Origin of the sequence: Acinetobacter sp. Ac_5812 (assembly GCF_013072695.1) — a bacterium.
GTDB lineage: Bacteria > Pseudomonadota > Gammaproteobacteria > Pseudomonadales > Moraxellaceae > Acinetobacter.
In genome coordinates this window covers 1-53533 of the sequence record NZ_LXUK01000010.1, presented here as the reverse complement: position 1 = coordinate 53533, position 53533 = coordinate 1, and the positions used below count along the sequence as shown (strand labels likewise).

56 protein-coding genes and 1 pseudogene are annotated in these 53533 nt (G+C 36.9%); 19 read left to right on the top strand and 38 right to left on the bottom strand.

Annotated elements, in window-relative coordinates; genetic code table 11:
* The 5 genes and pseudogenes from A7P55_RS09020 to A7P55_RS09000 all read right to left on the bottom strand — a co-directional run.
* A partial coding sequence (locus tag A7P55_RS09020) for a site-specific integrase (RefSeq protein ID WP_171551858.1) occupies window positions 1-2364 on the bottom strand: 2364 nt, incomplete at its 3' end.
* Window positions 2365-2368: 4 nt separating this feature from the next.
* Window positions 2369-4758: pseudogene (locus A7P55_RS09015) on the bottom strand (hypothetical protein).
* Between the two features lie 12 nt (window positions 4759-4770).
* Entirely contained in the window at window positions 4771-5235 is a 465-nt protein-coding gene (locus A7P55_RS09010) for a hypothetical protein (protein ID WP_171551857.1), read from the bottom strand.
* Window positions 5236-5490: 255 nt separating this feature from the next.
* The gene (gene msrB / locus A7P55_RS09005; protein ID WP_000483554.1) at window positions 5491-5931 is read right to left on the bottom strand and encodes a peptide-methionine (R)-S-oxide reductase MsrB; all 441 of its coding nucleotides are present in this window, start codon (window positions 5929-5931) and stop codon (window positions 5491-5493) included.
* Between the two features lie 31 nt (window positions 5932-5962).
* Entirely contained in the window at window positions 5963-6199 is a 237-nt protein-coding gene (locus tag A7P55_RS09000) for a glutaredoxin (protein ID WP_009499586.1), read from the bottom strand.
* 86 nt (window positions 6200-6285) lie between these two features.
* Here A7P55_RS09000 and A7P55_RS08995 point away from each other — a divergent pair.
* Window positions 6286-7376, top strand: a protein-coding gene (locus A7P55_RS08995) for an IS4-like element ISAba1 family transposase (protein ID WP_110925086.1) whose coding sequence is annotated in 2 segments (ribosomal slippage) — window positions 6286-6826 and window positions 6826-7376 — 1092 coding nt in all. Because the reading frame shifts where the segments join, the coding sequence is not laid out codon by codon here.
* A gap of 568 nt (window positions 7377-7944) precedes the next feature.
* Here the strand turns inward: A7P55_RS08995 and A7P55_RS08990 are convergent.
* The 4 genes from A7P55_RS08990 to A7P55_RS08975 all read right to left on the bottom strand — a co-directional run bounded on the left by A7P55_RS08990 (window position 7945) and on the right by A7P55_RS08975 (window position 10522).
* Window positions 7945-8253, bottom strand: a complete 309-nt coding sequence (locus A7P55_RS08990; protein WP_005006143.1) for a hypothetical protein — start codon at window positions 8251-8253, stop codon at window positions 7945-7947.
* Between the two features lie 5 nt (window positions 8254-8258).
* On the bottom strand, window positions 8259-8765 hold the full coding sequence (locus A7P55_RS08985; protein WP_005006141.1) for a thermonuclease family protein: 507 nt from the start codon (window positions 8763-8765) through the stop codon (window positions 8259-8261).
* Window positions 8766-8850: 85 nt separating this feature from the next.
* Entirely contained in the window at window positions 8851-9714 is an 864-nt protein-coding gene (locus A7P55_RS08980) for a lytic transglycosylase domain-containing protein (RefSeq protein ID WP_005028500.1), read from the bottom strand.
* Between the two features lies 1 nt (window position 9715).
* Window positions 9716-10522 (bottom strand): hypothetical protein, encoded by an 807-nt coding sequence (locus A7P55_RS08975; RefSeq protein ID WP_005028502.1) that lies wholly within the window; start codon window positions 10520-10522, stop codon window positions 9716-9718.
* 59 nt (window positions 10523-10581) lie between these two features.
* On the opposite strand from A7P55_RS08975, the gene A7P55_RS08970 reads away from it, so the two are divergent.
* The 4 genes from A7P55_RS08970 to A7P55_RS08955 all read left to right on the top strand — a co-directional run bounded on the left by A7P55_RS08970 (window position 10582) and on the right by A7P55_RS08955 (window position 13263).
* Entirely contained in the window at window positions 10582-11004 is a 423-nt protein-coding gene (locus A7P55_RS08970; RefSeq protein WP_005028504.1) for a hypothetical protein, read from the top strand.
* 80 nt (window positions 11005-11084) lie between these two features.
* On the top strand, window positions 11085-11624 hold the full coding sequence (locus A7P55_RS08965; protein ID WP_024160732.1) for a hypothetical protein: 540 nt from the start codon (window positions 11085-11087) through the stop codon (window positions 11622-11624).
* Between the two features lie 34 nt (window positions 11625-11658).
* A complete protein-coding gene (locus tag A7P55_RS08960; RefSeq protein ID WP_044111932.1) occupies window positions 11659-12399 on the top strand; it encodes a hypothetical protein in 741 nt (246 codons plus the stop codon).
* 117 nt (window positions 12400-12516) lie between these two features.
* Window positions 12517-13263, top strand: coding sequence for a hypothetical protein (locus A7P55_RS08955; protein ID WP_024160733.1), 747 nt, complete (start codon window positions 12517-12519; stop codon window positions 13261-13263).
* 68 nt (window positions 13264-13331) lie between these two features.
* Here the strand turns inward: A7P55_RS08955 and A7P55_RS08950 are convergent, their stop codons facing one another.
* Window positions 13332-14123 carry a TraX family protein gene (locus tag A7P55_RS08950; RefSeq protein ID WP_043041422.1) on the bottom strand — a complete coding sequence of 264 codons (792 nt, stop codon included), beginning with the start codon at window positions 14121-14123 and terminating at the stop codon, window positions 13332-13334.
* A complete protein-coding gene (locus A7P55_RS08945) occupies window positions 14099-14749 on the bottom strand; it encodes a hypothetical protein (RefSeq protein WP_024160879.1) in 651 nt (216 codons plus the stop codon). The genes A7P55_RS08950 and A7P55_RS08945 overlap by 25 nt, the downstream gene beginning before the upstream one ends.
* 201 nt (window positions 14750-14950) lie before the next feature.
* On the opposite strand from A7P55_RS08945, the gene A7P55_RS08940 reads away from it, so the two are divergent.
* Window positions 14951-15790 (top strand): hypothetical protein, encoded by an 840-nt coding sequence (locus tag A7P55_RS08940; RefSeq protein ID WP_227553478.1) that lies wholly within the window; start codon window positions 14951-14953, stop codon window positions 15788-15790.
* A 155-nt stretch (window positions 15791-15945) separates the two neighbouring features.
* Complete coding sequence (locus A7P55_RS08935) at window positions 15946-16461, top strand: hypothetical protein (RefSeq protein WP_252727844.1); 516 nt, start codon at window positions 15946-15948, stop codon at window positions 16459-16461.
* Between the two features lie 31 nt (window positions 16462-16492).
* On the opposite strand, the gene A7P55_RS08930 is transcribed toward A7P55_RS08935, so the two are convergent.
* The 3 genes from A7P55_RS08930 to A7P55_RS08920 form a co-directional block, all read right to left on the bottom strand.
* Window positions 16493-17625, bottom strand: a protein-coding gene (locus A7P55_RS08930) for an IS3-like element ISAba14 family transposase (protein ID WP_228254384.1) whose coding sequence is annotated in 2 segments (ribosomal slippage) — window positions 16493-17373 and window positions 17373-17625 — 1134 coding nt in all. Because the reading frame shifts where the segments join, the coding sequence is not laid out codon by codon here.
* Between the two features lie 255 nt (window positions 17626-17880).
* The gene (locus A7P55_RS08925; protein ID WP_004647761.1) at window positions 17881-18498 is read right to left on the bottom strand and encodes a hypothetical protein; all 618 of its coding nucleotides are present in this window, start codon (window positions 18496-18498) and stop codon (window positions 17881-17883) included.
* Window positions 18499-18622: 124 nt separating this feature from the next.
* Entirely contained in the window at window positions 18623-18985 is a 363-nt protein-coding gene (locus A7P55_RS08920) for a hypothetical protein (protein WP_063454714.1), read from the bottom strand.
* A 226-nt stretch (window positions 18986-19211) separates the two neighbouring features.
* Between A7P55_RS08920 and A7P55_RS08915 the strand changes: the two genes are divergently transcribed.
* Window positions 19212-20015 carry a DUF4942 domain-containing protein gene (locus A7P55_RS08915; RefSeq protein WP_171551856.1) on the top strand — a complete coding sequence of 268 codons (804 nt, stop codon included), beginning with the start codon at window positions 19212-19214 and terminating at the stop codon, window positions 20013-20015.
* A 195-nt stretch (window positions 20016-20210) separates the two neighbouring features.
* Here A7P55_RS08915 and A7P55_RS08910 read toward each other — a convergent pair whose 3' ends face one another.
* Window positions 20211-20504 carry a hypothetical protein gene (locus tag A7P55_RS08910; RefSeq protein WP_005005987.1) on the bottom strand — a complete coding sequence of 98 codons (294 nt, stop codon included), beginning with the start codon at window positions 20502-20504 and terminating at the stop codon, window positions 20211-20213.
* Window positions 20505-20725: 221 nt separating this feature from the next.
* On the opposite strand from A7P55_RS08910, the gene A7P55_RS08905 reads away from it, so the two are divergent.
* From A7P55_RS08905 to A7P55_RS08885, 5 genes are all read left to right on the top strand, one after another.
* Window positions 20726-21133 carry a hypothetical protein gene (locus tag A7P55_RS08905; RefSeq protein WP_005005986.1) on the top strand — a complete coding sequence of 136 codons (408 nt, stop codon included), beginning with the start codon at window positions 20726-20728 and terminating at the stop codon, window positions 21131-21133.
* Window positions 21134-21198: 65 nt separating this feature from the next.
* Window positions 21199-21669 carry a hypothetical protein gene (locus A7P55_RS08900; protein WP_171551855.1) on the top strand — a complete coding sequence of 157 codons (471 nt, stop codon included), beginning with the start codon at window positions 21199-21201 and terminating at the stop codon, window positions 21667-21669.
* An 11-nt stretch (window positions 21670-21680) separates the two neighbouring features.
* Complete coding sequence (locus A7P55_RS08895) at window positions 21681-22631, top strand: hypothetical protein (protein WP_005005981.1); 951 nt, start codon at window positions 21681-21683, stop codon at window positions 22629-22631.
* 532 nt (window positions 22632-23163) lie between these two features.
* Complete coding sequence (locus A7P55_RS08890) at window positions 23164-23523, top strand: hypothetical protein (protein WP_005005980.1); 360 nt, start codon at window positions 23164-23166, stop codon at window positions 23521-23523.
* Between the two features lie 13 nt (window positions 23524-23536).
* Complete coding sequence (locus A7P55_RS08885; protein ID WP_171551854.1) at window positions 23537-23914, top strand: hypothetical protein; 378 nt, start codon at window positions 23537-23539, stop codon at window positions 23912-23914.
* Between the two features lie 55 nt (window positions 23915-23969).
* On the opposite strand, the gene A7P55_RS08880 is transcribed toward A7P55_RS08885, so the two are convergent.
* The 9 genes from A7P55_RS08880 to A7P55_RS08840 all read right to left on the bottom strand — a co-directional run bounded on the left by A7P55_RS08880 (window position 23970) and on the right by A7P55_RS08840 (window position 29563).
* Window positions 23970-24956, bottom strand: coding sequence for a hypothetical protein (locus A7P55_RS08880; RefSeq protein ID WP_171551853.1), 987 nt, complete (start codon window positions 24954-24956; stop codon window positions 23970-23972).
* Window positions 24957-25094: 138 nt separating this feature from the next.
* Window positions 25095-25604: a hypothetical protein gene (locus A7P55_RS08875; protein WP_005005975.1), complete on the bottom strand. Its 510-nt coding sequence runs from the start codon at window positions 25602-25604 to the stop codon at window positions 25095-25097.
* Between the two features lie 99 nt (window positions 25605-25703).
* Window positions 25704-26156 carry a hypothetical protein gene (locus A7P55_RS08870; protein ID WP_043041543.1) on the bottom strand — a complete coding sequence of 151 codons (453 nt, stop codon included), beginning with the start codon at window positions 26154-26156 and terminating at the stop codon, window positions 25704-25706.
* A 5-nt stretch (window positions 26157-26161) separates the two neighbouring features.
* Window positions 26162-26581 carry a hypothetical protein gene (locus tag A7P55_RS08865; RefSeq protein WP_033917401.1) on the bottom strand — a complete coding sequence of 140 codons (420 nt, stop codon included), beginning with the start codon at window positions 26579-26581 and terminating at the stop codon, window positions 26162-26164.
* Window positions 26582-26590: 9 nt separating this feature from the next.
* Window positions 26591-26962 (bottom strand): hypothetical protein, encoded by a 372-nt coding sequence (locus A7P55_RS08860; RefSeq protein WP_005005929.1) that lies wholly within the window; start codon window positions 26960-26962, stop codon window positions 26591-26593.
* Entirely contained in the window at window positions 26959-27489 is a 531-nt protein-coding gene (locus A7P55_RS08855) for a hypothetical protein (protein ID WP_033917402.1), read from the bottom strand. Before A7P55_RS08855 ends, A7P55_RS08860 begins: the two co-directional genes overlap by 4 nt.
* Before the next feature lie 206 nt (window positions 27490-27695).
* Window positions 27696-28202, bottom strand: coding sequence for a hypothetical protein (locus tag A7P55_RS08850; protein WP_033917403.1), 507 nt, complete (start codon window positions 28200-28202; stop codon window positions 27696-27698).
* 12 nt (window positions 28203-28214) lie between these two features.
* Window positions 28215-29303, bottom strand: a complete 1089-nt coding sequence (locus A7P55_RS08845) for a DUF6685 family protein (protein ID WP_171551852.1) — start codon at window positions 29301-29303, stop codon at window positions 28215-28217.
* Between the two features lie 86 nt (window positions 29304-29389).
* On the bottom strand, window positions 29390-29563 hold the full coding sequence (locus A7P55_RS08840) for a hypothetical protein (protein ID WP_005005921.1): 174 nt from the start codon (window positions 29561-29563) through the stop codon (window positions 29390-29392).
* 409 nt (window positions 29564-29972) lie between these two features.
* Between A7P55_RS08840 and A7P55_RS08835 the strand changes: the two genes are divergently transcribed.
* The gene (locus A7P55_RS08835) at window positions 29973-30158 is read left to right on the top strand and encodes a hypothetical protein (protein WP_058952567.1); all 186 of its coding nucleotides are present in this window, start codon (window positions 29973-29975) and stop codon (window positions 30156-30158) included.
* Between the two features lie 40 nt (window positions 30159-30198).
* Here A7P55_RS08835 and A7P55_RS08830 read toward each other — a convergent pair whose 3' ends face one another.
* The 12 genes from A7P55_RS08830 to A7P55_RS08775 all read right to left on the bottom strand — a co-directional run bounded on the left by A7P55_RS08830 (window position 30199) and on the right by A7P55_RS08775 (window position 45328).
* Complete coding sequence (locus A7P55_RS08830; protein ID WP_044431948.1) at window positions 30199-32991, bottom strand: type IV secretion protein DotL; 2793 nt, start codon at window positions 32989-32991, stop codon at window positions 30199-30201.
* A 122-nt stretch (window positions 32992-33113) separates the two neighbouring features.
* A complete protein-coding gene (locus A7P55_RS08825; RefSeq protein WP_005028612.1) occupies window positions 33114-36296 on the bottom strand; it encodes a hypothetical protein in 3183 nt (1060 codons plus the stop codon).
* A 61-nt stretch (window positions 36297-36357) separates the two neighbouring features.
* Window positions 36358-37557 carry a hypothetical protein gene (locus A7P55_RS08820; RefSeq protein ID WP_005028615.1) on the bottom strand — a complete coding sequence of 400 codons (1200 nt, stop codon included), beginning with the start codon at window positions 37555-37557 and terminating at the stop codon, window positions 36358-36360.
* Window positions 37558-37567: 10 nt separating this feature from the next.
* Entirely contained in the window at window positions 37568-38329 is a 762-nt protein-coding gene (locus A7P55_RS08815) for an HNH endonuclease (protein ID WP_227557110.1), read from the bottom strand.
* Between the two features lie 236 nt (window positions 38330-38565).
* Window positions 38566-38979, bottom strand: coding sequence for a hypothetical protein (locus tag A7P55_RS08810; RefSeq protein ID WP_005005912.1), 414 nt, complete (start codon window positions 38977-38979; stop codon window positions 38566-38568).
* A gap of 167 nt (window positions 38980-39146) precedes the next feature.
* The gene (locus A7P55_RS08805) at window positions 39147-39722 is read right to left on the bottom strand and encodes a hypothetical protein (RefSeq protein WP_005028617.1); all 576 of its coding nucleotides are present in this window, start codon (window positions 39720-39722) and stop codon (window positions 39147-39149) included.
* A gap of 10 nt (window positions 39723-39732) precedes the next feature.
* Window positions 39733-40614 carry a hypothetical protein gene (locus A7P55_RS08800; protein WP_005028620.1) on the bottom strand — a complete coding sequence of 294 codons (882 nt, stop codon included), beginning with the start codon at window positions 40612-40614 and terminating at the stop codon, window positions 39733-39735.
* Between the two features lie 5 nt (window positions 40615-40619).
* A complete protein-coding gene (locus tag A7P55_RS08795; RefSeq protein WP_005028623.1) occupies window positions 40620-42143 on the bottom strand; it encodes a DotG/IcmE/VirB10 family protein in 1524 nt (507 codons plus the stop codon).
* Window positions 42144-42164: 21 nt separating this feature from the next.
* Entirely contained in the window at window positions 42165-43112 is a 948-nt protein-coding gene (locus A7P55_RS08790) for a DotH/IcmK family type IV secretion protein (RefSeq protein ID WP_005028625.1), read from the bottom strand.
* Between the two features lie 13 nt (window positions 43113-43125).
* Window positions 43126-43809, bottom strand: coding sequence for a DotI/IcmL family type IV secretion protein (locus A7P55_RS08785; protein ID WP_005005897.1), 684 nt, complete (start codon window positions 43807-43809; stop codon window positions 43126-43128).
* 10 nt (window positions 43810-43819) lie between these two features.
* Entirely contained in the window at window positions 43820-44107 is a 288-nt protein-coding gene (locus A7P55_RS08780) for a hypothetical protein (protein WP_032055042.1), read from the bottom strand.
* Window positions 44108-45328 carry a hypothetical protein gene (locus tag A7P55_RS08775; protein WP_228199327.1) on the bottom strand — a complete coding sequence of 407 codons (1221 nt, stop codon included), beginning with the start codon at window positions 45326-45328 and terminating at the stop codon, window positions 44108-44110.
* Between the two features lie 1086 nt (window positions 45329-46414).
* On the opposite strand from A7P55_RS08775, the gene A7P55_RS08770 reads away from it, so the two are divergent.
* The 5 genes from A7P55_RS08770 to A7P55_RS08750 all read left to right on the top strand — a co-directional run bounded on the left by A7P55_RS08770 (window position 46415) and on the right by A7P55_RS08750 (window position 51267).
* Window positions 46415-46861, top strand: coding sequence for a DotD/TraH family lipoprotein (locus A7P55_RS08770; RefSeq protein WP_005028631.1), 447 nt, complete (start codon window positions 46415-46417; stop codon window positions 46859-46861).
* Window positions 46862-46898: 37 nt separating this feature from the next.
* Window positions 46899-47708 carry a type IV secretory system conjugative DNA transfer family protein gene (locus tag A7P55_RS08765; RefSeq protein WP_005028633.1) on the top strand — a complete coding sequence of 270 codons (810 nt, stop codon included), beginning with the start codon at window positions 46899-46901 and terminating at the stop codon, window positions 47706-47708.
* 27 nt (window positions 47709-47735) lie between these two features.
* On the top strand, window positions 47736-49031 hold the full coding sequence (locus tag A7P55_RS08760; protein WP_171551851.1) for an ATPase, T2SS/T4P/T4SS family: 1296 nt from the start codon (window positions 47736-47738) through the stop codon (window positions 49029-49031).
* Between the two features lie 305 nt (window positions 49032-49336).
* Window positions 49337-50443, top strand: coding sequence for a ParM/StbA family protein (locus tag A7P55_RS08755; RefSeq protein WP_005028638.1), 1107 nt, complete (start codon window positions 49337-49339; stop codon window positions 50441-50443).
* Window positions 50440-51267, top strand: coding sequence for a hypothetical protein (locus tag A7P55_RS08750; RefSeq protein WP_005005878.1), 828 nt, complete (start codon window positions 50440-50442; stop codon window positions 51265-51267). Before A7P55_RS08755 ends, A7P55_RS08750 begins: the two co-directional genes overlap by 4 nt.
* Window positions 51268-51312: 45 nt before the next feature.
* On the opposite strand, the gene A7P55_RS08745 is transcribed toward A7P55_RS08750, so the two are convergent.
* Window positions 51313-52374: a ParB/RepB/Spo0J family partition protein gene (locus A7P55_RS08745; RefSeq protein WP_005005876.1), complete on the bottom strand. Its 1062-nt coding sequence runs from the start codon at window positions 52372-52374 to the stop codon at window positions 51313-51315.
* A gap of 9 nt (window positions 52375-52383) precedes the next feature.
* The gene (locus A7P55_RS08740) at window positions 52384-53220 is read right to left on the bottom strand and encodes an AAA family ATPase (protein WP_038350086.1); all 837 of its coding nucleotides are present in this window, start codon (window positions 53218-53220) and stop codon (window positions 52384-52386) included.
* Window positions 53221-53533: the final 313 nt, after the last annotated feature.

Below are 53533 nucleotides of genomic sequence, written 5' to 3'. Positions count from 1 at the left end.
GACAAACCCGGTACGGTTCAAAGAGGCGAGCACCTGCCATTTATGTTGAATAATCTCTTCTTGAGCACGTGCTTTCATACCAAACAATAAATCCCTCATCTTTTTTGCTTTTACCCAACGACAATCTGTGTAGGTCTTGATCATTTCTTTTGAACCGAGCAAAGTTATTGCTAGATAGTTAGCAGCACTGTGGCGTAATGTATGAAAACTAAAGCCATGATGCATACCTAATATTTGACTAAACAAATCTACTGTAATTTTGCTGATACATTGATCAGTTAATACACGATGATTCACACTAAAAAGTAGATCATCCTGCTGATTAACCAAATATTGCTCATAACGATGTTGTATGTAACGTTGTACTACTAAAAACTCATGTTCTGACAATGCAATTTTCAAAGGTATTTGACGATTTGCACTTTGCGTTTTCAGACGGCGATATGAATTGTTCTGAATATGAAGCGTGATATTATTAAAAGCTGTATTTTCTTTTTCTTTATAAAGTAACTCTGGGCAAATAATATCTTGTATTTTAAGACAACGAACTTCATTTAATCGGAGTCCAGTTCTATAACTCAGTAAATACATCAGCTTTAAACAACTCAGATGATCGACCCACTCTGATGCCGTTGGCTCTTGACTTAAATGTTCTAGTTTTTCCAATAGCTTGCCAAATAACAAAGGGCTTACTAGGCGTGCATTGCAAATTTGTAAATGCTTAAAACTTGAATTCTGTAACACCAATACCTCTGGTGCATCAAAATTCTCTATACAAAATTGATGAAAATCTTTTAGGCGACCAAAACGGTATTCTGCTGTTTGGTGCATCTTACGAGAGGTTTTTCCTTTAACAGCTTCACGTTGAGTTGCTTGTGCATCTCGTTCACTGCTATATTTCAACAACTGTCGATATAAATCTTCATAATCATCAATGGATTGTTGCTTTAAATCTAATTTATTGAGCCAAATCTCAAATATAAATTCTTTACCAAACGATCCTAAGTAGCTTTCAATAGTTGATAATTGAAGCCCTCGTTTTTTTAAATGCATTAACCATTCAATTAAGCGTAGTTGAGCATCAATTAAAGACTTTTCCTCCGTATTAGCATCAACTATCTTCTCCTCTAACACCCTTCTGGTTTCTTGCCAAAAACGTAGCGTGCGTTCTTCTTTATTCCTCTTTTTATCTAAACGCTCAACTTTTTGACCTTTACGTTTCTTTTGATCAAACAACATTAACTCATACGGAATCTTTTGTAATTTGCTTTGTGCAGTCGGAACTTCCGGATGTAACTGCTCTTGTTCAAAATGAATAGGGCGATTATCTGGTTCTGTGACTTGATTGTAATCATTATTCCACAGCAATCTAAATTCGGATGGCCTTAAAGCGACAGTATTAATCTCTTGCTGAAGCACATTACTCAAAAATATATCTAGGCTAAGGTTTGGATTAAATTCGAGTACCATTTGCACATCATTAAATGCACGAAATCCACGGCGTTTAATTTGATATTGCAGATCCCCAAGACTTTTTTTCCTGCCTATCTTACTCAAGCTTTCTAAAATACAATCTTCAACTGAATGTTGCAGACGAAATTCTTTCTGAGTGGCTTTCAACTTTTTTAAATATTGTAAAATGAACTGCGCATATGGGTTAAAAAAAACATGTTTCCATTGGTACAACTTTCCCTTTTCTACATCGTTGCCATATTGAGAGTTTTCAACACGATAATGTAGTAACAATGGATTAGTAATCTTTTGATAATCAGAATGGTATAACCGAAAACAATTCAAATTTTTACCAAGCTCAATGGCATCCTGCAATTGTTTCTGAATAGTAATCAAATGCTGTTCATCTGCACAGCCTGAAATATATATAAAACTTAAGCATAAATTTCCCCATAAGTACTTCGGTTCATCCCAATATTCAAATGAATCTTGCCAATACTGCCTTAATTCCTTGACTACCAAAATATGTAGATGCCCCTGTTCTAATCGTGACTCTGTACTCTCAATTTTTCTAGGCAGTACTATCCGTTTCGTATGTGGATTTAGCTTAATTCTGTATGATTTTTTATCTACATTCTGGTTGAATTGCCTCCTTCTTTTATTAAATTCATCTTCAGTAAATTGCATCAGTTTTGATTGTTCGTCTCGGCTCAACTTTTGACTCAAACAATCAACACTATCTTTAATGTCATGCCATTTTTCAGCGATCTGCTGATCAAGTTTTTGCTGCATGTCTTTCGTCAATACTTCAGGTGAAGAAGGCTGTCTATCTAGCGACTTTTTCACCAATCTATGAATATCAACAAATAGATCATCTAGTTGCGTTTTTATTAGTTCTTTGATTTTTTGCATACAACTATTTTCGCTCTAAGTGTTTAATCGATAAAAATTTGACATTATCTTGCAATTGCTGGCGGGCTTGCTGTACATAGACATTCGGAATAAGTGAAGAATGCGGATGAAAAGCCTCTCGGTCACGTTGGTCATGACCATAAAGGGCCTGTATTAAATGGAATGCTAAAGCAGTTTTTTCTTCTTTTTTTTCTTCTTTTTTTTCTTCTTTTTTTTCTTCTTTTTTTTCTTCTTTTTTTTCTTCTGTATACATCAAAAAATTCATATCAAAATGACGTAACCAATTCGAATACATATTCTTTGGAAAGATTCCTTCCATATATAAATTTACCCAATTTCGAGATAAAGGGATTAACTTAATTTTTCTGCTCTGCCACTCTTTGACAGTTATCGGCAAGATATCTTTACTACCAATGACGTTGCCAAAAAGATCATTTACAGTAATTTTCTTTGCAAAGACTTGTCTAAAAAACGAACCGTACGCTTCAATAATTTGTTCTAAAAAGACTGTGTAATTTTGCAGTGTTTTTATGAAAAAATCAGATAATGGGATAAAACGACCATCTTTTCTTGCTTTACTATTTCTTTTATCGTTTACATATAAAAGCTTAAGCTCAACACAATAATCATCCAAATTCCCCAACAGGTTTTCTTTAGGCCGACTTGCCAAACTCAACAAGCTGATATGCCACATCCAACATGCGTATGCATTCAGTTGATTAATGATATGTTGATCTTTTTGAATATTTTCTTGGCAATGTTTATGTAAAAAAGCAAATTGCTCTTTCACAAAACTGGGTTCAAGTGCCAGTTGGCTCCCTATCCTTCCGATAGATAATGCAGATTGCACTTTGAATTGCGTTGCAATATTTTTAGTTCAGCCGTGTCTTCAGTAAATTCCGAGGAATGTGGTGTAAGTGCTGTTTCTACAAAGGCTAGATATGTGCTACTGAGTTGAGCTTTCGGTAGCCCTCCATAATAGATACCAGGCATGTGATGCTGACTATCCCGCCCAGCAATTACATGAGCTAGATATTCATTATATGTTTCATAATATATATGAAAATATAATTGAGCCTGCAGTTTTTCAACAGTGATCGAACCTACAAACCGATTATCAAGCCAATTCTTAAGTTTTGTATTAATGTCTGTTGAAGAAATTATTGGATTCGATGCTTGTTCTATATAGTCAAACCAAGCAGAAGGTAAATGTAGTTGATGTGTCATCACTTCATTCCATCGCTCATCATTTAAGCTCTTAATCTTCTGCTCTGTAATATTAAGATTTAATTTGAGTAAATATTCGCGACGTCTACTTGAACCATTTTGAATCAACGTACCCTCCTGAATAAGGTCATTAAAATCCATCAGTGCAACGGGTGATAATCCCGTCAATAAAGACAATAAACAGGCAGCAGCGATCGCCGCATTCCTCGGTTGTCCTGATAATTCATCTCTTAGCACATAAACAATTTGCTTCAGTATATCTGGCGCCAAATAATGTGGATTTGTAATAAATGGCGCATGACGGCGTTGGCGATGCCGCGTGTAATACGCAGCATAATCACTAATTAAATGATTAAAATTTTTAGTTTTTTCATCTTCAGAGTATAATTCTACTTCAGTGTCCAATAACTCAATTTCACCATCTTCATCTTTGTAAAGAGAGGCATCATAAAAACTGATCTTTGCGTTATGTCCGATATCTTCATGCTTACCTGATTTTATTTCACGAAATTTTTTGAGTTCATTTTTAGTTGGCCATTCCAAAACTTTGCTTTTTTTTGACTTACGCTGACGATGAACTACACGACGATCATCTAGTCTTTTAAAAATTATTAATAGAGCCGATAAATACTCTATGACTTGTACTTGTTTGAAATCTTTAATATTAAAAAGTTGATTACGATCCTCTTTTTTCAAATTACGTTCGTACGTGACATAGCGATTTAGTAGCTCACTGCATTCTTGAAATAATTCAGCATGATTAGAATCCAGAACATATCGTGATACATAGCGAAAGAGATCACAAACATGTTTTTGCTTATTCTCAGCTTTATCAATCTTTGCAAATTCTTGATACTGCCGATATGTTAAAAAACTCGCTTGCAAAATCAAATAACGTACAGACGACAACTCTTGAGTATTACTAATATTCGGACATGAAAAATAACTCAAAGCAGCCAAAAAAGAATACTTACCGATCTGTCTGGAGCCTGATATATAGCTATAAATTTGTTGTGCTAATTTGTATAGCGCGTAGACTTCTTTATACAAATCATCTGATAGATCGACAAATTGTGTATTCACAACATGATTGCGTAATAAACAATAATCTTTTTGGAATTTTTCTGCTAAATCTAAGAATTGCTCTTCTGTTTCAATCTTTGGCATATTCGCTTTCGCTTAATTTTTTATCAAATTGCATTGGTTAAATTCATTACGATCTGAACAATTTGGTAAAAGTTGATCTTTTATTGAATTCTTTGTTAGCTTAAAAAATCGAGCAAAAAATTTAGCATCCAGCTCTTTCTGAGCTTTCCTTTCAAAGCACAAGTGTTGCTGTGATTTTTCGATAAAATCATCAAGATTATGTATCAACTGTAAGATTGCAACATAATTAGAATGCACACGTAATCCTGGCTCCCTTTGCATCAATAGCAAGATTTTTTGCCAAATTTTGACGTAGATTACTTTGAACTTTGCCTGTACTACTACTTTCTGACTCTGTTTAATCTTTTTGATTTTTAGTAGTTCTGAGTTAATTTTTACTATCTCAAGCAGAACATTTGGTCGGTCAAAGCAAAAGGGCATGATAAATTGCCCTATAAAAATCTCAATATTTTTTACTAAATAGTCAAATTTTAACATTTTTATCGATATAAAAAATGAGCATATCTTTTTATATGAAAATACATTTAATCTATCAACTAAATTTTCTCAAAATTACAATTCTCAACAAATACATAGGTTTTTCTTATTAAAGTTGATCTAAATTTCAAATATTCTTCCACTTTTTTTTAGTTTTCTGTTATTTTCTTTCAAGTACGACTGGTAAATCTTGGTTTTGTGGCAGTCCTTATGACCGAACAGCTTAATCCCCACGACCCCCTCCATTTTCTAAAATTACTCTACAAACTTCAACGACTCCGAGTTGATGCAGAATCGAGCCCCAGAGGGCTCAGGACCATCTGGAAAAACGTGCCCTAAGTGGGCTTCGCACACATTGCATAGCACTTCGATTCTTCGTCCGTAAGTCGTGTCCAGTTCATATTGAATTACGTTGTCGGCGACGGGCTCAGAAAAACTCGGCCAACCTGTTCCCGAATCAAACTTAACGTTCGAATCAAACAGTTCAGTGTCGCAGCCCGCGCAGGCATACCGTCCTGCCTCATAAAATGAACAGAGTTCCCCAGTGTGAGGGCGCTCGGTGCCTTTCTTCCGCATGACATTAAATTGAGCGGGCGTCAGAATTTTTTTCCACTCTTCCTCGCTCTTTTCTACTTTTCTAGGAGGAGCGGGAGTGCCGTTATCGAGATAGTTGTTAATGCTTTCCCAGTTGAACATAAATTTGCTCCTTTATTTTTGGGTTTGTTCTTTAGCTATCAATCCACGCGAAGAAGTCAGTCGCGCTACCAATGAATTTTCCATCCACAAAAACTTGCGGAACAGTTTGAAGGTTGGTTTTTTTCTTCAACTCATCATAAGTCTTGGGATCGTCATCCACGCGAATTTGTTTAAAATCAACTTTTTCAGAAGTTAAGTACTCCTTCACGCGTTTACTAAACGGACAATGGTCTTTTGTGTAGATGACAACGTTCTTAAGTTCTTTCATTTTTTCCTCTTTCGTCTCTGTACACGACAAAAATAGATAACTCATTGAAATAATGTCACAATAATTGTTTTCTAACGACGAATACTATGACACATCTCAATGAGTTATATCTTATCTTAAACAAATATCTAAAATGGAACAAGTCACATTTAAAGTGCTTTGCGCTCATCATGCTTGTGATTATTTTAAAGCAAACATGTAATCTTTCTTCTGCATCTAAAGCCTTGCCCATCAAGTGCTTACCACAATCATTTTATCGACGTATGCAGCGCTTCTTTGCAGGTCAGTATTTCGATTATCGTCAAATTTCTCGGTTGATTTTCAATATATTTTCATTCGACAAAGTGCAACTGACTTTAGATAGAACCAATTGGAAATGGGGAAAACGAAATATTAATATCCTGATGCTCGCGATCGTTTATCGTGGAATAGCGATACCTATCCTTTGGACATTGCTTAATAAACGTGGAAATTCAGATACGAAAGAGCGCATTGCTTTGATTCAACGCTTTATCTCCATTTTTGGTAAAGACCGTATTGTGAATGTGTTCGCAGACAGAGAGTTTATCGGTGAGCAGTGGTTTACATGGTTAATTGAACAAGACATCAACTTCTGCATTCGTGTTAAAAAAACTTCATTGTCACCAATCATTTAGGAAAGAATCATAAAATTAGTGATTTATTTCGCCATCTTAAAGTTGGTCAAATTGAATGTCGTAAACGACGGATTTTGGTTGGTCGGGTGAAACTATATATAAGTGCACTACAGTTAGAAAATGGAGAGCTTTTACTCGTCGTTTCTCCTCAGTTTAATGCCAATGCTATTCAGGATTATGCATTACGCTGGGAAATTGAAACCTTATTCAGTTGTCTCAAAGGACGCGGGTTTAATCTTGAAAATACGCGCTTGACAGACCCTAGACGAGTGAAAAAATTGATTGCGGTGTTAGCTATAAGCTTCTGTTGGTGTTACTTAACGGGTGAATGGCAACATGATCAAAAAAAAGCGATAAAAATAAAGAAGCATGGACGACTCTCAATGAGTTTATTTCGCTATGGTTTAGACTATGTTCAAATGGCGATTCAGCGTTTAATTGGTTTTGGGAAAAAAGAAGAGTTTAAGGAAATTTTGGCAATTTTAAGAAGGCAGAATCCTGATAGGATAAGGGTTCTGTGAAATTTGTCGTGTACAGAGAAAAAATAGATATGAAAAAGCCCCAATGTTGCAAATGGGACTTTTTTGTTGCCAAGGTTAAACTACTTAGCTAAAACTTGATCCACTGAACCAATTAACTTTCGGATTACTTCACCTTCTAGGGTGTTGTTATAGGTGTGTCATTTCAAATTTAGATTTTATCCCACCTCTTGAACAAGAGTATTAAGAATAAAACTGGATAAGCAATTGGCCATAAAACTGTAAAAAGTATTTTTGATGAATAAGGACTAATTTTCATCAAAATTTTATTAATAAAATAGTACCCCGTTAAAACATAAAAAACCGCACTAAAGTACTGGTGCATATTAATCAGTAAACACCACCAGATAATAGCCCAAAGAATCGCTACAAAAGTAAGGTAAAGGTAGAAAGCTTTATTTAGTTGCATGTTCATCATCTTTGTTCGGCATAACATTACCTTTTAAAAATCTACAATTGATCTAGTTCCCTTAGGAAAAAAACCACTAATTGCTTAGTGGTTCGTTCTGATCTGGTGATTAATTGGATTCCGTGGATATGACAATAGATGTCATATAAAACCTTCTTTGAACTGTCGCCCTTCCAGCGACTCTAAGTGCATTTCAAGGAAATCTATTGCCACTTCTGAGTAATTTGCGTTGGCTGAACAATTCACCAACTTTTCATCACAAAGACATTTTCCCAAATTTGCCAACTGAGTAACCAACTCATTTCGTACAGAAGCCAAGCTGAGAGCTTCAATCTGAGCTTGCAGTTCTTCACTGAAAAACTGCAGTTCCATACGATTACCACATTGTTGTTGCAGTAGATATTTATTTAATACCGCTACGGCTTTAGCGGTATTTAATTCACCGTTCATCAATATTACTTATTGTGACGGTACTGGCTTGGATAAACAGGGTTTGGATCAGCCCATAAACCAAGGCGTTGAGAACGTGCGTTGCTTTCAGCACTCAAAATAATTTTATCTTTGAGATATTCACGATAAGCCCATGCATAGCCATCTTTAACTTGCTTATAGTTAACACTATTCACGATGTTTAAGTTGGGCACTTGGTTTGTACGCATCTGAAAAATGGTACCAAGAGTACGACCGTAGCGGTCCTTACTATTTTCTTGCACATACACAATCGTTTCATGCAAGAAACTGATGTTCTGACGCGATTTCTGACCAAAAGCTTGACTTTTTTCTGGTGCATCAATCTGGTTGAAGCGAACACGGATCTGCTCATTGTTGTTGTTTAAAACGGTGATAGTGTCGCCGTCAGAAATACGTACAACTTTGCCAACAAAATCGGCTTGAGCTGCAGTAGCAACAACAGACATGGATAAGGTTAAAGCTAAACTTTTTAAAGTTGTATTAAGGTTCATTTTGAATCCTTAGTGGGTAAAGAATAGGTAAATTGTATCGCATTACGTAACTGCAATTTTTTTCTTAAAAAATATATTCAGCTGATTAGTTAGGATTTATCCCCTTTCTCTCAAGCCATTTTTTCCATTGAAGTGCATACGCAACTAAACCAGGTTGTTTCGCCGTGCCATTGCGATATATCGCATTAAAAGATGGCGTCCATGAGTGGTAAGCAGCTGCTCTAACCCAAAAATCGGTTGACGGTTTTGTGGTTAATCGATTTCGCAAGATCTTGGCTGCAAGTCGCGCATTCAGACATCCATCAGTACGCACATAATGGCTGTTATAATTTTCAAACATACCGCCACGTTTAAAGTGCATGGAATTGATTTGGAATTGCCCCATATCCAATGAACGGTTTTTGTTTTGCGCTGTTTGTCCATTGGTACCACGCTCTTTGCTATGTATACCCAATAAAACATACAGCGGAACACCTTCTGACCGCGCAGCATGAATAACACAACTCAAAGTAGCGACTCTACCCGGTACGGTTTGATCGTAAGATACACTCGCTTGGTTGTATTGATTGTATTGCGTAGTTGGATAGGTATAAGAAACAGGACGGATATTCTGGCGAACGGGTTGTTGTTGTGGTGCTGGTGCTTGCTGGCCACTAGGTTGTGGTCCATTTTGTGCAACTGCCGTGCGCTCAGTGCTAGTCGGAGTTTCTTCAGTTTTTTGCGGTGTGTACTTCACGCCCAAGTAACGACTCGTAAATCCTCTTGGCTTTGCTGGCGCCGTTTCTTGCTGAGTGTTGGTCATGACCTGAAATGGTCGATATGGTGTACTTGATCCATTAGAATTGACATGGTTTGCATATGCACCTAGAGCCTCAGAACTTTGAGGCAATTGAGCATAAGCAACGCTTGATCCTAATAGAGTCGCAAATAGCGTTGGTTTTAACAGCATATTAATCAGCACCTTTATCGTTGTTGTTGAAATTGTCGATTAGGTGCTGTTTACGGTCAGCTAACTTATTCAGTGTTTCAACTGGCAATGGGTTTTTGCCGTCATACCACGATAAGCTATATTTTTTTGGCGCATAGCGGAACCATGCCAAGAATGGCGCATTCGGTAAAAATAAAAGACCAGTACGGACTTGCCACGCACGATAAGCTGAATTGATGCTAACCATGTATAGATAAAACACCAATAATACACCTGGTACAACAAGCATTGGATATAGCGCTTTAAAGAACATATAAACTACGTACAAGCCTGTAAACATAGATAATGCTAAATACAAATAAGACGAAAACTGATGGTTTTTAACAAGCTTGTCTATTTCATCATTACTCATTGAAGCTAAACGTTCTTGCCCTCTTGGGTAGTGAGTATTAGCAATGAGTCTTTTCAGTTGTTTAAAATTGTTAGGTGCGACAATTTCATATTCACATAAAGGGTGTGCACATACCCAATTCACGTTGCCTTTATAAGAACGTGGAATCCTGTTGTCATGCATTAAAATCGATTTACCGCATTCGGGGCATGTTGGAGACAGCATTGATCTAATATTAGATAAATGCGGTAAAAACCCTTTTCTAGCTGAACTCCAGTGGGTTTTACGCCCGAAATCAAAAAAGACTCGCTTTAAAATACCTGATTTACGGGGTTGACTAGCTTCAATTGCCTGTTTAATGGCAGCTTCATCTAAAACCTCATTGGTAATATTTACCTTTTGTGTAGCACTATCAGAACTATTTTTATCTGAAGACATACTTTTACCTACGGACTTTTATTATGTAGAATACGTTATTATATTAAAGGATTTTCAACGTGTCTAAAACCCTTTTTATTTTCGCAACGGTTATTTTAATTTCCACCCTTTTAAGTGCCTGTAATAACTCTAATACTCCAAATGAACAAGATCCATTAAAAGGTCAAGAACAGAAGTTTTTAGACGAATCGGCAACGAGTGAATCAAAAGAACTTGTGTTTTATGACTTGGTAGATCCTAAGAAAAAAGACCAACCTATAAAGGCTGAAGAAGCAAGTGCTTCCGAGCCTGAAGCCCAAGAACAACAACCTGAAAACGCCTTATCTCCTGAGGTTCTTGAAGCGATTCGTAAACATACAGAACGACAAGAAAAAAAGGAAAATGCACTCAGAACAATAGCTGAAGCTAAGCGTATTGAAGCATTATTAGTAGGTAAAGATCGCAGTAGTGATGATGGCTATACCTATAACAGTGATGAATAATTGATATATCAATGGTTTTAACCAATACAAACTTATTATTTTAAGTTAAAATGATTTTAAATTTTTTGGTATATACGGTTATGTTTAACAGTGCTTTTAAGAAACATAAAATAAAAATATGTTTTGGCTTGCCAATCATAATTGTGGTTTCGATCTTAATATTCAAAATCTACTCCTACCCCTTTAAGCCAAGACTCTTAAGCCCCGATTGGATTGAAAGTCGCTACAATGGTTGGGAAGTTGAACATCATGACTTATGGATTGCTACAATTGTGGATGTTGTTGGTCCAAAAACAGTAAAAATTAGAAATCAAAATGGAGAAGAAAAAATTATGGATCTTCTCTATATAAATGCTTTGCAATCTTCGGAAAAAATGAAAAACCTCTATATCAATAGCTTGTCCGGTTATGTTGGCCAACAGCTATTTGTAAAAGGAGATCCAGACAAAGCGCGGTTTAATGGCGTCTTGATCGATGGTAACGGTGAAAATATCAATCTAAACCTAACTTATGTACCAGGTGCGGTATTGGATATGTCATCAACTGCATACATTCATGACCGAGAAAAGCAATTAGTTCCTTATTTCGCGAATATCAATTCAGAAAATAGAACGTTTTAAGTTATAAATTAAGGGATATTAGAAAGGCCAAGCTATGCCAGCACCATTATGTTTCCTCACACTGGAATTTACCGCCAAAGTCAAGAATCCAGTTGATGTGCCTGACATTATTAAGTCGTCTATTTTGACGCGTATTAAAAAGTGCCGCACATCATCAATAGAACAGGCTCAGTATCTTTATAATGCTGAAGAGAGCTACTGGAAGCCAAAAAAACAAGTCACTGAAGAAGCAACTCAATATCATGGCATCACCAATGAAGATTTATTAACGCAAGACTCAATCAATGGTCTAAAGATTAAAAACTATGTTGTGTATTGGGCAAACGTTTATACATTTAGAATTTTGCAAAAAAGCAAAGTGAAGTTTTTTAATCACCGCTTTATCTTTTTAAACAACTTAATCAACGTGATTGGTGAAGATGGTTCCCTACCCATGACAGAATGGGCACGTTTAGCCAGTGCAGCTTCGGGAAATAATGAATTTCCAGAAGAGATACTGACTAACACTAACAATAAGGTCATCTGTTTGACCGTTATATTTGATTATATTTCTGAAAAATTAACATCACTTTATGGTTTGGATCTAAATAAGCATTACGATCTGGTTGCTGCAGTACAATACAACAGTGCTATCAAAGCTAAGAGTCAAAAATCATTAAAGGTTCATAAGCTTATGCGTGATGATTTTAATGAGTTTAAATTGCTTTTAGACAAAGGCATGGAGATTAAGAGAATTAAAAAGGAATATTTTATAAATAATAACTACCTCCCTTAAACCTAAAAGCCACTTTCTTAAAAGTGGCTTTTTTACGTTAAACATAAAATAAACTATCACTAAAACCCTTTTTTAAAATATAATACTTTTAATTTCTATTTTAACTGGTGATACATTGTGAGTTTAATTAAGAAGCAAAAAGACATTCTATCTCACGACCCTCTTGTTTCAATTTTTAGTAACAATGACCTTTTAACAATCTCAGTTGATACGGATTCTGAAGATTTGAATCGTCAACCTAAAAATATAAAAATCCCGAATGCCGATCTTAAAGAGTTAACAATACAAATCAGTGGTTTTGATACTTTAGAAAACAATGATGTTGGTCGTTATTTCACTTGTTCTGGTACCGTAGAGCTCGTTAATACACTAGGTAATGGTGAAGAAAAACGTTTTGTATTAGCAGAGCCAAAAATCAAAGTAAACGTGGCTAAAAAAGGTCATTTACCGCAAACAGAACAAATTAAACAATTGGTTCGTAATGCGTGGATGGATGCATTTAGCTATGGTTGCCAAAACATTAACCAACCTTACCACTATGAAGATGAAACTTGGTTTGAACGCTTCAAAGGTAGCATTATTGGTAAATTTGTACTGATCGTACTTGCCACTTTCTTTGCTGCTTTCATTGGTTTGGCTATTTTTGGTTATGCTGCTGGTAAAAAACAACAGGACCCAACATTAGAAATTGCGAATCAAATTGCTCAAGATCCTGAAGCATTAAAGCAATTGCTGAATCAATATGATCAACAAAATAACCAATCTGGTGCACCTACTCCACAAGCATCACCAGAACAAGCAGCTGAGCAAGAAAGACAGCAAGAAATTAGCTCATTCGGTTTAGATGCTGGATCTAGCGAATAACGCTGATTAAGCAATAAAAAAGCACCTTAGTCATAAATACTTTGGTGCTTTTTTTATGCCTAAATTTATTATGCAAATTTAAAAAGAATCCAAATGATGACGAGATGTACTGGATAGAACCAGTACGCCCACTTCCCCACTGGCGGTAATTCAAAAGGTATATTCATGTGCTGTCCTTTCAGTAGGAATTGTGCACCAATACACGTTGCAATGGCGCTACTGACAGCAAATGAGAATGCCAAAGAATATGTAGTCATATCCGTATAGTAGCCACCAATCAACCAGTTGAAAATGTTGGCCAATGAAGTGAGCAAGACGCTGATCATTAAAAAGTATTTCTTAGAATGAACGTTGGTTGTTTTAAAGAATAAATACAGGAATACAATTAATAAAACGCCCCACACGCTATACATAATAAAATTAGATAGCAATGTGATCACGACTAACAGAGAGACAAACTGCAGCGTTGCATATTTATGTTTAGATTCCCCTAATACAACAAGCAAAAATCCTAAAAGCAACGTAGGCATGACGTTCAGAGTTGTAAATGGCTCTTGGTTGAATAGTTGATACGGTACTTCTGATAGCACACAAAACAACGCCAAATTTTTAAAATAGTTTTTTAATGTATGGGTTTTCTTTTTAGAAATAGCTTGGTTCAAATTGAATGCAAGCATGATACAAAAAATAGGAAAAGCCCAACGGCCAATCGTCCTCAACAACAGATTATATTGAGGAAATAATATTGATGCGTGGTCAATAACCATGGTCACAATCGCAATCCACTTCAATAGATCCAAGGCTCTATTGCGATCTCGCACGGCGCTTTGGCTAATTACAGCTTCTTGTAGATGAACCATGTGTTATTTTTCGCTAAAGGGTTTGTATAAGCATCACTACGCTGTTTTCGGGTGTTGTTACGATTATCTAAGATCTCAATGCTATTCCAACCTTCGGGATAACCGAGCACCAGGCCAGAGTTATAAAATCTCGTGCGATGACGCTCTTCATCGCCGGCATAAAACAAGTACGCACGAATATCGTTATACGGTCGATGCCCGACCAATACGTTATCTTCATCACGATCAAAGTACTCATAAATTAAATCCGTATATTCACGATTGAAGTATCCGCACTTCTCAAACAGATCTGCACTTGAACGAAAAGTAATAGATTCCTTGGCCAGTGTTTTATTTAAAATCATGCGAGTGACATTACGAGCAAACACGGGCAAATTAAAATGCACAGGCAAATGAATTTCATTTATTTCGGACAAATCAATAGGATCACCAAAAGGATTAGAAAGTTCTAATGCTTTTTGATAAAAGTCCATCCATTGTGCAAGATATTCATCAACAAACTTTTTCTCACCATAATAAATTGGTAATCCATCAACCGTTAAAAGGTTTTGTGGAGGAAAAATATTGTTTCTTAAATCTAAGATGCTTTGTTTTAATTTTGCGATTTCGATTGGATCACTAATCATAACAACTCACTCGAATTAGAGTATTAAAATAATTATATAGGGTTTTAATTAATTGGATATAAGTTTTTAGCTCAGTAAATAAGCATTTTTGTTGTGTGGCGAATTAGAATTGATAAAAAATTTAAAAGAATATTTATTCTAGGAATTATTGATACAATGTATCTAATTTCTTACGAATTAGTATATACAATTGGGATTACTATGCTTACCCCTGATCGAATAGACAAACAAGTTAATTTGGCTGGAATTGACCAGTCGTGGACCAATTTATTAAATCACTTGGACATTGATAGTCATCCTGAATACAACATCGATAAAACTCAGCCATGGTACTTGGCTAATTTTGTAGATTACCTACGCCTACTCAACTTTAAGTTTGATGAATTAAATCTAAGAGAGATTCGTGCAGTAGATTATGACTTGGTAGATTGGTCATTTCTTAAATCTAATCGCCTAAATGGTGCTGAGGTGTTTAAGGACCTAACCATTTATCTGCAGAAACCCAATTTTGTTACGCAATATCCTAAATGTGTACCCATCAATGCTGATGTTCGCGATCGTAAGCTTGCAGAGGTCATTTATGATTACTACAGACGCTTCTTACCGTTTTTCTATTCATTCATTAAATTAATCAGATCAACGCAGCGCTTATCTCTAGAACGTAAATTACCCGTGATTGATAACTTTATGTCTAATTTTGGAGATCTTAGTACTGGTGAGTTTTATTCAAATATTCCATTTGATGATGCAGAGCTCAAAAGGATTTTGAAAAATGGCTTTGAAAAATATAGAGAGCATAAATCAGAACAGCGGTATAGCCGTGCCATCGCAGAGCTAACACCGATGTTTAAAGCTTTGTCTGAATACTTAAAGATTGTGTCTACGGTTAACTACGTGGATCTAGACCTTATTCACTTCTTACACAATGCATTTTTGGGTAAAAACTTTAATGTTTATTCAGATCTATTCGCTTTGGATAAAGAACCTAATTTGTTGGTCAATTTAAGTTGGACATACACAAAAGCATTTCAATATTCATAAATAGCACCATGGTAGTTTATGTGCATCGGCTATATCAAAAGGAAGAAGAATATAGCGATCTTTTAACGAAAGGGCCTGGTAGGTGTCACCATGAACTCAAGTGTTTCAAGTAGAACTCAATTAGATTTTCAAATGGCAGTATAAGGGTAGTAGTAATGTCTAAATATAAATTTAATGACAACCAAATCGCCATTATTGAAAAGCTAGGTCTTAATTCAGATATAGACGATGCAGAGAAGCTTTTTTCTTCAAATGATCATAATTTTGAAGAGTTGGAAATATTGCTTAAAGTAGCCAATGCACTTTACAGATCTGGTCATCCGATTATTGAAGATAATGAGTATGATGAATATCTTAACTACTTCAAAACTCTTGATCCAGAGAATCCATTCTTATTAAGTGTAGAGCCTGAAGTTTTAATCGATAGCAAAACAGTTCCACTTCCAAAGAAAATGCTTTCTACTGATAAAGCATATTCTTTTGATGAAATTAAAAAATGGACGGAAAGAATTACTAAAGCTGCGTCAGAAATTGAATTTGATCAAAATTTAATTGAGATTAGGGTTACACCAAAACTTGATGGTTATGCTGCTTATGATGATGGTGTAACTCTCTACACCCGAGGTGATGGGGTAAGAGGTAGAGGTGGTCCCACTTGTTTGAACAACTAAAAGCGTATTTATAAGTGATATTCCGCTCTAGTTAAGCCACCTTGTTTTGTTGGGGTAGCTGATCATAGTAAAACTCATTTGGTGTCATTTTGTCTAGACTCGAATGAGGTCGTTTCAAATTATAAAACTCAAAATATGCACTTAATTGCTTTTTCGCATCTGTGACACTGCTATAAGCTTTGAGATACACCTCTTCATATTTAACGCTCCGCCATAATCGTTCAACCATCACATTATCTACCCATCGACCTTTACCATCCATACTGATTTGAATGCCATTTGATTTCAATACATCAATAAATGCATCACTGGTAAACTGGCTGCCTTGGTCTGTATTAAATATTTCAGGTCGACCATATTTTTCAATCGCTTCATTTAAAGCCGAAATACAAAAATCCACCTCCATACTAATCGATACCCTATGCGCAAGTACCTTGCGGCTATGCCAATCAATCACAGCACATAAATAAACAAAGCCTTTTGCCATAGGGATATACGTTATATCCGTAGACCACACTTGATTACTGCGCTGAATAGCCAACCCTTTGAGCAGATATGGATATTTACGGTGAGCTTGATTAGCCTGGCTTAAATTTGGTTTGCAATATAACGCCTGAATACCCATTTTCTTCATTAAAGTACGTGTATGACGTCGTCCTATATGATGTCCTTGACGATTCAACAAATCACGCATCATACGACTGCCTGCAAAAGGATATTGCATATGTAATTCATCAATACATCGCATCAGTTTCAGATCTGATGAGCTAACAGGTTTTGGGCGATAATAATAACAACCACGAGAGACTTTCAGTAACTTAGCCTGTTTAGATACTGAAATCTGAAGTGAGTGATCGATTAACTTTTGTGGTTGAAGCGGCCCAGTTTCTTCAACACACCTTCTAAAAAATCAATTTCTAATGCCTGCTCACCGATTTTTGCATGTAACTTTTTAAGATCAATGGGGGGTTCTGATGGAGCTTTTGATTGATCGAAAGCTTGCGAGGAAGCTGAGATCAATTGATTTTTCCAGTCAATAATTTGGTTTTGATGAACATCAAACTCAGAACTCAATTCAGCAAGTGTTTTTTCTGCTTTGATCGCAGCAAGTGCTACCTTAGCTTTAAAGTCGTTTGAATGATTTCTTCTTGGTCTACGTGCCATAAAATACTCCATATATTGATGTTTATAACATCATTTGAGGAGCAGAATATCACTTATAGGAGTTGTTCAAATTTACGGATCCATCTCTGTAAACGGTGTTTTTTAATTGATTAAAAAGGTTTTGGATTCTTCAACCCATTAGGTTTTTTAACCAAGCTTAATGCAATTTTTTGAGCCAGAATTGAAATAGCCATGTTAAATTAATCATTCAATTAAAATTATCTTTGATAAAGTGCTAATAAAAAAATTATAAAATTAATATTTTCCTATTTTTCTCAGTTCTTCCATACGTTCTTGTACTTTTTTAGGTACAAGATGCTTTTTATAATAATCTGTTTCCCAGAATTCCTCGTGGGATAACCCACCTCTCATTAATTCACTTAATTTGCTCAATGGCTTATCAATTTCAGGATAATCAACTTCACTCCAATAAAAACCCGTAAAAAAAGAATGAATATAACCAGATAAATCAAATGGTTGATCGATTTTTTTCTGAATTGCGACATCATAAACAGGTTGATATACTTTTATTATTGGATTAATAAGACTTTCACTCCGTTCAATACAGTTCAGAATTTCTTGCTCACCCCATTCAGGTCTATAGGGTGCTATAGTTTCCCTAATGGTTCTCTCAGATTTCCAATCTAATAATGCCTGCATAAATTCTTCGGCTGCTATTTTAATCGCAACCTGATTCAATACAATCAGCTTGTTTTTTAAGATTTCTCGTATTTCAACTCTACGTTGTTCTTCCTGTTCAGCCATTTTACGCATTCTCTTTCTTGCGAAATACACTACTAAAATTCTGTATAATCCATATAAAACTATCCATAAAATCGTAATGATAATAATATTAACAACCCAACTATTCATATTAGTTCACCTTAATATGTATGCCTGTTAGGATTTTGAGTTATAAGTGGCCTACTTGGATAGAATAACTGGTAGACCACGAACAGGAATGGGTGGCCGACTTATTCAGTAATATGCAGATTATTCAACCCATGAGATTAAATGAGGTGAGAAAGCCAAGTACTCCAGCTATACACATCACGAAAACAGCCCACAAAGATTGAGCGCCGTTAAACTGTAATGGCTTGGAATCATCAATCAACTTGAACACCCTTAAGATCCGCTGCATCACATTGTTTACACCAATCACAAAAAAGCCATAAATCACAGTAATGATTAGAAAATCATGTTGCTGGGGATGGTTACTTGCAAGCTTCAACATATATAAGTAGGCAAATATTGCTATTGAAGAAAGCGCATAAAAATATGCAAATACACAAGGCAGATAAATAAGCAGATCTTTAGTTGTCGCACGTATATGTTCTGAACGCTCATTTGATTTTTTCATTTAACAATATCCTCATTACAGATTTTTATAGCATTGGTATTTGTTCGATCAGTTGAGAACATAACTGAAGGTTGAGCCATATTCCACTACACCAAGTTTTAAGCGTTGTGCTTATTTAATTTAATTATAGTGAAAAAGTTAGCTTATAAATTTTAAAAAAAAATTAATGACCATGGTTTTTATTAAAATATCTATATAGACAATTAAGCTAATTAGGTGGGCAATTATGAATATGTTGGTAAATATAAAAAGAGAAGTGCAAGCATCTGAATTAGACTTTATTGAAGTCGAAAAGCTAATTTTGCAATGCGAAAAAGCAAAATCGTCAATAAAGGTTATTTATGAAAGCATCAAAGATATTGAACTTGATGCTTACCAGATTGTGAGTGCAATCACCCGAAAATCATATTCATCATCATTCAATACTGAAGAATCTGCTTTAAAACAAATATCGTCATGCTTCTGGAGGAAGTTAACTGAGATCATCAATCTTAGAAACTTTATATCTGAAAAAGAATATGATGCGTTGTCAGATAAAATTGCTCGTCATGAAATTGAAGATTTCACGATGGATAACGTGAATGTATTTTTAGAATCTATCTGGTCTACGCGCCACATGGCATATGCTCGTAAAGTTGATTCATTGTTTTGCCAATTATCAAGCAAATACAAAACCAATCTTGGTGCTGGTATTAAGCCGTGCGTGATCATTCATCACAATAGCTACCATTCTTATTGCAGACGAGATAATTTAGTGGAAGAAGTACGCTTTATAGCAAGGCAGTTATTTGGCAAGCCTTTAGACCACACTAGATTAGATAAACTCAGGTTAGATCGTGGTATCTGGCATAGCATTGATGATAATTTATTACGCATTAAGATCTACGAAAACGGTAACTGTCATATCTTGTTTAATCAATGCGTAGTTGATCGCATTAACCAGGTATTAAACCTGTTATATCCGAATCAAATTGGCATAGATCCAAATGTAAAACACAAACGCCGTGCGTATGATGAACCCATTTTATAAAGCTCATTAAAAAACCATCAATTGTTATTGTGGTTTTTTTTTAGATATATACGGTACTAATTTTGCGATCGTGCCACTGGTGAACATACACTGACCATATCACTATGGATACTTGGGATAAATCATATCCCTTAAAGGCAGATTTAAATTTAGACTCCATTTTTCGGAGCTGCATTCTCTTATCACGAGATGGCTCTAATTCAATATCCCCAATGAATTGAGAATTGCAATAAGATCTTGTTCAGGTGTATCAGCAAGCACCGTCACGTTATAGCCACCGCTAAACTGGTGTAATTCAGCACAGTACTCAACATCAGACGCCGTGAGTACCAATTCAACATCAAAATATTGAATCACTTTAAGCACCTGGTACTTTGCTTTAAAGAATCCGTTGTTTTCAGCTAACTTCATCGCTTCAGCAATGGTGATGTTTTCAAGCACAAGACGGTCTTGAGCTGGTTCATCTTCATATGTTTTAAAACTTAACAATTTAATTAAACTTAATTAATTAACTAATTGCTCGTTAAATTATTCTTAATGCATTACGGCGATACGGCTAATAGAAAAATCATATTAATACGCAAGCGATGTTTTTTAATTGATTAAAAAAAGATTGAAAATCTTATTTTTCGAGAAAAGTTTGCCAGGTTGTGTTTTCCCATAAAATGAAACTATCAAAAGCAGAAAGCTTAAAACTTGGAGTGAACAGCATGTCAAATTTAAACGCTCAATCAGTACAGTTACAAGGCACTTTATACATCGGTTTCCCTAAAACTTTTAGCGGTGCTCACATGGAAACATTGTTTGATGAAATCTCAGATTACATCGACAACAACTGTGATTTAACCCTTGCGGATCTTCAAGCGGATAGTGACTATGCTCAACTTCAATTTCAACAGCACATGCCGACATTGGCTGATAAAACAAATTTCTTCTTCATGGACGTTGAAATCTACGTTGCAACATTAAAAGAAAACTTTGGTCATACATCAGTACTCGACCAAGTTACCTCAGTAAATATCTTTGGCAAAAACCTTGAAGACATTTGCACGTTAATGGCTCAAAACGGCTACGCATACGACCGTATAGAAGATTGTTGGTCACGCGAACTTTCTTAATTCAATTCACCCATACGCACGGATAACGTGCGTATGCCACTGAATCACATTTGAGGATATAAACCATGCAAAACCTAATTACAGCGCATTGCGAGCTAACCATCAAACATGATGAAAAACAGCAAAAAAATGTCGGGCCTGTTGTTGTGACGTTTGGGGCGATCTTTACTGCTGAGTCGGTGAATGAACTGTTTTGCGCTATATGCCAAGACGGAATCAGATTTAAAGCAATCTATAACCCCGACAATATGTATTTTTTACGCCATGAGCTAAGCCCAATTGCTGAATTGTCAGTTAAGACAGACCAAGACGGCAACATTATTGTCAGTGTGATTGCATCCACTAGCCCATATTTTGAGATCAAAGTACTAAAAAATGGTTTTACCAACTCAGACACCTTAAATAGTTCTGCGATTCGCACGTTGGTTCGCAACCATCAAAGCCCATTCCAAGAGCAAATTTCTGACTACTTTGAAACAGACCAAATTTTTAAAACCATGCAAGCAATTTTTGCACACACGTATTTAAGCCGATAAGGAACTTCACCATGACGACCGCTACTGCTACCGCTGAAAAGACCGTGTTCAAACGTGAAACGTTGGAGCTGAAGAACATCCATGTTTACACCCAAAACGACCGCATTAACCAAAAGAGTCGCGTTGGCGACCGTGCATACGACAATGGATTAGTGAAAGACATCCTGTTCAGCCCTATGCTTTGGGCTACCCCTGAATTTTCATCTAGCTATGTTACTCAGATTCAAATTAAAGGCACACGCATTTATGATTCACTTTGCAGTTATACTGGCGTTCGCACCTATTTTTATAAGTTGTCAGACAGTGAGTTTGGGTGCATGTATCAAAAACGTCCGTACCCACAAAACGACTTTCTCTTAATTTTTGCAAACTTAACGCAAATGTTTAACGATGCAGTTTGTTACTTTGGAAACAACAGTAATAAAAACGCTTTTAAAAGTCTAGATTTTGACATCGAATGCGGTGTTTCACGGTTCAATTTACAGCAACGCTTATTAGAGTTTTATAAGAAGTCTAAACGCCAATTGACCATCAGTGAAACAACAAGCGGGATGCTTGGTGACTCGAATCTTCGCTATAACATCTTTGTTCGCAACCAACCAAAATTGGACAAACACGGCAAGCCGTTAAAATGCACCAAAAAACTCATTAAGCTGTACAAAGAGCGTGGCACAGTTGCGATCTATGGCGGTGACTGCATTTCACCACTCAAGCTCGTTAAACACCAACAAATCAAGCTAGAGAGCGAAAATGGCAAGTTTTCATATACGACTGACTTCATCACGTTGTACTCAGTAGAACAAGACATGTACACCTTATATATTCCCTATTCAGTACTTAATGAAAGCTACGGAACAACTAATAAATTTTATGGTTTGCATCTCACCCAAGAAGAAGCAGAAAAAACCATCCCGAAATTATTAGAACGTACTCAAAAGTATTTAAACCATAAAAAAGGTTAATACCCTTGCGTTGATCAGCTAATTGATCAACTGCTGGCTTTATAAACGCAAACGATGTTTTTTTAATTGATTAAAATAATCCAAAACTTAATTTTGATAATTCAGCACCCATAATTCTACTAATGCATTTCCATCAAGCCTTAATTCAAACCATACTCAATTAACAATGAATTAACACCACTACGGCGTTATTTCTTAAATGTGGTATATGGCTTTACCCACCCCCTACTCGTCTATGGCTAATTGTTCCAGTGTCAGTCAAAAAATGAAATATAATTCATTCTCAAAAATGAGAATCTGTTCACAAATGGGAACGCGAAGCAGCCTTAATTTTAAAAATACCAGTTCATCTAGACTAAATTTGAGTAAGTCTGATTAATATTGAATAAAAAACCTAAGTTTTTCGCCGTATGTTTTAATCTTCAAGGGTTTAACTTTAATGAAATTTTTTTTAAATAAACTAATTTAGTGGATTTTGACCGTTATAATGGTTTTATCTCGAGGCATATTGCCTTAAACTTGGAGCCGTGTGATGTTAAAACTATCTAGTATCTTTTCTCATGAAGCTAGGATTGAATCCCTTGTTATTCAATTTGAAGCCGATTATCAAACTGCACTAAAGCAAGGTTTAGATATTTACTTTGGCGTTGGCTATGCAACTAATGAGGATAGTCAATCTATACAGGCGTATCTTGTGAAAGATAAGGAGATTTATAAAAAGCATTACTGGAGTTGGGAATACCCAAGAACACCACACAAAATTGAAAAAACTAAAGCTGAGCACCGCCATTGGTTAAACCTAGCTGATGTACGAAACGCTGCGCTCGAGGCGAATATTACAAATGAAGCAGATCTACAATCTGTTTTACAACGTTCATTCGCTACAATATAAAAAGGTAATCTAAATGATAAAAAAAAGTGTGGGTTTTGAACGTGCTTCTGATGTTCTAGCCATCGTTTACTCAGTAAAAGATGGATCTGCAGTTTTTGTCGTACCAAATGGCTTTGTGGTGCTGGAGGTTCCATTGTCACAAACTCAAGCCGAGTACTTCAAGATGTATGTGAAGTCACCTAATGTATTTGTGTTGCACGGTAAGGCAAAATTCCATTACGTGTGTGATTGTGAAGTTGAACTGGTTGGCTTTAGTATAGAAAAATCTAAGCTAACAAATCAATTGGTCAATCCAAGCTTATTTAGCCACATTGATAAACCTGCAGTCAGTATAGATTGCATCTATGATGATATGTCTGCACCAACTATAAGCCCTGGCTTTTATTGTTAATTAGCTGGTATAAAAGATGCCCGAAATTCGGGCTTTTAATTTGTCTGAAGACAAGTTATTTCAACTCGCACGGCGCTTTAATTCTGATGTTATTTGCCCAAGAATAAACATCCGAACCTTTTTGTGGGAAAGGCTGACTCTTAGAATACTGCAACCAACACACCGAATTATGGGTTGGATCTTGTGCCTTACGTTTTTCACGTAATTTAATCAGGCTTTCTCTTAACGCTGCAGTATCGTATTTTGGATCAAGTGACATAAAACCTACCGCAAACAGATCCGCATAAGATTCTCGCCATAGTTGCGTTTTACCGCTACTTTCAGCCGTTACAAAGGTAGATACATCATCCATCTTTACTTTGGACCGATAAGACGGCGCAATTGAATTTAATGCTTTAAGTGGCTGGCCAAGTTCACCAGGCACATCGGTCGCACGATCTAAACAGTGAGATAACTCGTGCGCTAATATCAGCATTTCCCAATCGTTGTAGCTTACATCGGTTTTTGCTTCTTTATACATGGTGTTCATGCTGGTTTTAGACATATTCACCAGGCAATATCCTGTACTAGATCTTAATGAAGCTGGAGAAGCTTGCGGTATATCTAAGGAAGTTAAAGCCCAACTTTCGTTAAAGTCACCTAACACAAGTGGCGCGTTGTAGTTTTCCTTGGCAAACTTTTGTAGTTGATTGAAGTTACTACCCGGTACCATCGCAGCAATATGGTCATGGTTGAACTGTTTCTTTTCTAGCGTTTTGAAACACCATATAAAACCATATGACAGTAGAAACATTAGGAGTGGAACAACAGCAACAGAGAGCATAAGTAGCTTAAAGTTTTCGTCTAGTCGCTTGGTTCGGTCTTTGGTCTTAATATAAGGTGTTGCCAAGCACCAGCTGAGCACTACTGTCATCAATATTAAAATAACAAGAAAAGTCATGGTGTAGCCAACTGGTTCAATAAACGTAAAGGCAATCCACGCATAACAAGTTAGGACGGTTAAGGTCCACAAAATGATGTTTAAAATGATTTTTGTTTTCACGCAGTTAGCATCCCTAATCTATAAAAATAAATGTGGCCCATTAAACGGGCCATATTGAGTCTGTTCTCTTCATCATCGCCAATGTGGTCGATATAAATAATTAACAAATCATCAAAGCTAAAAACTTTTCTTAAAAATTTAAGTTGGCTGCACACCAGGATAATCGTTGTAGTTGCCATCAATAAATTGATTGGTCGATTTACTGACATCATACCAAATCGGCATGCATTTCGACTTGTCACTTTGATCGATGGCCATGTATGGAAGTCCTAATTCGTTTTGAATCAATTCAGCACCCATAAATGGCTCAAGAACCTTCATAGGAATGGAAAACAAACACTCAACATACCCATTATCATGAATGACCTTCCGACTGGCTTTAGAAGCACTGTCAAAGCGCAATGCATTCCACAAGTGAGAAGCTTCATTGATGGTATGTGGTTGTTTTAGGTAATTAGGATTTTCAGACGCATAGATCGACAGTGTATTCACATCAATCATCAGCTTAAGTACACCTGAACCGACCATATGTTCAATCGGTATATACAGCATGATAGCGCCGTATCCTAAGCTTCGTTTTTTAGCATCTGGATGTTCACCAATACCACCAATAACGCTATGAATAAGAATAGGTAGAGTTGTGTTCATTTTATAAACCTTTCAATAGTTTTATATCTCTTTATACATTTGATACCGCGTATAGCAGATATATAACACGGCGATGTTAATAGAGATTGCATACAGCCATTAATATTGATTAATGACTTCATCCATCACATAAATTGAGTAGTTGTACTGGTCTAAGCGATATTTGCTTTCTTCAGTATGTTCACTGGCCAATGCTTGTAGTTGAGTTTCGTTCATGGAAGAAGCATAGCGGTTACGGATTGATTTAAGCTGGCTCAATTCTAAACGTCCAGTACTCTTGGTCAGATTGCTAACAGTTGTGAATAGATCCTGGTCATATTCTTGCAATTCACCATACAGCCAAGCAAGGTGTTCTGCACTGATGTATGGGTTATTTTTTTCATAGTAGTTTTTCAGTTTGAGTAAACTCAAACCACATATGAACACAGCAACCATAAGGCTAATGACAAGCCCCTCACCGAGTTTAAGTAGGTACAGGAATATAAAGATACTAATCACGCCAATGGCAATAGAGATATATCGCATAGTTTGATTTTGGAACATTTCTAACATGGGCATTACTCACTTTTTGTAATGTTGTTTTGATAAAGATGGTCTATTTGAGCGATGGCAAGTTTCATGCGTTCCGTGGTGCAAGTCAGGTCGTCATCAAAACGATGGTTGAATTCAACAATCCCCTGTTCTTCCATGTCTTGCATTTCACGCTTAGCATTACTTAAGCCTTTTTCTATACCAACCAGATTCAAGTTAAAGAAGTCTTCTAGTAGCTTTTCACTCTCAATGATTTGTTTGAGCTCAGTGACATAGACTTCAGTTTTCTTTTTGCTGATTTCCGCAGCCATCGCATAACGAAAGTTGCCGTTTACAACAACAGTTTTGAGTTCTGGTGAATATTCGTTGTATTCACTTGGAATTCGACTAACGGACTGGACGGCGTGACTCCAGCCATATTTCTGAAAATATTCAATTCCCGTCATGGTATATACCTACGATTGTTCTTTTTTAAGTTCAATAACAGCCAATAACGCTTTGTTTTGGCGTTCCAATTCATATTGTTTTTGGCGGTCTACATTTTGGCGATCGAAAAGTTCTCTAATCTGCTGTTTGTAGTGGTTGTCATAGTACGAATAGGCTTTACGTTCTGCTTTTCTACGTGCAATGCGTACTTTGGGATGCCAGTTGAATTCTTTGTCGTCTGCATAACCCCTCATGAACTCAACCAGTTTACTATCACCACGCATTTTACAAACCTTAATGAAGCCCATTTCTAAAACTGTAATTGGCGCACGGCGCGGATCTCCAAACTCCCAACGCCGTTTAATCCCAAAGCCACACATCTCTATTTGAACCGTAATCATGGTTTAACCTTTATCAAATGTTTGAGCTTCTGGATCTTCGACATTAAATCTGGACCATCACTTTCATGGTAAGCAAGGTGTTCATTAACGAATGTGATAAAAGCATCCAATTCAGTTTGAATCGTTGCCAATTGATTGCGTAACCACTGGCATGTGGCTTCATCTTGTTTTATCGCCGTTTCAAGCAATCCTCTCGCATGTTCATAGGCATTTGCCTCACCTTGCGCCACCATATCTGCAGATGATTTCCAATCGCCCCATTTCTTATTCCAAAAGTCATCGAGCAACTGCAGTAATTTTTCCACTTCCAATTGGTCATCGCTGATGGCTGGTGTTTGCATTTGATAGATAGATTTTTTTGTTTCTACTTCACTTTGCATCCAACCATCACGAAAAGCTTCCCATTTCGCCTGATGCACCCAAGAAGAATAATTGCCACTGGCCAACAGACTACCGACCACGCCGTATTTATTTTCAAAAGCGCTACGAGCTTCAATTTCTGAAGCAATGTTTTCATTCATGTTCATTGTTATTCACCGTCCGTAATTCAATTTCAGTTGAAGTGGCTAAACGGATGGTACGCTTGGCATATGCGATGCATCCGTAAAAAGTGGAACCGTGCGGATTGATTAGGTCCACGTACAAATGGCGAGTGGTGATTCGGTTGATCTAGAGCAATTTGTTCATGTTTCGCTGAACAATGTAATCACCTACTGCATAAGTATTTTGCGTATCAATCATGCTGACTATCCCCATGAAGCAAAGGCACTTGTAATGAGATTTTTGTTTCCTTCATCTCATGAAGTTTTTGAATCGCACGTTCTGGATCTATCACCCATGCATCAAAGAGCAGTTGTGTGACAAAAGAAAACTTCTCACCAACTTTGCGGAACGGTGTGCCGTGGCTATTCAGGAATTGTTCAAACACAAGATATTGCTGTTCGATGGCCTGGTTAAGTTCAAACAGGTCAATACAGCCCTCTATCAAGTTGTACTCACCTAAAGCATTCGGCATAAACATCCATTTACGCTCATGGGTTAAGCCATCTACATGTAGGTAGGCGTGTTTGTTGAGGCTAGTCCACTCAGGTTTCATCATGACGTAGGTGTTGTACTCGTCATCTTCAAGATAGTTGTAGTGGGTAGCATCAACGGGTTTCTTTGCTAAAACAGAAATGGCCTGTTCAAGTGTCAGACCGAGAATGAGTGCATGTGGTGTAGTTGATGATTGGTGATCCATATTCCCTACCCCTTAGATTGTCGGGCTAGTCGGTTTAGGACCACTCAAACAAATTTCGTTTTGAACGTGATTGTAGATCTCAGCCAAGTGAGGTCGTGTGCTAAAGAATTGATCTTCTGATGTATCAGAGAGGTTAGCACTCATGATGGTGAGTAGTGCTTCATTTTTGAATTGCGCTTGAACCGCTGACTTTAATGCACCATTCAATGAAGCATACAGATTGTTGAATAGCGAAATAACACGGGCATTCTGATCATTCTTTTTGAAGAAGATAAAATTAACTTCACGTTCACGGAAAAACACCAGCTGATATTCAAGCCCTGATTCTGATAAATCATTCCCCATATCAATCAATGCATCATCTGGAACGGCGAACGCAGCGTATTTTGAATCAAAGTTTTGAAGTGCTTTACTTGAGATTAGATTCAAACTTACTTTGCCTTGAATCGGCACACATTGGCTCAGTTTCTTAGCCAAGTAATGTGCAGCAGCCATGTGATGTGATCCACCAGCATTTTGAACAAAAATCTTAGGACTCCAGCCATAGATAAAAAAATGATCAGTGGTTGTATCTGGAGAGTTCAATAAACGGATTTCTGGCCATAACAACATTCGTTCTAAATTTTCCATACTCACATCACTAATGTAATCAGGGCATGCGTTTTTTACAAAATCATCAATGCTACGGTACTGGCTTAAATCCGACTTGGAATTTGAGAAGCCCCCAATTTCAGATAGGTCAAGTAAGCATGGTGTTTCAAGATGAATGGTTTCTGAAAAAATCGGGTTAAATACTTCAGCCAATTCTTCAGCAAAGGGAGAGATGTAGAACGGCTTATGATTTTGCGTATCTTGACCAAGGTAGCTGATGGAATCGTTATCTTTGGCATGTGGATTCAAAACAATGTTTTTGCCTGGTACAAAATTAGTAGGAGATATACCAGTCATACAAAGAGAATCTTTGATTTGATGAAAAGGGAAAACATCGGTCGTGGCGATGCTGTCAGAATTGACTAAACGGGTATCAATAAAGGGTTTTAGCTTGAGATTCTTATAAAGCTTATGTTTTGCTGAAAATACCGAAAGTAAAGTGTCTAACATTTTAAGCACTCCATTGATTAATGCTTTATTAAAACTAATAAAGATATATTAATACAGAAAGTGCTTATAAGTATTTTTTTGGAAAATTAATTTAAGAATTGCGGTTGAGTGGTATTAGTTGCAAGTGGTTGTACGGCGTTGTTATCGACAGACTTTGAGTACTGTTGCACTTCAACAATTCGCACACCTTTAACGTGTAAACGTGTTTTATAGTCAGTCATTCCAAGTGTTTGTAAGTTTTCTAGCTGTTCTTTAGTCATTGCCTATATCCTGTATATTGGATGTGATTTAAGGGCAATTTAATTGATGTATTAAGGATTGTAAAGGGTAAAACACAGTTCATTAAACTTTTTATGAAATGGTATATACCGATTAAGCCTAAAACAAAACAAGGTTTTAAGAAGTGGTTTAGTTATGTTTAAGAATATGCACGTTAAAACTAAGTTATTATATTAAAATGCATCTAAACTAGGGTTAAAACCAAACTGGATGCCAATATGTGTTCAAACATTGAATCTTACGCCGTGAACCTATCCAATGTACCTAAAGCTATCTCTTGCTTGAATATGTATGACTTTCAAACGTTAGCACTAGGACCAACCTATTTACCCCGATTTATCACTTGCAGATCGCCACATTCCATATACGGCGCTATTGGTTGCATTTGATGTGAATGCGTCTGAAAAGTTTCGCTTAATCGAAATGATGGTGCCTGAAGCCATTCCGCTGTCGCAGTTGTTGTTATTGGCCATATTCAATGAAACGCCGTATAAGAGCGAATATGAAATAGCCCAATACATGCCGAGTGATGAATTAAGGCGTATTAAGTACAAACAGCTCACCCAAAAAAACTAAAGGCTGGATAACCAGCCTTATGTCTTCTACATGGATGCATTTAGTCATCCTTTTTTTTGATTGTAATGCCTGATCGTAATGAAGCTGAAGAACCTTTTGAACCAAGTATCACCAACAATTTTTCAAAAGTAACGCATTCGTGCGAGAACGGGTTTTTCATCAAAGCTTTTTCAAACTTAGCTGCATACTGTTGTTCTACGAATTCCATTTCATTTTTAGTGCTATGTGAGATGGCTTGATCAAGACTGGCTTTGTTTTCCGCAATGTATTGTGTCTGATCTTCAGGTTTTACATGGCGTGGTATCTGAACAAGCTGATATTCAGTAATTGGCGCAACGGTTAAGTCATATCCTGTTAGGATCTCTTTCAATTCATCATAGTAGCTGTCTAGGTTCATTGGTGTGATAACGGCGCGAGTCACAGTTTCAGCATCACTTTCCTGTTGAGCCTGTTCAGGTTCGCTTATACGTTCACCATAGATATTAAATTCAGCATCAAGATCCGCATTGTTGTAAGCACCAGCTTCTACTTGAGGTGAAATATCAGAACCCCTACCGAAGTACTGCAACTGTTTTCGGTTCTCAATAGTCTGGTCTTTATCACTTGCTTCTTTTTGTGCTGAAACAATACTTTCACGGTGTTTTTGTTCTTTGGAGATTTCACCTTTCGCCGTGGACGAAGACATTACTGTTCTTTGACCAGGTGCCATCCCTTCAGGTGTGATGGATTCAAGACGTCTTGCTTCAAGAATCTGATGTACAAAATCTTGAGTAAAGTCTTTTACCGTGTTGTTGTTTTCGTACAAGGTGTTATTGAGCTTTCTGCAGATCTCAAAATCACCAAGCGCCGTGACATTGGCAGATGAATTGTTGTCTGTCAGTAGCGTGTGTTTTTCCTCAATCTCATGAATGAAGTCTTCAATTTTTAAAGTAGGATCGTAGATTTCAGATTTTTGGATATTGAAGATTGGGCAAAGGTCATTTAAGCGTAAGTACTTGGGTTGATCACCAGCCACATAGAACGCCAACATTGATACGATTTTAACGTCTGAAGTTTTACCACCTTCCCCTTTAGTTGATATGAGCAAAGTAAATTCGCCGTTGTGCTGTCCGGCAATTTGTTCAATTGTCACACGTTTTTCTTTGGCGAACTGGACTTCTGTTTGTGGTACCGAACGGTTGAATACTAGACCTTGATACATATTGATTGAGTTAACTTTACCTTGCCACTCTTCACCAGCAAAACCATCAACCAATTTGTATGTTGTACTTTCAGCACCCGAAGTAGTACGTCCAATGGCTTTAACGGTCGTGTTACCCCATGTAGCAGCTGCTTCCTCTTTAGATCCACGTTCAATATCTTCAAATGTTTGAGCACCGAACGTAATAGAGAAGTTAAGCGAACGTGCCTGAGCTGGTAAAACCGAAGCACCGACAATAACGATGTAGCCCCATTCGTCCAAAAATAGCTTAAATGAAGTAGTGGCGTTGGTTGGTCGTGCGTCAATAATGGCACGGCGTAAACCTTCCATTTTGTTACCAAGGGAGCCAGCCATCATTTGTTTAATTGAGCCAATGATTAATTTTCCGAGCATTTTGAGTGAGTCTGGTGAACGCTCAAGAGCTGGTAATGGCACAGTTAAGATACGGCGGTTAAGTACAACGTCAAAAATATCAATATCACCGCCATGCTCTACACCAAAGATGTGACCATAGTTAAACGTCAAGTCGTTAATCGCCTTGGTTAACTGCATGGTGATATAACCGTGTTGCTCACGGGTTTTGGTTTCTTGTTTCTTTAACTTTTTAGGGTTGCTTGAATAACCAGGTAATGAAACGAGGTAGCCTTGAAGCTGTTCAGCCACACGTTCAAAGTCAATCCCGTATTTATCGTTATGACAAAATACCAATTCTTCAAGTGCTTCAAGTTCCATGTATTGCGTGAATACTTTTGGTGAAAGCTGAATGAAGCCATTGTCACGTAGATAGACCAAAACTCGTGTAAGTGCAGCGATAAAGGCCATCGCACGACCTTTCCACATGTCACCACCGCCACCGCCTGAGTCATCAAGCAAGTTGATCAAGAATTCAATCAACATCCCTGAGCTGGTGTTGCTCATTTGGTTCATTGAGTTGGTCATCTTGTCGGTTTGTGCACGTAGCATGTTACGACCTGAGGTAATGAAGTTGATCGTTAATAGATCCTCATTACGCCCAAAGCGGTTACATAAACGATAGTGGTCTTGTTGAGCCTTGGTATCACCTTTTGCGTCTACAAAGATATAACCTGAGTTTTGTACGTACTGGTTGGCACAGTTACCTAGCATGTATTCTGTTTTACCCGAACCCGTAGTACCTAACACAATTTGATGTGTACGGTCATCGGAGTTGGATGCATAAACAGGTAGACCAGTTTCACGGCAACGACCAAGGTAAGTCACACCCTCACCTTGTAGCTTATCGCGATTGGTACGTGCGTATTCCAAAAAGGCTTTTGGATTGTCCAGTACGTCATCTTTTACGCGTGATGTAATGTCAGTTGACGCATCCAGTGAGTTTGAATGCAACGGCGCACGGAATGGCCACTCAAAAAAGTAATCATTCGGATGTGTGTAGCGTTTTAATAGGTAATACGCGATCCCTATAAATATCTCACCGCCAAACGGAACAACAAACAAAATAACTGCAATAGCACCAAGAACGCCAACCAAATAATTAGCGCCGTCTGGCGCTGTAAGTTTTAAATGGATTTTCTCTAAGCCTGATCGTGTATCACGCTTAAGCGAACTAGGTCTGAACTTTGTTTGTGTGCCGTATTTTTGTGTAGAAGCCATACTTTGCGACCTACTCTTTTATCTTCAGGATAATAGGCAAAGTCGTTGTTTAACGACCTTACCCATATCCAAGCACTTCAATGTATATACCAATTAACGCAAATCTATATAGCTGATTGGAGTTAAGAAGAAACAGCTTCAGACTTACGTTGGTTCAGTAATTTTTTCTTCATGTTTTGCTCAAGTTCATAGCGTTGATATTCAACAACCATCTCTTGTGCCATGGTAGAAATCACTGAAGCAGTTGCTTTGTTTTCGTCAAAGTCCGTGCCTTTATTTTTGGCATTTTTCTCAATCATGGTACGCCGTGTCTTAATCTGGTTCTTCGCACCTTTTGGATAGAATTGTGCAAGGACCTTCAACGCCTTACCACGTTCACCGATAAGGTCATACGTGTAGTTACGGAGCGCACGTTCATCGGGATGTGTACTGAGTGACCATAAAAGGATTGGACCAAGTGAAACGGTATATAAGCCCGAACATTCCATTTTTTCGAGTTTAATTTTACTGAAGTACGTTAAGCCTTGATCTGAGAAACCTACGTTACCTGAACCAAGCGCATCCATTTCTAGTTGAGTTAGACCGATGCTGTCACGAATAGCTTCACGAGATTCGCGTGTACCAGGATCGACAATCACATACGCCGTAGCAAAGCCCACCAAGTCTTTAAAGTCTTCTACTTTGTGAGATGCCAAGTTAAGACGAGCACCCCATTTACGCAATGTACGTGCGTCTTCAGCCAATTCTTCTAATAGGATTGGATCGCCTTTCGCAACGTGCAATTCGTCATAAGACATAATTTTGCGGTCTTCAAGAAGCTCATTAATCAGTTGGGTTGCATATTCACGATAAGCTTGTGGGAATTTTGGAATATCGTCACGGCTCACGGCGAACTTACGTTTAATGAACATCCGTACAATCTGGAAGAATAGCGATGTAGTTTTAGGATCTGATGATGTCGCAACTTCGTTTAAGTCGATAGAAGCTACACGAGCGTTACCAATGTCAAAGTTGGTGTGATAGAAGAATGCTGGATAGGTATTTTGTGCAGCCATAATCTGATGCGCCAAAAAGTCCAGTGCTCGTTCATTATCAATATGAACATCACTCCAAACATCTAAAATTGATGAATCAGAAAGTGTTTCAATCATATCGCCAATAGTCGGCATTGCGTAACGGTGAGCCAACGTGCGTCCACGGATCTCATTCATTGAATGGAAAAGATCACGTAGAGCGTAATAAGAAATATCCTTACCTTGTTCAGAATGTGGCTCAATCAGTCCGTGTTTTTCCATGATGCGATCTAGTTCTGGATCTGCAAAGCGCATGTACTTACGTGCTTTATGATCAGCATTCGTATCATCAGCAAAATAGAATGTACGGCGTAGGACCGCACCAATAACGTCAGAAGTGTTTTTGGCTGGTTGCCCTTTCAATTCAGGCGGTGTTACCAATGAACTTAAAAACGCTGTCATTTGACGCATTTCGTAGTTCAACGGGTAGCGTAAGCCCATACTGAATTCAAGCGGATTAATCGCTTCTTCTTTTGAGTTTTTAATACGCTTATAGATGGCATAGTGACGTAGCTCTTCAGGCAATGAATCTTGCACTGTTTCTACTAACCCACGGCTTGACTCACCCACATCGACAATATAGGTCAACGGGATACGTTCGTTACCAGGCATCATGATGTCCTCAAGCATGCCTTTGTTCATTGTGACCGATTTACCCGTACCCGGTTTACCAATGTTAATAGTCGTCCATACAGTCACTTCATTTGAGAACGAATCAAGAATAATCAGTTTACCGTCTAAGGTTTTGTTGAGCTGATGCCCTTTATGGAATGGTGAGTTAATACGTGTCAGCGGTAACATGTAGAACACATCAAACAACGGTGCTGGTGAAATAGGTGCGTGATTACGTACCATCAAGCCCGGTATATGTGATGCCCAAGTCAAAATAGGATCGCCAGCCTGTTCCATGACTTTTGCACCGCCCCACGCTTCAAAACTCTTCCAAAGCTTTTGGCGCCGTCCTACAAGAATGTTTACACCATCTTCGGTATTCGGTGCCCATGTCATCATGGTCATTTGCAGACCAGCAACAGTGTCTACTTGATCTAGGTCATTTTTAGTGGCCATCAAAATGTTACCAGCATTACGAATGGCTTTGTTTTGTGCCGTCATAAAGTGAATAACGCTTGATAACGTGCGTTTCATCATGGTTCCAGCCATACCATCACCAGTAATACAGTAACTCACCGCATATGGGATAGAACGGATGTTACCGTTAGTGTCGTGCGTTTTGGCCTGGTGTAGTAAGCGGAATAGCGTTTCAAACGTATTCGTCTTAGCTGGATATATATCTACCATCAATGGCGCATATACAACGCCGTCAGTGATAACACTTCCCACTGGATAGAATGAACCTTGACTTGTACCAGGTAAGATCGCATTCGTCATGAGTTGTTCTGAGATCGGTTGATACAAAACGTGTGACGCATCATGTTCTGATGGTATTTCTTTCCAACGCATCGGTAAGCGTGTATTCAACATCGGCACAGACAAGGTGAAGTCATCTGAAGTTGAATGTGAGGCAATTTGTTTTTTAATCGTTAGACCAGCTTCAATAACATTCAATACTTCATAGATTGCTGGAAATTCTTCAGTTGAGAGTGAGTTTAAGAATTGTGAGACAAAAGACTCATGGTGTACGTATAAGCTGTCCGATGATTTAAGCATGTCTTGAGCATTGACCGTACTTGGCATTGTAATTTGCGACAGTAGCTTTTTACGGTTTTTTGAGTCTTGAGCTTTATCGATTGGCGATAGTAAGGTTGGCTCAGAGATTAAAGCGATATAACAGCTTTCGTTAAATACACCGCCTGAAATGGTTTCTGTCATTTCATCAATGATGATGTCTAGATTCATCGCACAACGCGCCGTGGTCGCCTTTTGCATGGCGTTCAAGTCATGAATGGCGTATGGCGTCTCATGGTCTACTTTGAACGCTAGATGAATCGTATGTCCACGGTCTTTGAAGTAGTTACGCATGTTGCTCGTCATCAAACCAATTTGACGGCTGAATGCATCACCACTAATTAAACTCTTAATCCCCTTATATTCGATGATCGTAATCATTGCACCAGTTTTTGTGACAAACGTATGTTCGTCCGATACTGTTTCTAAATCGCAATAATCCTCTACGTCAGCTTTCATGCTTTGTAGGAATAACATCAATATAATTTCAATCTTGGAGTAACCAGTCTTATTATAACCAGACTTCTCAGCTTTCTTCTTACTCATTTAAACACCTTTATTAATTCACCTTTCTACGTCTATCTTTGATTAGACATGTCTTTAAGCATTAAGCACTAAAAAACGGTAATTCTCTTAAAACGTTAATCGCACTGTCGAAATCCTTTTTTTGAATTGCGACCTCAAGACTTTTAACAGAGGGTTTTAAGCTTGTATCTAAAACCAACCTTAATAAAAGCTCATAGAAGGTACTGTTAAAAGGGATATTATCATTTTTTGAATTAGTAAATACATCAGTTTTAACGGTTTCGTCCTCTTTTAATTCGACATACTTCTTAAAACTATTTAGGTCAAACACTAAACCCTTATTAAGCAGTTGCCAAAACGCCGTTTCTAAAACCTCTTGGCTTTCCCCTAAAGTACCCACCTTGAAGTTTAAGGAACCTGTATTTTTAAGTTGGAAGTGAACCTTATCAAGCTCTATGTAGATCTCTTTGTTCTGGTATAAGCCCTGTTCGTGGAAAACTTTAGACACCGATAGCTTTAAGTTTTGGTATATACAAAAAGATTGCAGCGAACTCATTTTTAAGTTGCCCGTATCTATCTGGTTTGTCGCATCTTCTACGGACGTTGGTAGGTGTATCATCGGAAAGTAGCGTGTCAGTTCTTCAGACAGTTTCTTTTGTTCCAAAACGCTTATAATTGATAATGGATTGTCAAATCCAAAGTTGGTGCTCAGTAATTTCTTATGCTTCACACTCACACTTTGCTTAACCTGTATTTCAACGTCTAAGCCACTCAGCGCCGTTATTTTGTTTAGGTGTACCAAAGTGTCATCCAACAGCAAACAATCGCTGTTAACGGGGATATTCATCAACAGTAGCGCTTTAATCAGTGGATCTTGAAAATGCCCCGTTGTGTCTTCACCAGTTGTTGTCTGATTCCCTATCGCTATATGTACAACATGGAGTAGCAATAGCGTGTTAGATGTATGGCCAGTGTCCCGTGTCGTTGGTATATACAAATCGTTCAGGAAGTTGAAAGCCTCAGTACCTATAACGCATAAGCGAAATATCGATAGCTGATCGTGCGTTTCCTTTGGTAGTGCATCTATCCCAAGTTCCCAATATTTGTAGATGTATGGACCAATAAATGAGTATTCATCATTCAATATGTCCGTCTCAAATACGCTATCCAATACCGCTATATCATTCACTATGTCAGGCTTAAATGGCTGTAACACTATGCCCGATATAACCTCTTCTAAGCTCATATCTATGTATTCGGTATCTGCTAAGCATTCTGTCATTTTTGTGAGCTCACTTATCACCCAAACCCTTAAATACATCTAGTGTTTGGTAGTACTCATACTGCTCGTCAGTAAAGATATTCGGGGAAAATACTATGTAGTGGTTTGGCAGATTAAAGCTCTCGTATGCTTCGTCTGATACCTTTTCCAAAGCTTTTGCGAGTTGATACAAAGAAAAGTTTTTGTTCTCTTTGATGGCATTCAAATACCACTCTTTGTACTTGCGGAGCTGGTCTACGTAATCAACGTTCGCTACCAACATATCTTCTTGCTTGGCTTCTTCATATTCAGCCATTGTGTTGAACTTAATGTCCGTGAAGTACAGTTGGGTATCAATGCTTTGGGCTCGTGTCTTAATCGCATTAAACGCCTGTATATCCTCAAACATATTACGTGCGTATTCTGCTTCAGACATCTTTGTAGGATTAGGGCGTTGATGGCGCTTTAACGGCTCTACAAGCAAGCTTTGGCGATGTCGCCGTGCGAACTTAGCAAGCTCAGGATCTTGGTTGTCAGACTTATGCGATAACACCAGTAATGAACGTTGATATTGATTAAAGATCTCTTGAGGTATGTTCGTACTCAATACGCATATTTCAGCTTTCTTTTCCAGTGATAGTGCAAAGATGTGGTTTTGTGCATGGCATAGCGTACAGACCGCTACAATGTTCTCAGCCGTATGATTGCTATGATCGCCGTCTAAGTGATGTGGCTCTAAAAAGTATTCGTCATAGAAATCACAAAAGTAGCATTTAGCTGGTTGTGAAGACATTATTTGCTTTATTGTCTCATTGGTTTTAAAACCATCATGGATAGTTTTATCTTGACGTATCTCTTGCTTGTCGTTTACGCCGTTAATAGGTCTTAAAATACCAAACTTACGGTTTATATGTTTCACTTAAACCCCTTAATACTATTAAGTAAGGTCTAATTAAAACATGTATATACTATTTTTAAAATAAAAAAAGCGCAGCCTAAGCCACGCTTTTAAACTTATTTATTATTATATTACGCTTTACCAGTAATAGTGTTCGCAGCAGAGAACATGATGAAGCCTACGATTGATAACGCACCACCTACAATAATACAGATCCAAGCAGTTTTCTTTTTCTTTTGTTGATCTTCTTCTGATGTATACATCATATACAAACCAGTACCAACTAAGCCTAAACCAAGCACCATGAACACTACGATTAAGAATTTATAAACGTTTTGACCTAATGTTTCACCACGGCCTAAGATTTCATTCGCATCAGAACCAGCAGCGTGTTTTCCGTAAGCTGAACCACCCGGGTTCCATGTGCCAGTGTTTGCATATGCAACTTGACCCATTAATGCAGAAACAAAAGCTAAAAACATTACTTTTGCGCGGAATGCAGTCGCTTTTACAGTGCGAACTGAGTGTTTTACTAATGATACCATTGTCACTTTCCTTTTATTTAATATACGGGAGCTAATCTCCGCACTGTAATTAAACATTCTTAAAACCCTATTGCTTTAAGTTGCTTAATTTTAAACTTCTCGTTAAATATCTTCAATATCTTATACAAGGTTTTTAAGAAACTCTCACCCTATTTTAAGAAGATTGTTTAAAATATTGTAAAAAAGGTACCTCCTATTTGTGTTCCAAAGGTATTAACAAAGGCATTGTGTACGTCCTGAACGTATACGCATAATACACCTGTTATAATTAAAACCCATGCTTTGCGGTATGTCGCATTGCCTTGAGCATCAATTTTCTCTACAAAACCATATAAGCCACGAGCTACCGCTATAATCCCTACCAGTTGCGTAAAACCTACAACCGCCGTAACGATATATGCACCTAAATCATTAGCACCAGCATTAGGCAAGTAACTTTGTACCGTTACAAGTTCTATGCCATTACCACCAAACAATGAAGAACCTAGTGCACCAATGATATATCCGTCATATCCAAGTGATGCAAAAGCACCACCGATAAGAACCTTCAACAATGCCCCACCAGTGGTAGGCTCTTTCATTCCATGACCAAAGAACTTTTGTTGAGGTGATGATGCTTGCACTAAGTCAAAAAGCGCCGTGCCAGTAATCACCAACCCCGTTACAACAAAGCAAATGCGTATAAAGCTTAGTAGTGGACCGTATATGTTTAATATCGCTTTAACTATATCTAATGCATCCACGCTATTTTCCTTATTTCACCCAAATGGCTTGTTCGTTTTCGTCAGCAGCATAGACCGTGCGATTGTCTGGCATCTTCTGACCTACATAGACTGTATATGTATGGTTTTGAGAATCTGTCATCCAAGCACGATCGCCTACAACCGCAAAAGCATCCAAACGTTTTGCACCTTTTGGAATTGATAAGGTTTTAGATCCCGATGTACTTAAAGCCTTTTGCTTAGTCTGGTCTTTAGCTATTGTGATTAAACTAGTCTTTAATTCCTTAATTGCCTGTTCTTGCAATTCAACAAGGTTTTTAAGATCGTCATTTTCAGCTTTCAGTTGTTCATTTTTGATTTTGGTTTCTGATTGAGCAACTGCAGTTTGTTCGCCGTTTTGTATTTGCCCTTGCGCTTGCTCTTTTTCTTGCAAACGGTGTAATAAAACAAGTGCATTCGTACCCTGACTTTGATAGAAGCTAATTGCCTCTTTTCCTAGATCAGAATCAATCGGATACGACATGGATTTGTACATAATCATGTATTGACCAGTGGTAGGATCTTTAAACACAATATTTTCATCAACAATGAACGCCGTATCATCAGCAATACTATTGTCCTTTAAAGGTTGTTGATTTTGGATGTATGTTGCTTGTGTTTGTTGAATGCCTTGACCAACAGTATCAATGGATTCTGGTGTTTGTTCTGGAGCAACTGCCGTGCTGACGTCTTTTGGTTTACTCATTTGTATCCAAAAGAAAGTACCAATCATAATTAAGGCAATAACACCAATAACAATAAGAAGTTTTGGAGGAATACCACCCTTCGCACCACCTTCGCCTTTTTGGGGTTTGCCTTCAGCATCTTTTAGATTTTTCTTTGCCTGTTCAGCAGTCATTTGATTATCAGACATTTCGCTTACCCCTTACTTTTCGGTGTTGTTACGTCAGCATCAAAAAAGACTTCAAATACTTTTCCGCTGTTAACGATATACGTAGTTGGTCGAACTGTTGATGTACGTGCCATGTTCGCCATTTCCGTACCAACGTTACCAATGATGTTCCCGGCAATTTCTTTATCGTTTGGCTCTTCCTTCGTGCTTACAACATTGCCAGTATTTGTGATTTGGGTTGTACCAATGTTTTGATAGGCTTGTCCGTACCCCTCAAAGATTCCAGCAGTAACCATACCGCCAAGCTTTTGCAAAGTGTGTTTTTGGACTTTATCAGCCATACCCGATTGTTTTGTTCCAAGAGTTAAAGCTCGTACTTGGATTGCATACTCTTCGCCCTTAAACAACATACGGGTAAAGTTAAATTCAATATCCGCAGTATTCAGACCAACAGTACCAATAAGTTTTGCGCCGTTAAATTTACCGCCAATAACAGTAGCAAATAGGTTTTTACCTTTATCAGTATTCACACCTGTATCTAAACGCGCTTTCATTGTTGTACCAGCTTTAATGATTGCTAGTCCTTTAGTAGATTCGCTAGTCGTTTTCGCAACGTTCAAGCTTCCAAGGTTTTGTTGCCCTTCCGATGCTTTAGTGTTGTGTGAATATTTATATGTTGAATATCCGTTGACCTTGTTCTTTGTATTAGAAAACGCAGCAAGTTGATCAACAAAAGCAGTTTGACTTAATTCACGCGTTGCAACATTACGTTCTGCATTAGCAGCTGCTTGTTGGCTATATACACTAGCAACATCATTAGCAGCAGATGAAGCATGTTCATATTGTTGCGCGTAGTTAGTTTGATAAATCGGTGCGTTTTGATTAGCACCGTTTTGTGCTTGTGGTTGTTGTGGTAGACCACCGCTAGTTGGTTGAGGTAATGCGCCACCATTAGCACCACCTTGATTTGCCATATTAGCTCTGGCCATCTGGTCAAGTTCAAGCGTAATGTTTGGTGTACCACCTTTTGCAGAACCGTTTACAGGTTGCCCATTTGGACCTGTAATAAAATTCTGATCGTTCAGATCGCCGTTTGGATCTTGTGTTGCAACTGTTTTAAATTCGGGTAAATAGCTTTCACCATTTTTGCCAGCTTGAGCAGCTTCTTCAGCTTGTTTTTGACGTTCATATTCTACGTATTCAGGAGGGATAACATTTGTACCCTGTCCTTGGATTTCTGGTGTAGCAATAGCAACCTGATTATCTAAAGCTAGTTGGTCACTTTTCCCCATTGGGTTAAACATAAAAAAGCCTAAACCACCAACTACTACCAAACCAATAATTGCAACAACGCGAAAGCGCGTATCTGCAAAAACACGTTTTTTGTTAGCAGTTTTAATACTTGTATTTTTCAGTTTTTTAGGTTGGTCTTCTTCTGAATGAACTTGGTTTGCAGAAATAATAGTTTCATCGGTAGTACCTACTTCAGTGCTACGACTAGAATTCTCTTCAATGTCATTCGGGTTATTTTGTTGGTTCGTTGAATCCATTTTTACTTCTCACTTAATGACTTAAAATGCGTCTTCGAGGTAAACAGTTTTAGGTGTACCGCCAGTCGTTGAAAATGTGATGTATTTCAGATCTTCAGAATCTTCATAACGGAAGATCTTCATACCGTTGTTAGCGCGGAAAGAACTCAAAAAGGCTGGTTGAATAACACCAAAGTTACTACGCACATATATATAGCCACCAAACTTCCAAGCACGGACATTAGGACTATCGGTTCGCATTTCGACAGCACCTTCAGGCGCCAAGCCATCCATAAATTGCAAACTCACACCATCTGGAATAATCGATGTTTGATTGCCTGTTGAATACATAGCTTTGGCTGTTGGGCTTCGACCAGGTATACGTGCGTCTACACGAACATCTAAATCACGTTGGCCAGTAGCTAACATCAAAATTACTGGAGCACCCAATCCCTTTAATGTGACCGTTACGTTTCCGAAAGCAGCTGGATCTAATGGTTCGATTGAAAGGATGTTAGTTTCAGGGATTTCATCTGGCTCTTTTTCGTTTTGCTCACCCAAACCATCTGAGAAACGTCCACGGTCCAAAGAAATCTTTTCAATGTTCCATGGATTTCCTGAAGAATCGGTAAAGACAATAGTAGATAGCATGCCAGCGCTTAAACGAATTACTGGCGGTTCCTCACCAGGGTTTAATGAAATACCCAAACTACGGGTTTTCGCTTGTGGCGTATTTACATAAGGACTAGAAAGGCTTCGTTTTTGTTGCAACAAAAGTCCTTTAACTATTTTTGTTTGCTCAGGTGTGAACTGCAAACCAACAAGGTTGTGAACCTGTCTGTCAATTTCCGATGCTGTATCAACTACCTTAGGTGCAACCAAAGGAGATTGAGCATCCGCAAAAGTATTCGGGGGCATATCAGCAGCATTAACTATTGTAGTTAATGCAGTAGAAGCAAAAAGAGCCAAAGATAATTTTTTCAATTTCATAAGTTTCATCCAATTAACGCGCTGGAGTTAACGTAATTGTCTTAACAGCAATACCGTTGTAGTTCAGATAAGAACGTGGATGCTCAACAATAGTAACTGTCGCAATGAAGCGGTGAGTCTCTTTAGGTTGTTTGTCACCTAAGAAGAATTGAGTAGTGATAGGAACACGAACAGTCCAACTAGGTTCTGCAGCATGTAAATCACGGTTTTCGATTTGTGGAACATCAGTAGCAGTAGTTCGCATCGTTAGGTTGTTTTGTACGATTGTGCCAACTGTTTGTGATTGAGCGATTTGCTTCATCAATGAATCTTTACCGCCCTCAGTGAAATACATTGAACCAGCATTGTTAATAACGTCACGCCAGTTCAAGAAATCAAAGTTGTAGACAGAAAGTATTGCACTCTTACCGAATTCAGAAATAACAACGTCAGTAACGCGAGGGTTTTTTGATGCTTCGATTGGACAGATAACCGAGTTATCTACTGTTTGAACAGCTTTAACTTTAGGGTATGCATTAAAGGCAGCAAAAATAATCATCGCAAGAACAGCACTCACGATAAAAGCGAAAAACACGAAAACAAGCCATCGTCTTAACTTTGCAATCTCCTTATCTTTTTCATCCACCTGTTTTCTTAGCCAAAGACTAGGATCACAAGAACCTATTTCAGCGTTTTCATTAGATTTGTCTTTAGACACAACAGCACTCCTATTTCGCTGGCTGATATATAACAGATGGAATTGGACGATCTGATTTAGAGCTAAGCACACACTTAACTGGTGTGCCGTCATCAAAAACCATAGATTCGAAATCTGTTGTGGTGAGTTTAAAAGCCACAAAACTAAGCGTTGTTAAAACGGTTAAAATGCACAATGAGGCAAACGTACCAACCAACACTCTTAAAAGCCTTGCGTATTTTCTTTTACCTATTATTGATACTTCAGCGTAAGGAGAGCCCCATGTTGAAGTAGTCAAATTAGTTTTAGAGTTATCCATTTAGTCAATCACTAAACCCGACTTTAATTCGTCCTTATAATAGTCGGTATTAAACTCATTTGCTATATTAAGATCAAAATAATAAAAGGTATCTAGGTTATTAGCTAAAAGTGTTTTAACAAATTCATGGCTACCATTAACGTTTTCAATAGAATCTAAAGTAGGCTTTATACTAAAACCAGTATGGCCTCTCCACTTTCGCCCATAAAAGTTAGAAGCAGTATCTTTACCAGCATGTCCAAAAGCACCAGCTATCACAAACTTATCAATACCCTTTACCTTAGCATTTGCAATACATTGATGCCTTGTACTGTATAAAGTAGGTCGTTGATCTTCATTAGTTAAAACCTTGCCTCTAAGTTTAAAGTAATTGATATAACTTAAACGTAAACGCTCTTGCAGTATTTTAATAAAAGTCTGTTTTTCATCCCATCCAAAGGTATAGCCACTACTTTTATTTAAACTAGATACCTTTCTCACATACCTATTTAGCAAATTCCAGTAAAGGTATATCTTTTCTTGATCTTCATGTTTAAGGTCATCAAGTATTAAATACCTTTTAAGTCCATTAGCCCGACCATGTGTAGCCTTGCCATTTTCCACAATCATGATCAGTTTTGGTCCTTTTACTGCACAACAGAATGAAACGGAAAACCACTCAACAGGACGCAATCCAACAACAAGATTGGCATCAACAAAAGCAACCATCATCCGATCAAACTCACTAACCCTAGTGTTACTCTCGTTCTTATGTTCGAATTCTCTTACCAAGTAGTTGTAAAACGTGCGTTCAAAGTACTTTGTTTTCAGCTCAGAAGTACGCTTAGGTTTGTCCTTGTTAGCTGTATATTTTGTGTTAATGATTCTTAAATATAGTTCTTCTAAAAAATATTCATCAAAACCAGCATCTATATCTTCATCATTAATAGAGCCATTATTTAGCTCATTAAGCTTTAGACCGATTCCATATACTAAATATGCACGATATGTTCTAAATGTAGATTCCGCATAATATCCATTTTCAGATTTAGTTTTAAATTCAGAATATATGTTTTCATATAACATTTTTAAATCTAGCTCTGAACTATCTAAATGTTTATCAATCTTTTGCTTAAGCTCAATATCATATTTAGTCTTAGTAGAATACGGAAAATCTTCTATACGACTTGTATATTCTTTTAATGTCTTTGGATAGCTATTAGGATTCTCAAAACTGCTCACCACTACCACCCTTAATCCACATGCAAAACATGAGCACATACTACAACGTTAAACACCTTTCTAAAAGTACTCGTTAAAACGTTTTTCACTTTAAGCAAAATGTTTTTCACTTTTAAGCCCAATAAATGCAAATGTCTTTTTTGACTCCTCTCTTGTTAGTACAGTGGAAAAATAAAAAAAATGAAGTTGAGAAATCATAAAAACACAGTGGACCTTTTTTACAGTGAAGTGCTTGATATGCGTAGTTTCAATAGTCTTTTGCCAGTGCTGATGCCTTAAATTTTTAGGGATAAATACGACTCTAAGCACATCATTATTGCAGTTTAATTGGTGTTTAAGGTGTAAAACTTTATATTTAAGATGCACAGCACTAAACCATAAGGTAGGTTTTTATAAGTAGCAGTTGTAATGTCTTTAAAGTTTTAAATTAGTAATGGTATATACCAAGATGCATTTTTTCTTCAAACAGTTTTTATCAATTTATTTAATATTAAAGAAGCTGACTTATAAATAAATTACATTATCCACATTAATATTTTTATTGTTAATTAAAAAAGTATATAAACATCTTTATTAATGTACTTCTATATTGTAAAATATAAATTACAGTATTAACAATATTTTAAGTAAAAAATAAACTAAATGTAGTTTGTTATTTTCTGTATAAAATATATTCTAAAAAAAGAACAATAAAGATTAGAAAAGATAATAAAAAGAAAGAATAAGACTATAAAGGAATATAAAAGACGTCTAGCAAACTATAAGAGCTCATTTACTCTCTACAATTGATTGAAAAAAGTACGTTGTATTTCCATTTCAGATAAGTACTACTAAAAAAAAGCATTGTTTTGGACAGACAATGCACCTAAAAAGAGTATTTTTTACAGATTTGTCTTGTTTAGGCCAGGTACGACTGCCTAAAGAACGGCCTTAGATATACGTTAAAGCTTATAAATTAGGTTTAAGCGAGTGTCTAAAAGTCGGCTTTATACCTTTTAAGGGATTTTTTATAATTAATAAAGTGCATTTTAAAAGTTTTTAGACTAAAATCATTTTGTCTTTATACCCACTTAATCCGGAGTAAAAATGAAGCACAATAAAAAGCTTTTAAGCGTTCTTGCAATTGGTTTAATGATGTCTGGATGTGCTAGTCGTGATGTAACGCAATTAAACGTAGCAAGCCCTTTATCTATTATATCTGAAGCATCTCAAGAGGCTTTAATTGCACAACAGAATTTAAAGAACTCTACTGCAATTCAAATGCAAACTGCTCAGAAGAAACAAGGTAGCATCAACCATGACCTTTTAAATATCGACTACATAGGCGATCCAATACCTTTAATTAAAAGTATTTCTAGCCAATACGGATACCGTTTTGTAGAAGCTGGTCCTACCCATGAGCTTCCAATTGTTAATTTTAATAAAAAGCGTGTTACGGGTGTAGAAGCTTTACGCAATATTTCTGCATATTTAAATACTGCTTCGATAACTCTAGATCATCAAAATAAAAGTATTTTATTGACTTATAACTAACACCCTTTAAATCCTTTTATAAATATCTGGAGTTTTTATGGACTACTCTAATAATGCTTCATTACAAGAGCTACTAAACCCATCTAACCAGTCTTCTTTAGAAGTTCATGTTAGTAATGTTGAACAGCAAGCTCGTTATGAAGCCATGCTTGAATTGGTTAAGCAAAAAGGTATTAAGTTAGGGATCAATACGTATTTAAGCAACGCTCGTGAGGTCATCAAAAGCCAAGAGCGTAACCTTGATACAATCTTTAACTTTAAACCTTACATGATCAAAGGTGTTGTTGTTCCCCCGGTTATTATTGAATCAAAAGATGTAACTGAGACACCTAATGCCATGTCGTACAAGACGACTAAGCAGACTTATAAAATCTTGAAACAAGCTCGTTTCAGTACTCGTGCACCTGATTGGCGTCAGTACCTTGTTTTCCCTACACTTGATAGCAATGTTGATTACGTGACTTTCATTCCGAAAGAAATGTTACCAGCTAACGAACAAGAACGAAAAATATGGAAAGAGACTGCTGCTAAGTCTTATGAAATGGGTTTAGTTGAGGGCCGAAATATTGTTGAAGATGCAGTAGATCGTCTTAAACGAGATTATTTGGGGATGGTTACTTTCCATAAGTTTGTTTTAGAGGGCAAGTTATCAATGCCAGCATTTAGCAGTCAATCACTGGCTGTTACTTCTACACAAGACACTATTGCTCTTGATATGAAATTGCTTCAAATCCAACAATTACCGCAGTTCAATTCAAATATTGAAACTTGGAAACCAATTCTCCAACCTGAACAAATTGCACCTAGCTATCAAATTCCAAAAATTAACCTTGTTAGCGAACCTTAAGTTCGCTAACTCAATTGGAAGTTTCAAATGCAAATGAAGGTTTCGACATTAAAAGCAAAATCTGCATTATTTGATGTTAACAAGATTAAAGGATCTGAAAATAAGATTCTGACAGCTACCAAAGACATTCGCAAAGACTACGATTCTAGTCGTGGTTTTGGTTTGGCTACATTAACAGCCATAACGACATACAAAGATCCGAAACAAGGGTTTAAAAGTCGCGATGAATTTGAAAGTCTTCTATATGAAGCATTAGCTCATGGTGCTTCAGATATTTTCATTAGTCCAGATCGCCCCATCACAATGATGAAAGACTTGGAGTTATATTCGTTAACACACCGTATTATCAATCGTGATGAAGCTTTACACATCCTAAGAACGATTGCTGATGAAAATGCCTACTTAGTCCTTATTAATAATAAGTTTATTAATAAGGCATATCGTATTCTGCAGAAAGACGCTTCAGGTAAGGAAACTCGTTATAACTTTCGTGTGAACGTATCTCGAACTTCGTATCGTGGATCTGGAGATTCTTTTCAGATAACGTTACGTACAATTTCTGGCATCCCCCCTCACTTTTCAAAAGTGGGTTTAGATGAAGATTTCATCAAAAGATCGCTACCTCACAATGGTTGCTACATCATCGGCGGTATCACTGGTTCTGGTAAAAGTACAACACTAGCTTCAAATATTCGCTATGTGTTGGAAAATAATACTCATATTCGTGGAAATATTTTAACTCACAACGAGCCTATCGAATACGAGTATGACGCAATTGAAAGCACACACAGTATTGTTAGTCAAAGCGAAATCCCCAATAACTTCGAGACTTTTGCGGATGCAAATAGAGAGGCGATGCGTAGACGTCCTGCTGCAGTTGAAATCGGTGAATTGCGAGATAAAGAAACAATTTCTGCAGCTCTAGAACTTTCTTTAACTGGCCACCCTGTTTTTGCAACGGTTCACGCAACCACAGTAGACAAAATTATTCCACGTATGTTGAAGCGCTTTAAGCATGAAGAACATCTTCAGGCTGCAGCTGACATTATTGGTTCAGTTTATACATTGATTGTTCAACGTCTTGTTAAAGATGTGAACGGCAAGGTATTTGCTGTAAGGGAACACTTAATTTTTTCACCTCAACTTAAAGAACAATTGCTTTTAATTGATGATATTCATGCTCAACAGAAGTTTATTCGAGAGTTAATGATTAATTCTGATGGTTCAGATCCAAACATCAGTAAGAGTTTCAGGAAACAAGCTGACGATCTACTCAAAGCTGGTCGTTTGCATGAAGACTACTATTACAAACTGATTTATTAAGAGGCGAATATGGATGATCAATATGCACACTGGTCGCAATTTAGATTAAATCTAATCCTATGGGGCGGTTTAAACGGATATTTGTTTATACCTTTTCTAGCTGTTGTTATTAAGTTTTCCTTGTTCAAACTTATGCTTTTCATCGGCTTGATAGTAGCAACATTGGTTATTGAAAAAGTATTTAAATACAAATACAGCTATATCCCCTCTGCTCTTAGACGCTTAGTTTTTGGGGGCAATAAATACACTAGACGCGGTAGAAGACGTTACTCGTTGTAAATCTTGAAAAATTGAAAGGTAAACTTATGAAAAATACTCAAAATGAAAAACCAGCGATTGAAGAACGTTATATTGTTCTAGGTATTGATGATGGACATGGCGGTACAAAGCTTTATGCTGGTCTAGATCCAGATGGAAATGAAATCAAACTGACTATTCCTAGTATTGCTTATTCAGGAAAAGTCCTCACTGGCGAAGAGGAATCTACTGACTATTATGTGGTTAAAGTTAATGAAAACCTTTATACAGTTGGTAAGAAGATCAATAGTAGTGTTCCTCTAGATACCAGAACAGATGAATACCCGACATCTGAATATAACAAGGCACTAATACACCAGGCAATTAAGGCCTATATTGACCTTATCGGAACATATGATGGTAGAGCGTTTGCAATCGCTACTTCACTTCCTGTTAGTCGCTATTACACACCTGAAAAAACCAAAAACATGCCACTTATTGATATGAAAACTAATTTTCTACTCAATGGTGATGTTTGCTACAACTTAAAAGATCATAAAGCTGGTAAACCGCTTAATATCATTAAAAGACATATTGTTAAATGTGAAGCTCAAACGGCTTATTTTAATGAGATTATTGATGTACACGGAAACGGGTCAGAAGATAGTGATCTTTTAATAAGTTCTGAATGTGCTGTAATCGATATTGGCGGTAAAACCACTGATATTGTAGTCACATTAGATGGAGGAAACATGCTTGATGGCCATCGTTCTACATCACGTAACCTTGGTATTCTTACCATCTATGAACGAATCACTAGCTTAATTCTTGAATCTGGCTATAAAACGGTTAACGCTAACTGGCTAGATTTCGCACTAAAATCTGGAACTTATGGTATAGGATCTCAAGCCAAAGATATTACAGGTTTAATTCAGCAAGCTAAAAACGAATTCATGATCGAATTAAATAACTTTATCTCTAAACAGATCGGTGGAGGAGATGATTTAGCATTAGTATTATTTTGTGGAGGCGGTGCAGCTTTTCTTGAAAAAGAGATTAAAGAAAAGTACGACTTACCGAACGTAAGAATCGCAGAATCACCAGAGTACGCCAATGCTAAAGGTTTATATAAGTTAGCTAAATACATGTATAAAATGTACGCAGAAATCAAATGACAGATTCAAACTACATACAACTATCCTATCAATTAATTCACTTAACAAGAGAAGATCTTGATGTGATTAGTAGTGTTAATAGAAATCTACCAGGTCTAGACTTAAACGCTTTTAGTTTAAGTCTGCTGTATTTGGGATTTATCTTTTGTACTGACAAGCAGAAGATTTTTCTAAATGCGCCAGTGCAAAATGAAATAGACGAGATGTTTGCACAGCCTGTACGAATGAAAATAGATAAAAATGCAAATCAAAAACTATTTAATTCAATTAAAAAACATCCTCAAGGAAAGCTTCGTAGAAATTACATAACTGCTGTTTTACATGCTGGTATAGCGGTTCTAATTGAGCTTTCATACCTTTATAAGTTGTATGAAGTTAATGAGGATATGGCAAGCCTATATTCTGTCAATTCTTTCCTATTAAGGTTTGGTTTAAGTACTTGTGTTGAAACATACACCAAGTTTAATACTGCTTACTATGTGTATGATATTGAATATCTTGAAAAAAAGTATCTTGATCATATCACCATACAAATACCAGAAAGTAGTAAGGAGAAAAGTGAACAATCACCTAAAAAGCCCGTAACTGATTCTATCAAGAGCAAGGAGGTTCCTGTTCAAAAAGCAGTTAAGATAAAGGAAGCTAAACATACTGAACATAAAAACATTCAGGACCACTCCCCTACCGTTGAAACATCTCAAAATACCGAAACATCCGAAATTAACAATGCTAAACCAAGTCAAAACGTATCTGAATCAAAACCAGTAACCAATCCAAGTAATTCGGATTGGCTTAACAAAACTTTTAATCCAGATCTATTATAAAAAAACCGGCAATGCCGGTTTTTTTTCATTCAAAGTTTTGAAACTTCAATCATTCAAGCTCTTAAAAAACTCTTCAATTTTTCTAGCTTTCTCTTCTGTAATATCGGCATCCAAGGCTACTCGCAACTTAAGTACACTCTTACCTTTGGTACCACATTCAGAACTCATAGAACCAAATTTAACGCCCTTATCTGTTTTAAAATCGAATTTATTCTTACTCGATTGTTCTTCAGTAGTAGCTTCTTCAGTTTTTTCAGGCTTAGTCGCCTTATTTGCTTTTTCTTCTTCACTCAAAATAGCTATAAATCCTTTATGACGCTTGCCCGTGGATTTAAATTCTTCAACGTATTTATCCCATTCTGGTCTTAACAAGTCGAAAATTGCTTTTTCGGTTTTAGTTTCTAAAGCTTTATTTATTGCGGTATTCACTTCTTGAGCAATATATCCAGAAATTAGCTCAGGATCTTCGTTCAAAGAGTCCAAAATGAACTCAGGTAAGTCTAGAATATATTTGAGACGGAAATACTTCGACTTATCAATCGCAAATTTTTCAGTAACAAATTCATAACTTTCAAAAGGATAACCGAACTCTTCACATAATTGCTTGATTTTTAATATGCTTTCAAAATCTGTAAGATTATGTCTAGCAGTATTATCCAATAAAGCTGTTATAGCAGCTTTATCATCATTCATAGATGTTTTAACTAAAGCAGTAATTCTCTTTAGCTTTAAAATCTCTTTAATTGCTCTAAAACGTCTCTCACCAGCAATTAACTCGTAACGATTACCCTTCTGTCGAACTGTAATTGGGTTAATTTGTCCATTAATTTCTATATCAGCAGCCAAAATTGGCAACTTCTCATATACACGTTTATTCATGATACGTGGTTGATAAGGTGATGGATCAATTAAATCAATGTCGATTGATTCTAAATGAGATCCGCTAACAATATTTTTTGTTTCTCGCTTAGCTAGTGGGTTAAGACTCCCCTCTTCTATGGCTGGAGTCGCTGTATTTTCTTTTACATCAGTAACTTGAGCATCACTCCCTGTTGCATTAGCAACAGGTGTTTTTTTCATGCTTTTTACTTTATCTTTAAAGTTCATATCAGCACCTTATAATTTTTTGTATTCAGAAACCATTAGATCTACAAGTTGATTAATTGCTTGTTTTGCTGGTGTTTCTTTTCCAGCATCCAGATCAAATACGGAACACTTAACATATGATGCTTGACTAAAAACCGTAGCATTTGGAATGCAGATTAATTCCTTATTTACCAGTTTTTCTTGTAATTTTGGTTGAGCATATTCATTGCGAATATCTTCAGCCAAGGTAAGATCCACTGTATTACGCTTGTTATAAAAGTTTAGTACTGGCGATAGAATTTTTAAATCTGGATTGCTTGTCTCTAAATCATCCATAGAGTTAAGTATATCTTCCAAACCCTGAATACTGTATTCACCCTGTAATGGAATTAATAAACTGTTTGATGCTAACAAAGCATTAAAAGTTAAAGTTTCCATTCGCGGTGGACAATCTAACAAAATAAAGTCGAAATCCCCTTTTATCTTTCTTAATACACTTCTAATAATTTCATTAGGAACTGGACTAGAACGCTGAATATTGATCTCAACATCACGAATGTTTTTAGCACAAGGAATCAAAGACACATTTTCAAAGTTGGTTTTATCTGGACCTTGTATAACATCGTGGATGTTAATTGTTTTATAGTTTTCAAAAATATCTTTTAGAGTGCCATCTATATCGTCAATATCTGGAACATTTGAAATATGTTTTGTTGCATTACGTTGGCTATCTAAGTCGATTACTAAAACCGTATAACCTAATTTTCCAAGCTTAGCAGCACAATTCACCGTAGATGTTGTTTTGCCCACACCACCTTTAAAATGGATGCTTGTACAAATATAAGTTTTTCCTGAGTTCTTTTCCATTTTTCAATCACCTTTCAAGTAAAGTCAAACAATATAATATTTGAAAAATATTTAAAATACCTTTTCACTTTATTTTTAATATATTTTAACTTTTTCAATCTATATGCCTAACATGTGTCCATATCTTATGTGTTTTTCATTATCAGACTGATAACAGCTTTAGATTCCTAAGCGTGGTTTTTTCATTATCAGACTGATAACAGCTTTAGATTCCTTAGCGTGGTTTTTTTCATTATCAGGCTGATAACAGCTTTCGATTCTTAATCGTTGATTTTTTCATTATCAGACTGATAACGGCTTTAGATTCTTAATC

What these genes read in the sequence shown, in the direction of transcription:
- A7P55_RS08765 (WP_005028633.1), top strand. Translation starts at nt 46,899, where the DNA reads ATGGACTACTCTAATAATGCTTCATTACAAGAGCTACTAAACCCATCT.
- A7P55_RS08950 (WP_043041422.1), bottom strand. Translation starts at nt 14,123, where the DNA reads ATGGTTCATCTACAAGAAGCTGTAATTAGCCAAAGCGCCGTGCGAGAT.
- A7P55_RS08750 (WP_005005878.1), top strand. Translation starts at nt 50,440, where the DNA reads ATGACAGATTCAAACTACATACAACTATCCTATCAATTAATTCACTTA.
- A7P55_RS08895 (WP_005005981.1), top strand. Translation starts at nt 21,681, where the DNA reads ATGACGACCGCTACTGCTACCGCTGAAAAGACCGTGTTCAAACGTGAA.
- A7P55_RS08795 (WP_005028623.1), bottom strand. Translation starts at nt 42,143, where the DNA reads ATGGATTCAACGAACCAACAAAATAACCCGAATGACATTGAAGAGAAT.
- A7P55_RS08875 (WP_005005975.1), bottom strand. Translation starts at nt 25,604, where the DNA reads ATGAACACAACTCTACCTATTCTTATTCATAGCGTTATTGGTGGTATT.
- A7P55_RS08855 (WP_033917402.1), bottom strand. Translation starts at nt 27,489, where the DNA reads ATGAACATGAATGAAAACATTGCTTCAGAAATTGAAGCTCGTAGCGCT.
- A7P55_RS08980 (WP_005028500.1), bottom strand. Translation starts at nt 9,714, where the DNA reads ATGCTGTTAAAACCAACGCTATTTGCGACTCTATTAGGATCAAGCGTT.
- A7P55_RS09010 (WP_171551857.1), bottom strand. Translation starts at nt 5,235, where the DNA reads ATGTTAAAATTTGACTATTTAGTAAAAAATATTGAGATTTTTATAGGG.
- A7P55_RS08780 (WP_032055042.1), bottom strand. Translation starts at nt 44,107, where the DNA reads ATGGATAACTCTAAAACTAATTTGACTACTTCAACATGGGGCTCTCCT.
- A7P55_RS08975 (WP_005028502.1), bottom strand. Translation starts at nt 10,522, where the DNA reads ATGTCTTCAGATAAAAATAGTTCTGATAGTGCTACACAAAAGGTAAAT.
- A7P55_RS08985 (WP_005006141.1), bottom strand. Translation starts at nt 8,765, where the DNA reads ATGAACCTTAATACAACTTTAAAAAGTTTAGCTTTAACCTTATCCATG.
- A7P55_RS08760 (WP_171551851.1), top strand. Translation starts at nt 47,736, where the DNA reads ATGCAAATGAAGGTTTCGACATTAAAAGCAAAATCTGCATTATTTGAT.
- A7P55_RS08825 (WP_005028612.1), bottom strand. Translation starts at nt 36,296, where the DNA reads ATGAGTAAGAAGAAAGCTGAGAAGTCTGGTTATAATAAGACTGGTTAC.
- A7P55_RS08845 (WP_171551852.1), bottom strand. Translation starts at nt 29,303, where the DNA reads ATGTTAGACACTTTACTTTCGGTATTTTCAGCAAAACATAAGCTTTAT.
- A7P55_RS08870 (WP_043041543.1), bottom strand. Translation starts at nt 26,156, where the DNA reads ATGTTAGAAATGTTCCAAAATCAAACTATGCGATATATCTCTATTGCC.
- A7P55_RS08755 (WP_005028638.1), top strand. Translation starts at nt 49,337, where the DNA reads ATGAAAAATACTCAAAATGAAAAACCAGCGATTGAAGAACGTTATATT.
- A7P55_RS08830 (WP_044431948.1), bottom strand. Translation starts at nt 32,991, where the DNA reads ATGGCTTCTACACAAAAATACGGCACACAAACAAAGTTCAGACCTAGT.
- A7P55_RS08940 (WP_227553478.1), top strand. Translation starts at nt 14,951, where the DNA reads ATGCTTACCCCTGATCGAATAGACAAACAAGTTAATTTGGCTGGAATT.
- A7P55_RS08850 (WP_033917403.1), bottom strand. Translation starts at nt 28,202, where the DNA reads ATGGATCACCAATCATCAACTACACCACATGCACTCATTCTCGGTCTG.
- A7P55_RS08860 (WP_005005929.1), bottom strand. Translation starts at nt 26,962, where the DNA reads ATGATTACGGTTCAAATAGAGATGTGTGGCTTTGGGATTAAACGGCGT.
- A7P55_RS08790 (WP_005028625.1), bottom strand. Translation starts at nt 43,112, where the DNA reads ATGAAATTGAAAAAATTATCTTTGGCTCTTTTTGCTTCTACTGCATTA.
- A7P55_RS08925 (WP_004647761.1), bottom strand. Translation starts at nt 18,498, where the DNA reads ATGAATAGTTGGGTTGTTAATATTATTATCATTACGATTTTATGGATA.
- A7P55_RS08890 (WP_005005980.1), top strand. Translation starts at nt 23,164, where the DNA reads ATGTTAAAACTATCTAGTATCTTTTCTCATGAAGCTAGGATTGAATCC.
- A7P55_RS08770 (WP_005028631.1), top strand. Translation starts at nt 46,415, where the DNA reads ATGAAGCACAATAAAAAGCTTTTAAGCGTTCTTGCAATTGGTTTAATG.
- A7P55_RS08740 (WP_038350086.1), bottom strand. Translation starts at nt 53,220, where the DNA reads ATGGAAAAGAACTCAGGAAAAACTTATATTTGTACAAGCATCCATTTT.
- A7P55_RS08905 (WP_005005986.1), top strand. Translation starts at nt 20,726, where the DNA reads ATGTCAAATTTAAACGCTCAATCAGTACAGTTACAAGGCACTTTATAC.
- A7P55_RS08885 (WP_171551854.1), top strand. Translation starts at nt 23,537, where the DNA reads ATGATAAAAAAAAGTGTGGGTTTTGAACGTGCTTCTGATGTTCTAGCC.
- A7P55_RS08915 (WP_171551856.1), top strand. Translation starts at nt 19,212, where the DNA reads ATGAATATGTTGGTAAATATAAAAAGAGAAGTGCAAGCATCTGAATTA.
- A7P55_RS08935 (WP_252727844.1), top strand. Translation starts at nt 15,946, where the DNA reads ATGTCTAAATATAAATTTAATGACAACCAAATCGCCATTATTGAAAAG.
- A7P55_RS08945 (WP_024160879.1), bottom strand. Translation starts at nt 14,749, where the DNA reads ATGATTAGTGATCCAATCGAAATCGCAAAATTAAAACAAAGCATCTTA.
- A7P55_RS08960 (WP_044111932.1), top strand. Translation starts at nt 11,659, where the DNA reads ATGCCAGCACCATTATGTTTCCTCACACTGGAATTTACCGCCAAAGTC.
- A7P55_RS08840 (WP_005005921.1), bottom strand. Translation starts at nt 29,563, where the DNA reads ATGACTAAAGAACAGCTAGAAAACTTACAAACACTTGGAATGACTGAC.
- A7P55_RS08920 (WP_063454714.1), bottom strand. Translation starts at nt 18,985, where the DNA reads ATGAAAAAATCAAATGAGCGTTCAGAACATATACGTGCGACAACTAAA.
- A7P55_RS08820 (WP_005028615.1), bottom strand. Translation starts at nt 37,557, where the DNA reads ATGACAGAATGCTTAGCAGATACCGAATACATAGATATGAGCTTAGAA.
- A7P55_RS09000 (WP_009499586.1), bottom strand. Translation starts at nt 6,199, where the DNA reads ATGAAAGAACTTAAGAACGTTGTCATCTACACAAAAGACCATTGTCCG.
- A7P55_RS08745 (WP_005005876.1), bottom strand. Translation starts at nt 52,374, where the DNA reads ATGAACTTTAAAGATAAAGTAAAAAGCATGAAAAAAACACCTGTTGCT.
- A7P55_RS08965 (WP_024160732.1), top strand. Translation starts at nt 11,085, where the DNA reads ATGTTTAACAGTGCTTTTAAGAAACATAAAATAAAAATATGTTTTGGC.
- A7P55_RS08800 (WP_005028620.1), bottom strand. Translation starts at nt 40,614, where the DNA reads ATGTCTGATAATCAAATGACTGCTGAACAGGCAAAGAAAAATCTAAAA.
- A7P55_RS08865 (WP_033917401.1), bottom strand. Translation starts at nt 26,581, where the DNA reads ATGACGGGAATTGAATATTTTCAGAAATATGGCTGGAGTCACGCCGTC.
- A7P55_RS08810 (WP_005005912.1), bottom strand. Translation starts at nt 38,979, where the DNA reads ATGGTATCATTAGTAAAACACTCAGTTCGCACTGTAAAAGCGACTGCA.
- A7P55_RS08990 (WP_005006143.1), bottom strand. Translation starts at nt 8,253, where the DNA reads ATGAACGGTGAATTAAATACCGCTAAAGCCGTAGCGGTATTAAATAAA.
- A7P55_RS08900 (WP_171551855.1), top strand. Translation starts at nt 21,199, where the DNA reads ATGCAAAACCTAATTACAGCGCATTGCGAGCTAACCATCAAACATGAT.
- msrB (WP_000483554.1), bottom strand. Translation starts at nt 5,931, where the DNA reads ATGTTCAACTGGGAAAGCATTAACAACTATCTCGATAACGGCACTCCC.
- A7P55_RS08815 (WP_227557110.1), bottom strand. Translation starts at nt 38,329, where the DNA reads ATGTCTTCACAACCAGCTAAATGCTACTTTTGTGATTTCTATGACGAA.